Origin of the sequence: Flavobacterium rhamnosiphilum, from assembly GCF_004349195.1 — a bacterium.
Classification (GTDB): domain Bacteria; phylum Bacteroidota; class Bacteroidia; order Flavobacteriales; family Flavobacteriaceae; genus Flavobacterium; species Flavobacterium rhamnosiphilum.
In genome coordinates this window covers 115343-173013 of sequence record NZ_SMLG01000004.1, presented here as the reverse complement: position 1 = coordinate 173013, position 57671 = coordinate 115343, and the positions used below count along the sequence as shown (strand labels likewise).

Genomic DNA, 57671 nt, shown 5'->3' with positions numbered 1-57671 from the left:
GCCGGAATGTTTTTGGATATTGGTCCTGTATCTGTTTTGGTTAATAATAAAAACAAGCAAACCATTTTAAAAGACGGCAATCGTGGCAGTGCTTATAATGGTCCAATCGTACTTTTAATCAACGGAAATTCAGCATCGGCAAGTGAATTTTTTGCAGCTTCAATGCAGGATTATAACAGGGCGATCATTATTGGAAGTAAATCATTGGGAAAAGCTTCTATGCAGACCATTTTACCATTGGATGAAAATAATCAACAGGATTTTGTAAAACTAACCATTGAAAAATTCTACCGAATTACCGGTGACAGCCATCAAATAAAAGGAATTATTCCTGATATTGCGCTACCGGTTTTATTTGACAGCATAATTCCACGGGAGATCAGTTTTAAAACAGCTTTGAAATATGATGTGATTGCTACAAAAGCCAGATTTAATCCGTTTTCAAAAACCTATTTCCCCAAAATAGTCGAGTTAAGTAATTCAAGAGTGAAAACTGCCTCTCGTTTCAATGAAATTAGTTTGGCTAACGAGCAGATAAATGCACTTTACAACAATCCAAAAAAACCAACACGCTTGATTTTTAAAGATGTATTCAACGATACTCATGAAATTGATTCGCTTTGGAAAAAAGTCAAAAAGATTGTAGACAGCGAAAGTAACAGTACGATTTCGAATAATTCCTATGATTTGGAAAAATTAAAATTTGATGTTTTTCAACAGGAAATTAATCGCTATAAAATCAAAGAGGTGAAAAACAACCCCTATTTAGAAGAAGCAATTGCCATAATAAACGATTATAAGAATCTGAATAAATAACCAACCAAAAAATGAAACTAACCTTTACTTCGTTCCTGTTTTTAATTACGATTACCTTTTCTAATGCGCAAGAATTCAAAACTCCTGTTGACTATTTGAATTATATTGGCAAAGAAACCGATGCCATTTCTCGAACAACATGGAAATACACCTCGGCAGTTGCGCATAGTAAAAATGCCCGAAGAATTGATGTAACCCGTAAAACATTGGTAAAAAGTATTCAGAATGCCACTAAAAAAATAGAAGCTTTAAAGGATGGTTATAAAGGTGATGTGGAATATAAAGATCAACTGCTGGCGTATTTATCCATTTCTGAAAAACAAATTAATCAGGAATATGAAAAAATCATAAACATGCAGGAAGTGGCTGAGCAATCGTATGATTTCATGGAAGCTTTTATTTTGGCAAGAGATTTAGTCAATACTAAAATCAATGAAGAAGTGGATAAATTGAATGCCAACCAAAAAATATTTGCAACTAAATATGGTATCCAAATTGGAGAAGACAAAAGTGAACTGGGTAAAAAAATGAAAATCTCCAACGAAGTTTTTGAAAATCATACTCAATTATATCTGATTTTTTTCAAAGTAAATTTCACAGAATCACTTTTGATGAATGCCGTTGCTCAAAACAATTTAAATGCCATTCAACAAAACAGTAATGCATTAGAGCAATATTCGAACGAAGGTTTGGATAAACTAAAAACATTTAAAGCCTACAACAATGATTTAATGCTGATAAATGCCACCAAAAAAGTATTGGAATTCAGTAAAAAAGAAGCACTGGAATTTAGTCCCAAAGTAGTTGCTTTTATGATGCTCAATCAAAAATTTCAAGAGAGTAAAAAAACAATGGATAACAAATCAGCCATTTCCAGATCAAAGGAAGAAGTGGATAATTTCAATAAACTGGTAAACGAGTTGAATAAAGAAGTTGGGAATTATAATGCTATCAATAACAAATTCAATTCAGAGCGCGCCAATGCAATCAATTTTTGGAATGTAACGGGCGATGCTTTTATTTCGAAGCATGTACCAATTGATTAATAAAAATTTTTGAAAAAATAACTAATAACTGTATTTTTGCAGTTCAAAATAATAAATTAGAAATGGGAAGAGCGTTTGAGTTTAGAAAAGGAAGAAAAATGAAACGTTGGTCGGCAATGGCCAAAGCATTTACCAGAATTGGTAAAGATATTGTAATGGCTGTAAAAGAAGGCGGTCCTAATCCTGATGCCAACTCCAGATTAAGAGCCGTTATTCAGAATTCCAAGGCAGTAAATATGCCAAAAGAAAATGTAGAACGTGCGATTAAAAAAGCTACCGATAAAGACACAGCCAACTATAAAGAAGTTTTATTTGAAGGATATGCGCCTCATGGAATTGCAATTCTAGTTGAAACCGCTACTGACAATAACAATAGAACTGTTGCAAACATTCGCAGTTATTTTAACAAATGTAATGGGACTATGGGAACCCAGGGTTCTGTTGAATTTATGTTTGATCATACGTGTAATTTTAGAATTCCGGCAAACGGAATCGACCCTGAAGAATTAGAATTAGAATTAATCGATTTTGGTGCTGAAGAGGTTTTTGAAGATGAAGACGGGATTTTAATATATGCTCCTTTTGGAAGTTTTGGAACTATTCAAAAAGAATTAGAAAACAGAGGATTAGAAATTCTTTCTTCTGGATTTGAAAGAATTCCTCAAATCACTAAGAAACTTACAGAAGCTCAAGTAGCGGATGTAGAGAAATTAATTGAAAAAATCGAGGAAGATGATGACGTGATGAACGTATATCATACTATGGAAGAAGAATAGACTTCTTAGAAAAGAGAAAAGAACATAGATATTATAACCAAAAAAACTCCAGAATATCTGAAGTTTTTTTGGTTATAATATCTATGTTCTTTATTCTATAATCTATCAGTCTATTCTCTATTTAATAAATTCAATTTTTTGAGCTTCTTCTTCGTTGATGCTGTCAAAGAAACCTTGTTCGTTCATCCAGTCATCACTAAATACCTTACTCATGTAACGAGAACCGTGATCTGGAAAAATAGCAATTACATTACTGTTTTCATCAAATTCTCCCTCTTCGGCGTATTGTTTTATGGCTTGCATTACCGCTCCAGATGTATATCCTACAAATAAACCTTCTTTTCTAGTTATTTCTCTGGCAGAATGCGCGCTTTCTTCATCGGTAACTTTCATGAACTTATCAATAAGATCAAAATCAGTTGCTGATGGAATTAAGTTTTTACCTAAACCTTCAATTCTGTAAGGATAAATTTCATCGTTATCGAATTCTCTGGTCTCATGGTATTTTTTTAGTACTGAACCAAAAGCATCTACTCCAAGAATTCTAATATTAGGATTTTGTTCTTTCAAAAACTTTGCAGTTCCTGAAATTGTTCCTCCAGTTCCACTACAAGCGATAAGGTGCGTTATTTTACCGTTAGTTTGTTTCCAAATTTCCGGTCCCGTAGATTTATAATGTGCATCAATATTCAATTGGTTAAAATATTGATTGATATAAACAGAACCTTTTGTTTCTTCGTGCAAACGTTTGGCAACATTATAATACGAACGTTCATCATCAGCGGATACATGTGCAGGACAAACATAAACTTTTGCTCCCAAACTACGTAACATGTCTATTTTATCTTTAGAGGACTTAGAACTAACCGCCAGAATACAATTATATCCTTTTATGATACTTACCATCGCCAAACTAAAACCGGTATTACCAGATGTCGTCTCAATTATTGTATCACCTGGAGATAAAACCCCTCTCTTTTCGGCTTCTTCTATAATATATAATGCTATTCTGTCTTTTGAGGAATGTCCCGGATTAAAAGCTTCTACTTTTGCGTAGAAATTACCTTCTAATTCTTCGGTGACTTTATTTAGCTTAATAAGTGGAGTATTACCTATTAATTCTAAGACATTATTGTAAGCGTTTATTTCTTTTTTCATAAAAAAATAGTTAGTCGTGGGCAATTTTTAATTTAGCCACGAACGTTGCAAATTTAACAAAAAAATTCTAATTACTTTTTAATTTCTTCTAAATCTAATAAAAAACTGAATTCCTTTGCTAATTCCTTAATGGCTTCAAACCTTCCAGAAGCTCCACCGTGACCTGCGTCCATATTTGTATCTAGATATAAAACAGCATCATTTGTTTTCATAGTTCTTAATTTAGCGACCCACTTCGCTGGTTCCCAATATTGTACCTGTGAATCATGAAGACCGGTAGAAACATATATGTTAGGATAATTTTGCTTTTTTACATTATCGTAAGGGGAATAAGACAACATGTAATCGTAATATTTCTTTTTGTTTGGATTTCCCCATTCATCATATTCACCTGTAGTAAGTGGGATACTATCATCAAGCATGGTGGTCATTACATCCACAAAAGGAACTTGCGCTATAATTCCATGATATAATTCAGGTGCCATATTAACGACAACTCCCATCAATAATCCTCCGGCTGAACCACCTTCGGCATATAAATGTTCCGGTGAAGTGTATTTTTCATCAATCAGAAATTTAGAACAATCAACAAAATCAGTAAACGTATTTTTCTTTTTTAATAATTTCCCATCGTCATACCATTGTCTTCCTAAATCTTCGCCACCGCGAATATGTGCTATGGCATATATAAACCCTCTGTCTAATAACGTCAGTCTCGTAGAAGAAAAAGTAGCGTCCATGGAGTGACCATAAGACCCATAAGCATATTGAAGCAATGGATTTTTTCCGTCTTTTTTTAACTCTTTTCGGTAAATCATAGAAATTGGCACTTTGGTCCCATCTCCTGCTGTAGCCCAAACGCGTTCTTCAGTATAATTATTTTTATCGAATTTGCCTCCAAGAACCTGTTGCTCTTTTTTAATTTCCTTCTCTTTGGTCCTCATATTGAAATCAATAATAGACGATGGTGTTGCCAAAGATTGGTATCCGTAACGCAAAATTTCTGTTTCAAAATCTACATTGGTTGTCGTATATGCTGTATAGGTTTCACTTTCAAAAGGCAAATAATATTCCCCTTCTCCACTCCAAGGCATAATCCTGATTTTATTCAATCCATTAGAACGTTCTTCGACTACTAAATAGTTGGCGAAAATTTCGATATCTTCCAGCAGCACTTCTTTTCTATGCCCAATGACTTCTGTCCAATTCTCTTTTGATGTAGCTGTTTCAGGGGTTTTCATCAATTTAAAATTTTCAGCCTTGTCCGCATTGGTCATTATATAAAAACTATCCTTGTAATGATTAATGCTATATTCTACACCTCTTATTCGTTTTTGAAAAATTTCAAATTCTCCATCAGGATTGTCCGCATTTAGAATTCTATATTCTGTTGTCAGTGTGCTTCCAGATTCAATTGCCAAATATTTTCTAGACTTAGATTTAGCAATTTCAACATTATAGGTATCGTCTTTTTCGAAATAAACTAAAACATCTTCTGTAGATTTTGTACCTAATTTATGTTTAAAAATCTTATCCGATCGCAAGGTAACTTCGTCCTGACTGGAATAAAAAATGGTTTTATTATCATTTGCCCAAACCGCAGATCCAGTAACTTTTTCTATTTTATCCTCTAAAACTTCATTGGTTTCTAAACTTTTTACCTGAATGGTGTAAATTCGTCGCCCAACGATATCAAAGCTATAAACTGCCAATTTGTTATCCGGACTCACACTCAAACCTCCTAATTGAAAGTACGAATGTCCTTTGGCCATTTCATTACAATCAAACATGATCTCTTCTTTTGCCGAAAGGCTTTCCTTCTTTCGAGAATAAATAGGATAATCTTTCCCTTTTTCAAAACGAGTGATATAGTAATAGCCATTGTATAAATAAGGAACGGATTGATCATCTTCCTTAATCCTTCCTTTCATTTCCTCAAACAATTCTTTTTGAAAATCTTTGGTATGATCCGTCATTTTATGATAATACTCATTCTCTTTATTCAGGTAATCAATAACTTCAGGATTTTCTCTATCATTTAACCAGAAGTAATTATCAATTCTTGTCTCATTATGTTTTTCTAATGCTTTAGGAATTATTTTAGCTACTGGAATTGGACTATTTTTCAACATTTGTTGTGCTTTTGTATTAGTAAATGAAGTTGCAAAAATAACACAAAGAGAACTTACGATGAGTTTGTTTTTCATGAATATTTTATTGAATATAACTATGCAATATACTAATTTTGTAATTCAATTAATTTAAAAAAATTAAAACATGGATTTAATGGGAATGATGGGCAAACTTAAAGAAACCCAACAAAAGATAGAAGACACTAAAAAACGTTTAGACACCGTTCTTATAGACGAGCAAAGTACCGATGGTTTATTGAAAGTGACACTGACTGCCAATAGATCTATTAAATCAATTACTATTGACGACTCCTTATTGGAAGACAAAGAGCAATTAGAAGATTATATGATTTTGGTATTAAACAAAGCTATCGAAAAAGCTACTAAAGTAAATGAAGCTGAACTTGATGCTGTTGCAAAAATGGATATGCCAATGATTCCTGGAATGGATAATTTGTTTAAGTAGAAAGGTTAAGAGTTATGGGTTGTGAGTTAAGGGTTAAAGGTTTGAAGCATTGATTTTCGACACTTAACCCATAACTTTTTTTAACCCTTAACTTTTTTAAACCAATTTTTGCAGTGTTTCTAGAACATACGTATGCATCACTTCACGATAATCAAGATGCGTTACTATTCTCAATTTTCCATGCCCCATAGAACTGATTGAAATGTTTTTTTGTTTTAATAATTCAATTAAATTCTTTTCAATGCAATTTGGAACTAATGAAAAAATCAAAATATTAGTTTCAACCGGTTCAACTGATGCTACCCAACTTACCTTTTTTAATACTTCGGCAATTTCTTTAGCTCTTCGATGGTCTTCGGCAAGGCGTTCTATGTTATTATCCAATGCATAAATTCCGGCTGCTGCCAAATATCCTACTTGACGCATACCGCCACCTAATATTTTTCGGATTCGCAACGCTCTGTGAATAGTAGCTTTATCAGCCAATAAAACCGAACCAATTGGTGCTCCCAAACCTTTAGACAAACATACCGAAATAGTATCGAATAATTTCCCAAATGCTTTTGGATCTTGGTTTTTAGCTACCAATGCATTCCAGATTCGGGCGCCATCCATGTGAAATTTCAAATTATTGGCATCGCAAACCTGCTTTATTTTTTGTAAATCTTCCAACTCATAACAAGCACCACCGCCTTTATTGGTTGTATTTTCCACACAAACTAAACTCGTCAAAGGGCTGTGATAAAACTCAGGATCATTAATCGCTCCCGCCACTTGTTCGGCAGTTATGATTCCGCGGTTTCCGTCTAATAAACAGCAAGAAACCCCGCTGTTAAAAGAAACGCCTCCGCCTTCATAATGATAAATGTGTGCATATTTGTCTGCTATTAATTGTTCGCCTGGTTGTGTATGTAATTTTATTGCCGTTTGGTTTGCCATGGTTCCTGATGGAAAAAAAAGTCCTGCTTCCATCCCGAACATTTCGGCAACTTTAGCTTCCAATTCAATAACAGTCGGGTCTTGTTTGTAAACGTCATCTCCTACTTTGGCATTCAACATATGCACTAACATTTCGCGAGAAGGTTTGGTTATCGTATCGCTAACTAAATTTATTTCCATATTTTTTTTTATTTTCAGTACGGACAATTTGCGAATTGTCCCTTCGTAAAATTTTTCTATTTTTGTGCCACAAATTTACATAATACCGTTTGTTAATTCAAACTAGTTCAGTTAAAACTAAACTAATTGTATTACATAACGCCATTTTGTATAAATATTTGAAAATAGACTTATTTAATTAATAGAATTTATGACAACTACCGAACAAATTAAAGGTATTGTAGAGCGCCTTGGTGCGTTGAGGAGGTATCTTTGACGTTGATGCCAAACTAATTGAGATTTCAAATGAAGAAGAGAAGACTTTTGCACCCGACTTTTGGAACAATGCAAAAGATGCTGAAATCATTGTAAAAAATCTTAGAAACAAGAAAAAATGGATTGAAGATTACAATAAAGCTGTCGAAATGACGGACGAATTGCAACTCGCCTATGATTTTTATAAAGAAGGAGAACTTACTGTAGAAGAATTAGACGATCAATACAACGGAACTCAAGCTCATATTGAAGCAATAGAATTCAAAAACATGCTTTCGGACGAAGGCGATACTTTGAGCGCTGTTGTACAAATAACCGCTGGTGCAGGTGGAACCGAAAGTTGCGATTGGGCCGAAATGCTCATGCGTATGTACATGATGTGGGGCGAAAAATACGGCTATAAAATTAAAGAACTGAATTTCCAGAAAGGTGAAGCTGCAGGTATAAAAACCGTAACACTTGAATTTGAAGGTGATTATTCTTTTGGCTATTTAAAAGGCGAAAACGGCGTACATCGATTGGTCCGAATATCCCCTTTTGACAGTAATGCCAAGCGTCATACTTCGTTTGCATCCGTTTATGTGTATCCGCTTGTAGATGATAGTATCGAAATTGATATTAATCCTGCTGATATCGAGATTACAACTTCGCGATCCAGTGGTGCGGGAGGACAAAATGTAAATAAAGTAGAAACCAAAGTGCAATTGTTTCATAAACCAACCGGAATTCAAATACAATGTTCCGAAACGAGGTCGCAACAAGACAACAGACAACGTGCCATGCAAATGTTACGATCTCAATTATACGAAATTGAGTTAAAAAAGAAACAAGCACAACGCGCTGATATTGAAGCCGGGAAAATGAAAATAGAATGGGGATCACAAATACGCAATTACGTGATGCAACCTTATAAATTGGTCAAAGACGTTCGAACCGGTCATGAAACCAGTAATATTGATGGCGTTATGAATGGTGAAATTGACGAATTCCTAAAAGCCTATCTGATGATGATGGGACAACGAGAAGAGGAATAGTATTCCGTTTGCAGTGGTCAGTTTTTAGTAATCAGTGCCTATTTAAAACGTAAAATAAATAATAAAAAGCCCCCCAATCTTTCGTTTATCGAAAGGTTTGAGGGGATTTTTTGTTATCTTTTAAAATAAGTAATACCAAACACTACTATAATACAGTCCAATTTATACAATTGGATTTTTTTTTATTACTTTTGGACTATATTATAATAGTGATTATGGCACATTCAAAAAAAATGGTGATTAAGGAAACCGAAAAAGAGATTAAAAATTTACTCAAACAATCTATCTCATTTATTGGACAACGTTTGAGAGTTCTCCTGATTTTGAAGCAAAACGAAGAAACAGGAATTTCTAAACGTGACGTTGCTAAATTGGCGGGGGTTGACCCTAATAGCGTTCAGAATTGGCGTACATTATACCTCAATGCTGGAATTGATGGTTTAATGAAGCATCAAAAAACAGGTTTTAAGCCGTCGGTTTTTAATGCTATTGAACACAATAAGTTGGAAACAAAACTTAACAACCCTCAAAATGGACTTCAAGGCTATGTTGAACTTAAAGATTGGATTGAAAAAGAATCAGGGAAGACTTTCAATTACAACACGTTGCTTTATTACTGCATCAGAAATTTTAAATCAAGTGTAAAAGTAGCACGCAAAAGCCATATTAAAAAAGATGAAGATCAGGGAAACTCTTTTAAAAAGACTTCGGACGAATTTGTCAAGAAATAGCACTAAATACTGTGGGCGATTTTAGCTCCGTAAACTTATATTTTCAAGACGAACTGCGAAGCAATCACGAAAACCAAAATTTAAATATAGAATGAGTAATCACGTTTTGGTTTGTTCACTCGTAATGGAAAATCAGTTACTGCTATTAGAGTTGAACCGATTTGCATTTTCCAACAAGTTTTTAAATCAACTTGCCTTTCTGGAGCTTTTTCGCCCATAACTGGGGACCATTTTCAATTGATACTCCCACATTGCAACGCTGATAATTTTACTCAAATTACTATTTAAATTTTGGTTTTCGTGATTGCTTCGCAGTTCAAGTTTTTTTAAACGATTTCTCTAAAGAAAACCCGAAAGAACTCAAAATAATGGTATTGGATAATGGAAAATTTCATAAGGCTAAAAAACTAATCATTCCTGAAAACATTGTTTTAGTTTTCCTGCCCCCATATAGTCCAGAACTTAATCCCGCTGAAAAAATGTGGGCAAAATGCAAACGAGAATTTTCAAATAAATTTTATAATTCCTTGGAAGATGTAGAAGATTTCATCACTAATGTCGTTAAAGCTACAAGCAAAAAAGAGGTGATGAGTATCTGTGGATATAGCTATGTTTTTTCAGATAAAATTTGGACTATATAATAAATTCGTTTGGTATAAGATAAAATTGAAGTGGTGATGAGCTGTATGCATCACCAGTCTTTTGATTATCCAGTAAAAAGTAAAAATGCCTTTATGCGTTTACAAAAAATCATTACAACCATTTTTAAATACAAAAAAAATGGAAAAAGAATTGAGTTGGTATATGGATAAGATGTAAGCCCTTCTCCTCTCTCCTTATTTTGAATGTGTGAATGATGCAACTTATTCCTAAGATTGTATAACTTTTACAAGATCAAAAGGATTCATCTTTGCTTTGTGATAATTAAGTCACCATTTAAGATTAATTTATGAAGCTAAAAAAAGTATTATCAATCGCAGCTATACTATTGGTTGGATTAATGTCCAGTTGCAGTGAAAATTCAGACAATGCACTACCCTCTGAAACAGCATCAACAGTAAAAACAGCTGATTTAATCGCCAAGATTTCTTCAGCGGAAAAAACAGCAGATCTTCAGACTACAAGTGGTGGATTAACAGGGGTAAACCTTGGGATTTCGGGCGATTTTGTGATTCTGTCAAAAACAGGAATTACCGATGTCTATAAATCTGCCGTTACAGGTGATGTTGGATCAAGTCCAATTACTGGTGCAGCCGTTCTGCTAAAATGTTCAGAAGTGGTAGGGACAATATACACAGTCGATGCCGCAGGCCCACTTCCGTGTAGCGTGACTAACGCCACCAGATTAACCACGTCCGTAGGTGATATGCAAACCGCATACGCTGACGCTGCAGGACGTTTGAACCCGGATTTCTTGAATTTGGGTGCCGGAAATATTGGAGGCATGACACTTATACCAGGTCTGTATAAATGGACGAGTGGAGTTCTTATCCCAGCAGATATTACCATTTCTGGAGGTCCAGACGATATCTTTATATTCCAAGTTGCCGGAACCCTTGAAATGAGTTCCGCAGTGAGAGTTACCTTGAGCGGAGGTGCACAAGCAAAGAATATTTTCTGGGTATCAGCGGGAGCCGTTACCTTTGGAACGACCAGTCATTTTGAAGGAACTGTTTTGGGAAAAACAGGTATTAACTTGAAGACAGGCGCAACTATAAACGGAAGGTTGTTGGCCCAAACTGCGGTAACTCTTCAAATGAATACTGTTGTAATACCACAATAAATTAAAATACCAAAAGAGGCTGACCGCAGGGCTAGCCTCTTTTTCTTTCCAGCAAGTTTCCTTAAATAGTTTTTCAACAGGCAAAGACATAACACCCAAATTGGGTTCTTTTTATGTCATAAAAATAGCTTTTTACTATGTTGTATCAAATTTACAAAACCATTTTCACAATACTTTACGGTTTTTCTCATTATCAGAAAAAATGTAAATAAAAAAAAGCCCCTCAACATCCTTAAAACGAAAGGTTTGAGGGGATTTTTTTTGCCTAGTTTGCGAGATGTTGGTGGCAGTTTTTTATTTTTCATCAATAAGAAACCACTTGTTTTAAATGATGTTCCAAATGTTCAACATAATCATTAAATAAAAATTCAATTGTTAAACTATTATCTCCACCTGTATTTACTTTATAGTTCAATTTTTCTTTTGGAATTTGTTTAATTAGTTCTAGTATTTGTTTGTTATATATAGACCAAAAATCTATGATTTGAGAACTTTGCATTTGTTGATAGTAATTATTCTCGTTCCATTCAACTTGGTTATATGCTATTGTAGGAATTGTTTCAAACTGCCCTCTTACAAATCTATGATGATTGTTTGTTGCACTATCAATTAAATGTCCAAATGATTTGTTTTTTACTCCATTTTTCAGAATCAAGTTTTAATGAAAAAGAGGACTCTTCAATTTTACCCAACAATTGTGGGATCTTTTTACACAAAAATTCCAGTCGCTTTATTGATGCTTCCATTTAGTTTATTTGTTTTTATATTGTTTTTAATTCTTGAATTCAATTTTAATGGTATTATCATTTGAACTGATCTTTATTTCTCTGCCTAAAATTAATGCACGATTATCCTCTTGATGACCGGATGGAAAACCAAAATAAATGGGATAATCAAAAGAATTTGTCTCTTCTACTATTATTTCATTAGCAGTTTTACCATATTCGAGTGTTGAATCTTTTATATCAATCATTCCACCAACAAGTATCGCTTTTAGATTTGATAATTTTCCACTTCTCTTTAATGCAATTAGCATTCTGTCTAAATGATACAAATATTCATCAATGTCCTCAAAAAACAATATTTTATTGCTTGTGTCGATATCGGAGTTTGAACCAATTAAAGCATATAAAATTGATAAGTTCCCGCCAACTAAAATTCCTTCAACAACACTTTCAGTATTTTTATTGCTCTCATTTTTACCGATTTCATACGTTAGGGTTTCTCCAAACAATGCTCTTTTTAAGGATGTTTTAGATTCAGGGGTGCATTTGGAAATTCCTTGCAACATTACAGCATGAAGTGTTTCAATATTGAAATTGTGTATATGGTTGTGAAGAACTGTTATGTCACTATATCCAACTATCCATTTTGGATTCTTTTTAAAATTAGTAAAGTCCAATGCATCAATTATTTTCATCGTACCATATCCTCCTTTTGTAAAAATAATCGCTTTTATAGCATTGTCGTCCAGCATATTCTGCAAGTCTTCCGTTCTTTCTTGGTCTGTACCTGCAAAAAAATGATACTCATTAAAAGTGTGCTTGCCAATGACAGGAACTAAATTCCAACTTTTTAAAAGTTGAATTCCATCAACTATTTCTTCGGATTTCGTTCTTTTTGCCGTACTTACTATTCCGACTTTGTCTCCTGATTTTAAATATGGTGGAATAATCATTGTCTGTTATTTTCCTTTTGGTTTGATGGATTGTAGTATTTTTATCTATTGTTTCACAAAATTACCTGTTTTTTTTGAACGTTCATGCATTTTTCTATCCCATTTTCTCTATAAATTGTTCTAATTCGCCATTATCATACAAAACAGGTCCGTGGCCAAAACAAATAATTTTTGGTTTTAACGCATAAATTTTCTTGATAGAGACACTATTTTTTTCTTTGTCGGTTGTAAATAGATTTGGCGGTTGATTTAATCCAACAACAGTCGTAATTAAATTCATGTTCACAAGGGCATCTCCTACTATCAAAACTTTATCTCTTTCTCTGAAAAATGAAACATGCCCGTTAGAATGTCCTGGTGTTTCAATAACCGTGAAACTACCAACATTATCGCCTTCTTTAAGTATACGGGATACTTTATGACCTTTTCCAGCCCAAAATTGCTGTTGGAATCGAGCGATTAAATGATGCTTATTAGGATACTCGTTAATAACATGTCCAGATTCAGCGTTTTCTTTTTCAAATTCAGAGGTCCAAAGGGGAATGTTTAAATGATTGCAAATTATGCTACTACTGCCTTGATGGTCAGCGTGCGCATGAGTCAAAACGTGGGCAGTTATTTCATGGTTATGAATTGATTTTAAAATTTTTTTACTCGAATTACGAATGCCTGAATCAATAAGAATATCGTCAATAACATAACAATTAATGCTATTTCTGGGCATTAGTGGAATTTGGAAAACATTTTTAGCTATTTCTTTCATTTCTGTTAGTTTTTAAAACACAAAAATGAGGAACGAAAATTTATTCCTCTTTGATAAATGTTAAGAAATACTTTTTCTTATTCTGCTTAAGGATTCGGGTTCCATTCCTAAAAACGAGGCAATGTGTATTAAGGGTGTCCGTTGCACTATTTTGTCTGATGCAGTTTTCAAAAATTTAAGATATTTTTCCTTCGCAGGAATAGATTGAAGTTTTAAAAGTCTGTCGGATACACAAAGGAAGTTTTGTTCTGCTAAAATTCTCCCAACTTTTTCCCATTGAGAAATAAGACTATACAGCTCTTGCATATCTTTAAAACTAATAGACAACGTTTCTGTATTTTCTATGCATTGTATATTCTCAATAGATTTTCCTTGATGGATAAAACTTGAATAAGAGGAAACAAATCCATTGTCGCATGCCAAATACGTATTGGTTTCTTTACCGTTATTTAAATAAAAAACACGTACCAGACCATTCACGATGAAATGAATATCCGTTGAAATTTCCCCAGCAATCAGGACGTACTCTTTTTGCTTGTATTTGTTACTTCTGAATTTAGATCTAATTATTTCTATTTCAGCGTTTGTCAATTGGACAAAAGCAAGAATTTGTTTTATTAAATTATCATATCCCATCTGTTTCTAATCGTTTTCATTAATTCTGTTTTTGGCAGTAGCTATTTTTGTCCAAGTTAGTCGTTTAAAAATTCCATAATGTATTTATTCATTTCTGTTTTTTGCTTTTTGGTTGCATTATCAGTCATATCATTATGAATTGTATTTTTAAGTTTAATTATTTTTATCTTAAATTTTTCCTGCTTTTCTATTGCCAAACGATATTGGTGTCGTGTTTTCTACTTTCTATCAGTTAATGCTACTTTTATTCCAAGTCCAATCAATGTTAATCCACAAACTTTGTTTATATAAGTTGATGCTTTCTTGTTCGTTTTCAACTTGCCAAAAATAGCAGATGCAAAAGTTGCCAATATCAAACACCAAACCGTCCCCGTTGCAATAAAAGTTGTCCCTAGTGTAAGGAATGGTACTATTGTATTCTTTAAAGTAGGATCAATAAATTGAGGTAAAAATGCGATAAAAAACAAAGCAACTTTTGGATTTAAAATATTTGTAAAAATTCCGTCTCTGTATATTTTTAAATAGTCAACTGAACTACTTAATGCAATTCCATCGGTTTTAAGTTGAGATTTGTCTGTCAACATTTTGTACCCAATATACAATAGATATGCTGCTCCTGCATATTTGATTATATTAAAAAGTAAAATTGATTTTGCAATAATTAATGAAAGTCCAAATGCAGCCAAAAGAGTATGAACCACACTTCCCGTTCCAATGCCCAATGCAGAAATAATTCCTGCTTTTCGACCTTGTCCAATGCTTTTGGTCAAGATAAAGATTGTATCATTTCCTGGTGTTAAGTTTAATAAAATCCCTGCCAATAAAAATGTCTCAAAATGAATAATTCCTATCATATTAATTTGTCTGTTTATAAGGTTTCGTAACATTACTACCAAGGTCCCAACTTTAGTTTGCATTATCAAGTTGGAGATTTGTAAGCCTAAACTTCGGTTAATCACTGAACACAAAGTACAAAACCAACATTAAATTAAGCCTAGAACCCCAATCTCGCTAAGCCCGCTGTGTACCGTATTTTTTTATGTTTTATCAAGAAAATTATGTTTTGTTTCAACTGCTTTTGGGTTCATAATTATCGTTACTATCATTCCTGTAATGATAAGTAATAATAAAAATTGTTTCAAATCAAACTCCCTTTTTTCCAATACAATTTCTAAAAAATATATTGTAAAAGTAGCTAGAACATAAGGTAATCTTGCTCGTTCCACATTATACCATTTGTATAGTTGTATTGAAAGAATATAAATTCCAAACTGACTCAAAGCATACAAAACAAATATCCATATATCTGCTAAATCAAAATGAAGGTTCTCTCCATTTATAAATAATAATGCTAGACCAAATACTAAATTACTCAAACTAAATACATTACTTAGTACAATAATATTTTCTTTTCCAGCTGAGTTTTTCATAAAAATATAACCCAATGCTATTAAAATAATACTTGTAAATGCATAAAAATAACCCAATAAGTTTTCATTATAAAAATTACCTGAAAGAGTAATAAAACTCACTATAATGATCGTCCAAATAGATAACCAAAATTGTAAACTAGATTTTTTATTTTCGCTGTGATTAGAAAATAATGCAACCAAAACCAATAAAAAAGCAATGTCTAATCGTCCTAATAATGCAATGGTTGATGCGTTTAGAAAAGCAAATGAAGTCGTATAAAAATAAGAAGCAAAGCCACTTGAAAAAAAACGAAAAATTTGGGTTTTCTTATTTTGAGGAATAAGTCTATATCCTTTTATTTTTGATGCTATTATTCCAACAAATAAACAAAGAACTCCTCGATAAATCATATTTTCAGAAGTTGAATAACCTCTGTTTGACATTTCTTTTATTGTATAAATATAGGAGGATGTGGAAATAATTACTAAAAGAAAAATTCCCAATTTTAAGATATTTTTCTTTTTCATTGTTCTAAAAAATATTCAAAAAAACGACAATTATTGATTTCTTTTTCTGGAAATAGTTTAAATCCAACACTTTCTAAAAGCATTATTGATGAAATATTTTCCTTCCTAGAAGTTGCTACAATCGTCTTAAATGGTAGCTTTTTAATATACTTAAGCATGCCTTTTACCAATTCTTTGCCATAGCCTCTTCCCCAATAATTTTTTCCAATCGAGTAACCAATTTCACATTCATTTTCAGAAATAGGTTTTATCAAAAATGTGCCTATTATTTCATTATTTTCTTTTAGGTCAACGGCATATCTAAATTCTTCTTTAGATTCAAGTTTTTGAAAGGTTCTATTTAACATTTCAACAACTTCTTCAATTGTTTCAAAAGGCTTGCTTCCTCTGAATCGCATTGCTTCTTTGTCTGAATAAATCTCAAATAAAGATTTTTTGTCTTCCAAAGCTAAGTTTCTGATTTTAAGTCTATCAGTTTCTACTATCATTTTTCAATTTTAAGCGGTTTTCATAATATGGCACACAACTCGTTCATATACGCCACTCAGTTGCGTAAAGCACCCTTGTTTTGGGTGGATATGCGCCATAAACAGCTTTTTGTTTGTTGCTACAAACATAACCAATTTATCGTAAAATGATTACATTATTTCAGTAACAAATTTTTGTTGATATGAAGGGCAATTGAAACCGTCATGAAGAATAAATCTTCCTATTAGATAAAAAATCTAGTTCCTGACAACTTTAGGCAAATAATAACTTTTCGAGAAAAAAGAACATAGCAAAAGTCACTTCTCGTAATTGGAAAACAATCCAAAAACTAATTGATTTGGCAGAACCATACTGATTCTAAATTCTTGATTTTTGTTAATCTTATCATTGTTATATCATAAAACATTTGCAATTTCAACGTTAAATGATTTTATTTGGAAACGATAACAAAACCAAATCCAATCTAAACTTAATGAAATCCTACACCATTCAAGAAATAAATAAGATTCTAAAAGGAGTAATAGTCGGGAATACTTCCCAAAAAATTACTGCACCTGAGCAACTTGAAGCCGCTAATGAATCTGAAATTTCATTTATTGGAAATAAAAAATATGAAAAATTTTGGTCTGCATCCAAAGCTTGTGTAGCAGTCGTTAACGAAGACATATCTATAGAACCAGGAGAAGACAGGGCTTTCATAAAAGTAAAAAATGCTGATTTGGCAATGTCTCAAGTATTGGAGCTTTTTGCACCTCCAACTCCATTATTTACAATTGATATTCATCCCACAGCTGTAATTGACCCAACTGCAACTATTTGCAATGGCGCCAGAATTGGTGCAGGTTGTTATATAGGACCTAAAGTTATAATTGGAGATAACGCGACCATTTATCCAAATGTGACTATTCTTGACGAATGTACAATAGGAAAAAACACCGTGATTTGGTCAGGAACCGTCATTCGAGAGCGCTGTCATATTGGGAATGATTGTATTTTGCATCCCAATGCTACAATAGGTGCCGATGGTTTTGGTTTTCGTCCTGACCCACAAAGAGGTTTAGTCAAAATTCCTCAAATTGGGAATGTGATTATTGGCAACAGTGTTGAAATTGGTGCTAACACATGTGTTGATAGAGGAAAATTCAGCTCTACCGTTTTAGGTGATGGTTGTAAAATTGATAATTTAGTTCAAATAGGTCATAACAGTAAATTGGGAAAATTCTGTATTATGGCTGGAAACAGTGGACTGGCAGGATCCGTGACTTTAGGAAACGGCGTTATTATTGGCGGAAGCGCTTCTATAAAAGACCACACAACTATTGGCGATGGTGCCATAGTAGGTGCTGGTTCAGGTGTTACAGGAGATATTCCAGCCGGAAAAACTATGTTAGGATACCCAGCAGTAGAAGCTCGAGATGCTTTGAAACAATGGGCAATTTTGAAAAGACTTGTAAATGAGTCTAAAAAATAAATACTTACTTTTTTATTAAATTCATAAAAAAACAGAGATAAACTTCTGTTTTTTTGTTTTAATAGTAAACATATATTCGATTTTCTTCACAAACCAATTAAAATAATAAAATTTATTTAGTTGGATTTTGTATTTTAGCGCAAAATTTTTTAACACAATTTCATCATGGATTTGAACTTCAACAAAAACGAAGACCACAATAAACTTTTACTTTCAGCATTACGACAAAAATTAAGCATAGTCAAACTTGGAGGTGGTGAAAAACGCATCCAAAAATTACATGGTGAAGGCAAAATGACGGCACGCGAACGTATCGATTATTTATTGGATCCAAAAGCAAAATGTATAGAAATTGGAGCATTTGTTGGTGAAGGAATGTATGCAGAACATGGTGGCTGCCCATCCGGTGGAGTTGTAGTTAAAATAGGTTACATCAAAGGAAAACAATGTATTGTTGTTGCCAATGATGCTACCGTAAAAGCGGGTGCTTGGTTTCCTATAACCGCAAAGAAAAATCTGCGTGCACAGGAAATTGCAATGGAAAATCGTCTTCCAATTATCTATTTAGTGGATAGTGCAGGAGTTTATTTGCCATTACAAGATGAGATTTTCCCTGATAAAGAACATTTTGGTCGGATTTTTAGAAATAATGCCCAAATGAGCAGCATGGGAATCACCCAAATTGCTGCCGTAATGGGAAGTTGCGTTGCTGGTGGTGCCTATTTACCAATCATGAGCGATGAAGCCATGATTGTGGATAAAACGGGAAGTATTTTCTTAGCCGGAAGTTATTTAGTCAAAGCTGCCATTGGCGAAAGTATCGATAACGAAACATTAGGCGGAGCAACAACGCATTGTGAAATTTCGGGCGTTACAGATTACAAGGCCAAAGATGACAAAGACGCATTAGATAAAATAAAAAATATAGTTGACAAAATAGGTGATTTTGATAAAGCAGGTTACAGTCGAATTAAAGCCGAAAAACCCGCATTGGACGAAAAAGAAATCTATGGTGTTTTACCAAAAGCCAGAAATGAGCAGTACGATATGATGGAAATCATCAATCGTTTAGTTGATAATTCGGAATTTGAAGCGTATAAAGACGGTTACGGTCAAACCATTATTACCGGTTATGCCAGAATTGACGGTTGGGCAGTGGGAATTGTTGCCAACCAACGAAAAGTGGTGAAAACCAAAAATGGCGAAATGCAATTTGGAGGTGTAATCTACTCCGATAGTGCGGACAAAGCCACCCGTTTCATCGCTAATTGCAATCAAAAGAAAATTCCTTTAGTTTTTGTACAAGATGTTACCGGTTTTATGGTGGGATCCAAATCTGAACATGGCGGAATTATAAAAGACGGTGCCAAAATGGTAAATGCTGTATCCAATTCGGTTGTACCAAAATTCACGGTTATCGTAGGGAATTCATACGGTGCAGGGAATTATGCGATGTGTGGAAAAGCATATGACCCAAGATTAATTTTTGCTTGGCCAAGTGCGGAATTAGCCGTTATGGGAGGAACACAAGCAGCAAAAGTATTGGCACAAATTGAAGCTTCTTCACTTAAAGCAAAAGGAGAACTGGTAGATGAAACTAAAGAAAAAGAATTGTTTGATAAAATTAAAGCGAGATATGATGAACAAGTTTCACCTTATTATGCGGCTTCACGATTATGGACAGATGCAATCATCGATCCTTTAGACACCAGAACCTGGATTTCTATGGGTATAGAAGCGGCAAACCACTCTCCTATTGAGAAGAAATTTAACTTGGGTGTAATTCAAGTTTAACTACTCATTTACAGTTACTTAACTCTACATTTTGTATATTTATAATGCTTTCAGGAACCATATTAATGGTTCCTAAAAGGATTTATAATGCCCTAAAAAGTCTTAACCTAATTCGTTTTAATTATTTAAAATTAAAAGAAAATGAAAAAGATTTTGGTTTTACTAACAACACTATTTTTGTTAGTGGGGCAGTTTATATATGCACAAAATAAAACCGAAAATGCTATTTTGTCAATGGATAAGAAACCCTTTTATCTAGAATCAGGGATAAACTTATCACTGCCTGTACATATAGAAATGTATCGAAGTCACAGACTTGCTGTAGGCTTAAATGTAAGAGCTGGAAAAATAATTTCCAGAAAATTAGAACTCGGAATTCGATTCGATTATGATTACAGATTCATTAAAAAAAACAGTCGAATACTTACTCCCGAAAGTACATTGGAAGAAAGAGCTTTACACAGTAACTTTAGCTTGTTCAGCATTAAACCAAATGTTCAATTTAATTTAAATTCAAATTGGTATTGGGGAGCCGAAACCGGTGTAGGGTATGCACTTTCAGATGAAGACAGTAAAATTGGATTGGGTTTTGTAACTGAATATGCCAGTAACCAACAATTTGGATTATGCTCGGGTCTTTATTTTGGGAAGTCATTTATCATTAACGCTAAAAAAAACAAAGTAAACTTATCTATGGATTTGACTCAGTTTTTGGCTCATGGACATGCTGAAAACAGCCTTGGTTTAAGAATAAATTATCGATTCCTAAATTAAATAAGGCAACTTTAATTATTAAAAACACAAAATCATTTTTTAAAATTTAACTTCTTTACTTACGCTGCAATTATAAATTAAGATGGTATTATTAGTAGTTTATTCACAAACGCTAGATAACTATTCCTTTGAATACAGAAAATATTCAAAATTTAGTTTTCTTTAACAATTTTAAATTATTTAATTAAAAATCAGTAACTTAGTACTACATATTTTAAACTATAGTATTATGAACAGCGTAAAAAATTTAAACAAATGGGCGAATGCGCACACTTATTTAACCGTAGATTTGGTACGAATAGCACTTGGTGTATTTTTGTTTATGAAAGGAATCTCTTTTATAACGAACATCCAATATTTACATGATCTAATATCTCCAATTGACAGAATTGGTGGTGGGATGTTCCTCATTCATTACATTGCTCCAGCGCATATGGTAGGTGGTATAATGATTGCATTTGGTTTATTGACAAGATGGGCATTAATGGCGCAACTACCTATACTGATAGGTGCTATTATAGTAAATTTCATGGGAGAAATGCATTCCCAAAATTTACTTTTGGCATTACTGGTATTAGGAGTATGTGTGTTTTTCTTATTCTACGGAAGTGGGAAAAATTCAGCTGATTATTATTTTAAAATGCAGCAATAATTAAATAAAAAAGCTTCCTAAATTAACGGAAGCTTTTTTTAGTATTTTAAATACTGTCTAGAATTTCTTTGCGTTTTATCTTCCCGCTTTCAGTTTCACTAAATTTAGAAACATAAAATACTTCTTTAGGTTTTTCATATTTATCCAAACCATCAAAAATACTCTCGTCTAATATTTGATGTTCACCTTCTATAACAATAACTAATTTTTCTCCTAAAACAGCATCTTGCTTTCCAGTTACAAAAAATCTTGCGTTAATTTTATTTGATAGCTTATCCTCAATTTTCTCCGGAATTAATTTGATCCCACCACTGTTTATTACGTTATCCATACGTCCTAAAAAGACAAATTGATTTTCGCCTACGAGTTCCACTAAATCATTTGTGACAATGGATTCGTTTGAAATTTTTGATGCAGTAATCACCAGACAGTTTCTATCGTCTTGGGCAATTTTAATATTTGGCAAAATTGAAAAAGCCTCCTCACCTATCTTCTTGGCTGCAATATGAGTAATCGTCTCTGTCATACCATAGGTTTCATACACTTTCGTTTTCAATTTAGAAAGTCCTTTTTCAAGAGCATTACTCATTTTAGCTCCGCCAACAATCATCTTTTTTACATTCTTTAATGCCGATAAAGAGTTTTGAGCTTGTAAAGGAACCATGGCAACAAAATCATATTTAGTTTCATTTTGCAACATCGGATGAGAACTTGGTGCAACAAAATCAATATCAAGACCAAGAATAAAGCTCCTCACAAACATCATTTTTCCAGCGATATATTTAGTAGGCAAACAGTGTAATGCCTTATCTCCAGGTTTTAAATCGAAAAAATCACCCGTAGCGATTGCCGAATTGACCATAGCTTGTTTATCGATACGAATCAATTTTGGAGTTCCTGTAGTCCCGGAAGTATTCAATTCAATATACGATTTGTTATCAAACCAATCGAGTATAAAATCTCCCACTGATTTTTCGAACTCCTCTCCTTCTTTTATAAAACTGTACGCTACTCTGCATAAATCATTTCGATTCAAATGAAACCCATTTAGTTTAAAGAGGTTGTGGACATTATGGTACTTTATTGTATCGATCATGATTCCGTTTATTTTAAATTATTAAACCGTTTTAATGTTTAAATAGTTCCAGTTAATTTTTCTTTCCAATTAGTCCAGTTGTATTTTTTACTAAAGATAAATAAAAGTATTGGGTAAATAAGGACTACCGGTACTATTACATCTAATCCTGCTGAAGGATCCGAAATATCCTTAAAAATAGAATTGGTTTGAAATGCGGACCAATCTGACGTAACGAGTAAAGCACCAACTAAATTATTGGCTGCATGAAACCCTAAAGCGAGCTCCATTCCTTCATCCATCAACGTAATAATACCCAGTAAAAAACCTGTTCCTATATAATAAACTAATACGATATACCCTATTTTAGACACTTCAGGATTAAAAATATGCATTCCTCCAAAGATAACCGAAGTCATCAATAAAGGAAACCATTTATTCTTGGCAAGATTGGCAAATCCCTGCATCAAGTATCCCCTAAAAATATATTCTTCGGAACTGGTTTGAATAGGAATTAGAAGTACACTTATAACTACTAAAATTGCAAATGGAATTGGTTTAAAATTGACTACAAAATCGCTGGGATTAGAAAAATAGAATAGCAATGTGGACACAATTGTAAAAACTGACCAAATGAAAAAAGAAAATCCAACTCTTTTCCAATCTATTTTGTCTCTTGATGTTGTTATCGAAAGCATCGTTTGTCCGTGCAAATAACGTATTATTAACACAATGCCAAGCATAATAAAAACGAATGAAATCAGTATTAAAAACAAAGTCAAATTAGAGTCAAAAAACCGCATTACTGCCTCATTACTTGTTGGATATGCCTTCCCATTAAAAGATGTTTCATACAAAACCCCTAGCAAAAGTGGTACCTGCCCAACAAATGAAGCGAAAATTATAAGCAACGAACCTACGATATATTTCCAAAACTTATTTTCTGATTTTATTCCTTGTTCTATAAACATCTATTTTTCGTTTAGTTTTTATACTTAATTAGTTTAGCAAATGTTACTTTTGTTACATCATTGAAAATCCTTGATATACCAATTTACAGTAACCTAATATATTAATAAATATGATACAAATATACCATAATTCACGCTGCGGAAAATCCAGAAATTGTCTGGCATTTGTAGAAAAATCAGAAAAAGAGTTTGAAGTCATCAATTATTTGACAAACCCTCCTTCATTTGAAGAGTTGTTTGCTATCATTCAAAAACTAAATATAAAACCTATTGAATTAGTTCGCCAAAAAGAAAAAATTTGGATAGAAAATTTTAAAGACCAAGAAATGAATGATGAACAAATTATTCAAGCTATGATCTCTAATCCCATTCTAATTGAAAGACCCATTGTAATCAATGGAAATACAGCAATTATAGGCCGAGAATTAGACAAAGTAGCAACTTTTATTTTATAAAATCTCGAATTTTTTAATTAACATTTTTTTGTGATTTCTAGTGTTAAACCAAATTCTACTTTTACAATCTAAAGTTTGTAACCAAAGTTTTTTAAAATGAAAAAAATGAAATCCGTTTTAATTCTTGTTCTCTTTTTTACAACCCTGTTCAGTTTTGCTCAACAAGGTTCGAACCCAAAAATTAAAATTACCGGAAAAGTGCTTGAAAAAATAAGCAAGCAACCACTTGAATACGCGACAATCACTTTTTTAATTCCCAATAACCCAAAACCAGTTGCTGGAGGTATTACAAATCCAAAAGGAGAGTTTGATATTGAGATTAAGCCCGGTATTTACGATATAAAAATTGAATTCATCTCTTTCAAACTGAATGAAATCAAACAGAAAAACCTTAAAGTAAGTACTAATTTAGGTGTAATCAGTTTAGAAGAAGACGCCAATCAATTGAATGAGGTTGTTATTCGTTCCGAAAAAACGACCGTTGAAATCAAATTAGACAAAAAAGTATACAACGTAGGAAATGATCTTATGGTTAAGGGCGGAACTGTAAGTGATGTTTTAGATAACATTCCTTCTGTTGCGGTAGATGTTGAAGGAAATGTAAGTCTTCGTGGAAACGAAAACGTAAGAGTACTTATTGATGGAAAACCATCAAATGCCATTAATATTGCTGAAGCGTTGCGATTAATTCCTGCCGATGCGATTGACAAAGTAGAAGTTATTACCAATCCATCTGCAAGATATGATGCCGAAGGTGGTGGTGGTTTATTAAACATTATCTTGAAAAACGGAAAAAATCAAGGTTTAAACGGAACTTTTATAGCTTCAACAGGCTATCCTGAAACGTATGGTTTAAGCGGTACATTAAATTACAAATCCAAAAACTTTAATCTTTTCACTACTCAGGGATACAATGATCGTAGTAATCCCGGAAATGCATTTACAGATTCAAGATATTTAAATGCTGATAATACGACCAAAAATTATGTAAATGAAACAAGAGAGAACGAAAGAGATAATAAAGGATATAATGGAAACTTTGGAATGGAATGGTATCTAAGTGAGACTCTTTCATGGACTAATACCTTCAACTATCGAAAAAGTAATGGCGACAATGTAGATAACGTTTTCCAAAATAATTTTAAAAGAGACAATACTTTTGATTACACTCGTAATCGTATCAATTTAGAAAATAGCGACAGTGAGAATGTAGAATTTGCAACTAACTTCACTAAGAAATTTAAAAAAGACGGTCATAAATTAACCATTGACGGTTCCTTTTCTACAAACGACGATGTAAATGATGCTATAATTACCGATAGAGCTACAAATACAAATGTGGTGAAATTTGACAATACCATCAACAATCAAACTCAAAGCAGAAATTTACTTCAAATGGATTATGTATTGCCTTTTGGAAAAGGAAGCCAGTTTGAAGCAGGATATCGTGGTGATTTCTCAGAATTACTTACGGATTATCGGGTTGAAAATGACGGAGTAATCAATAAAAATTTTACAAACACATTAGAATACAAGGAAAAGGTAAATGCGATTTATACGCAATATGGTTTAAAAATCAATAAATTCTCGGCACTTTTCGGATTGCGTTTTGAGGATTCCAATATTGAAATCAATCAACTAGCAACCAATGATTTCAACACTAAAAAGTACAATAACTTTTTTCCAAGTGCTTTCTTTACTTATGAAATATCAGACAAAAGCAGCGCTTCTGTAAGCTATAGCCGAAGAATTCAAAGACCTAGAGGAAGAATGTTGAACCCGTTCAGCAACTTGTCCAGTAACATCAATATTTTTGTTGGAAATCCAGATTTAGATCCAGCATTTTCTGATGCAATTGATTTTGGTTACATTAAAAGATGGGAGAAATTAACCTTCAATACTTCCTTATACGTAAATAAAACAACAGATGTTTTTCAATTTGCAAGAAGAGAATCAGGTGATTTTATTGTCACTGTTGTCGACGGTAAAGATACGGTTGTCAATGGTGAGGTAACACAAATTAATGGTGGTGAAGATACACGTATTCCTATTATCATTAGTTCACCTATTAACTTAGCTACAGAATATAGAGTAGGATTTGAATTCACGTTAAATTATTCTCCTTTCAAATGGTGGAAATTAAACAGTAACTTCAATTTCTTCAGAAACGAAACTCAAGGAGATTTTACGTATACAGATTTTAAAAATAATGAAATTGTACAAAATTTTGATAACACAGCCACTTCATGGTCCACAAGACTAACCTCTAAAATTTCGTTACCATACAAAATTGACTGGCAAACTAATGCCTCTTATAATGGTCCACAAAATAATGCACAAGGAAGAAGTTTAGGAGTTTTTGCAGCAAACATAGCATTCAGTAAAGACGTCTTAAAAGACAAAGGAACACTTTCGTTCAACGTTAGTGATGTATTCAATTCCAGAAAAAGAATGATGGAAAGTAACCTTCCAGGAATTGTAAGTTCTTACAGTGAAATGCAATGGAGAGAAAGACAGTTTAGCCTATCGTTTACGTATCGTTTTAACAAACAGAAAAACGAAAAAGAACAACCTAAACGAAATCAAAATGAAAATGAAGGTGATTTTCAAGGATAAAAAAATAAGGACTCGTGAAAACGGGTCCTTTCTCTTTTTATACAAAAAGTAAAATATTAGATAGTAATAAGCATAAAAAAAGGACTCATTTTCATGAATCCTTTTTTTATTTAACAAACAGATTAAACTGATTGTTCTTTCTTTGCTTTTCTTTCTTTATACATTTCCCATAGAGCACCGCCAATCCAATATTGAACGAAACCTACAAGAAAAAACATTAACCAAAATCCTATAGTAAGAATGGTTAAGAAAAGTAAAAAGCCTAAGTACTGTGAAAATTCAAACATGTTTTCCGGAATTTTTGAATGTAGCCACAAATGTAAGTTTAATTCCTTTTCGCACCAATAAAAAAACATAAAAACTACCAATCAATTTTTATAAAAAAGGAATTATCCGTATTTTTGAGCTCAATTTTTAAAGTTAAAAGTTATAGGTTAAGAGTTAAACGTCTTTCGATAGCGCCTACTCTTATCACATAACCTTTAACGTATAACACATAACTTTCAAAAAAAATGAAATTCAGAATAGAAAAAGACACCATGGGTGAAGTGCAGGTTCCAGCTGATAAATATTGGGGTGCACAAACAGAACGTTCAAGAAATAACTTCAAAATAGGTCCATCGGCTTCCATGCCAAAAGAAATTATTGAAGGTTTTGCGTATCTTAAAAAAGCTGCGGCTTATGCCAATTGTGATTTAGGTGTTTTACCAGTCGAAAAACGTGACGCCATTGGTGCTGTTTGTGACGAAATTCTAGCTGGAAAATTGGATGATGAATTCCCATTGGTAATTTGGCAAACTGGTTCAGGTACGCAAAGTAACATGAACGTAAATGAAGTAGTTGCAAATCGTGCGCAAGTATTAAAAGGTTTCAACATTGGCGAAGGCGAGCAATTCATCAAAGCCAATGATGATGTAAATAAATCACAATCTTCAAATGACACCTTCCCTACCGGAATGCACATTGCGGCTTACAAAGCTGTTGTAGAAATCACGATTCCAGGTGTTGAAAAATTGAGAGATACACTTCATGCCAAAGCAGTTGAATTCAACAATGTAGTTAAAATTGGTCGTACGCATTTAATGGATGCTACGCCACTTACATTAGGACAAGAAATTTCAGGTTATGTAGCGCAATTAAACTACGGTTTGAAAGCCGTTAAAAATACTTTGGCACACTTATCAGAAGTGGCTTTAGGAGGAACAGCGGTAGGAACAGGATTGAATACTCCTGATGGATACGATGTAAAAGTTGCCGAATATATCGCTGAATTTACAGGACATCCATTCGTAACTGCCGAAAATAAATTTGAAGCTTTAGCAGCACATGATGCCATCGTAGAAACGCACGGAGCCTTAAAACAACTGGCAGTTTCATTGAATAAAATTGCCAATGATGTACGAATGTTGGCTTCAGGACCACGTTCAGGAATCGGAGAAATCCTTATTCCGGAAAATGAGCCGGGCTCTTCAATCATGCCAGGAAAAGTAAACCCAACACAATGTGAAGCATTAACGATGGTTTGCGCACAAGTTATGGGGAATGATGTTGCCATTTCTGTTGGTGGAATGCAAGGTCATTATGAATTGAATGTTTTCAAACCATTGATGGCTGCAAACTTCTTGCAATCAGCGAGATTACTTGGTGATGCTTGTATGTCATTTGACGAACATTGCGCTCAAGGTATTGCACCTAACTACAAACGAATTAAAGAATTAGTTGACAATTCATTGATGTTAGTTACCGCTTTGAACACTAAAATTGGGTATTACAAATCTGCTGAGATTGCTCAAACTGCACATAAAAACGGGACAACATTGAAAGAAGAAGCAGTACGTTTAGGATACGTGACTCCAGAAGATTTTGATGCTTGGGTAAAACCGGAAGATATGGTGGGAAGCCTTAAATAATCATACATTTTGATTTATAAAGTAAAACCTGCAATGTAACGTTGCAGGTTTTCTTGTTTTAAATTTATCTATCGATAGCAAAATTAAATAATTGAGGCATTTCTTAAATGAACTTACATTCCTTATATGTTGAAAATTTTAAACCATATAAGGAATGTAAGTTCATTTAAGTTAAAAAAATAGCACCGCAAATTCCATCCTTAATTCATAGTATCCATTACTTCCTTCATGATTCGAATGCTTTTCAATTTATCCTGATGATTAAAAATTGGACTGGTAATCATCAATTCATCAATAAGTGTATATTTAATAAATTGTTTCAATTCTGTTTCCAATTTCTTTTTACTTCCCACAAATGAACAAGAAGTCATTTGATTTACATGAAAATGTTCTTCTTCGCTCATAATACCATCGATCGAATCAACAGGCGGCTGTAACGGTTTTCTATCATTCCGAATCAAATTCAAGAACATTTGAGTCAAACTGGTCGACAACTTTTCGGCTTCTTCGTCGGTATCGGCAGCTATTGCGTTTACACATGCTATCGTTTTGGGTTGGTCTAAATATTCCGAAGGTTTAAAATTATCTCGATAAAATTGAAATGCCTGATACATTTGTTTCGGTGCAAAATGTCCCGCAAAGGCATATGGCAATCCATTGGCAGCAGCCAAAGCAGCACTATCCATACTGGAACCTAAAATCCAGATGGGAACTTTAGTCCCTTCTGCAGGAAAAGCTCTCACTTTTGCAGTAGCATTATCCTCTGAGAAAAATTCCTGAAGAGCCGCAACATTTTCAGGAAATCGCTGTGATTGCTCGAAGAAATCTTTCCGAATCGCTTGTGCAGTTAATCCATCCGTTCCCGGCGCTCTTCCTAATCCTAAATCAATCCGATTGGGATATAGTGTTTCAAGCGTACCAAATTGTTCCGCAATAATTAACGGAGCATGATTCGGTAACATGATACCACCAGAACCTACTCGGATATTCTGGGTTTGACTGGCTATATAACCAATCAAAACAACTGTGGCAGAACTCGCTACGTGCGCCATATTATGATGTTCGGCTAACCAAAATCGTTTATAACTTAAACCGTCAGCCAGTTGCGCCAGTTCTTTTGTTTTTTGCAATGTTTCGCTTGCATTGCTATCTTCGGTAATTATCGCTAATTCTAATAGGGAAATCGGAATATTTTTTTCCATTATAAATTTCAAATTTGGAACAAAATTAGGCAATTACACAAGCTCCTTAAATTCTCAGCTGTTAATTGATTTATAATATTTCAAAACCAAGCCATTTCCTAGCCTATAAATTTCCATAAAAAAACCTGCAACGTTACATTGCAGGTCTATCTATCTTTTAGTAAAGAAACAGCATTTATTTCCCGTCGACGTAATCTTGTAAATAACTAAATCTTGGAGTCAGTTTTCCTTTTTCGGTGATTTTGGCTCTTTGCAAAATCCCTTCTTTGTCTCCATTGAAAAAAGCCGGAATTACATGTTCCATAAACATTTCACCAAAACCTTCGCTGGCATCTTTTGGCAACTCACATGGCAAATTATCAACCGCCATAACTACAATTGCCGCAGGATGAAAAACATCAACTTCTTTATCTTCACTTGGTAAATACCCGTATAAAGGTTCCGCAATTGTTGATGATCTGAGCGTACATGCAATTGGACCATTAACATCACAGGAAACATCTGCAACGACTTTGATTTTGCAATCTTTGGACTGTAGCATTTCACGGGTAAGAATTACTGGAGCTTCATTGGCATGAAAATGTCCCGTAATATAAATATCCGAAACTTTAGTGAATCGTTCAAAATCAGAAATATATTCCTGTGGATTGTCATAAAAATCCGTAAAATCCAATACTTGACCGTCTTTACGTTTGTTGTATTCCAATACATCAATTTGGGTATAAACAGGTTGTGTGTAGTTCTTTGTCAAATAATTTTCAACAGAAACTTCTTTTATTTTTATGGCATCCAAAATTTCTTTTGCCCCATTACCAACTTTTCCTCTACCTGTAATCACGAATTTCAAAGGTGGCAACACCAATCGTTTTAAATGCTCAATTAAAGCCTCTTTTCCCGAAAGTGTTTCTGCTTTTGGCAATTTAAATAATTCGAATTTTATTCCAAAAGCTCTTATACTATTATAGGCACCAACAATTCCAGCATAACGTCCAAAACCAATTAACCTGCGATTATGAGAATCAACAATGGTTTCATGATCGTATAAATCAATATTTTTTTCTAAAATGGCTTGCAATAACTTTCTATTATAAGGCTGCTTTTTTATGGTATGCGAGAAAAAGAAGTACGCTTTATTAGGAATTAAATCTTCTACCGGAACTTCTTTTACCCCAAATAAAACATCACAATCACTGATATCATTGGTTACTTCAATTCCTAAGTTTTTATATTGTTCATCCGTAAAAACCCGAATATCGGAACTTTCTACTTTTATAGAAGCACCTTGATATAGCTGTTTTAATCTGGCCAATTCATTTGGTGAGAAAATAACTCTTCTGTCAGGCGGGTTTTTTCTTTCTTTTAAAATTCCGAGTTTCATATTTTTATGCTTTTGATTTGGTTTTATTATAACTTTATTTGGTTTATTTGTTACAAATATAACAATTTAAACCAAATTGAATTTATTTTTTTAATAAAATACACAAGCCAGAAACTACTAGTAGCTGATGCACAAAATAATACAAAAATGGTTCTGCCTAAGTACTGATAAAATAGTGTTAAGGTTTCGAAAAAACAATGCCTCAAAAGACATTGATTCTATATATTTGCCTTTCTAGTACCACAGAAATGAATTTTATAAAAAAAACAAATATACTACATATATTCCTCCTCTTTTTGGTTTTGAGTTCTTGCAATAAGGAGAAAAAGAAAATAGAATTAAGTGATGCCCAACTCCCTAAGAGTACATTGCCTAAGATGAAGCCGTTAAGCAAACCAGAGACAAAATTAACAGCCGAATACATTAATTCAAAAAAAGCATCCATTGACGCTTTTTACAAAAAAAACTGGCCCAATAATAGTGCAAACGGAAGTTTTCTGGTTGCTAAAAATGGTCAAATTATTTATGAAAAATACGAAGGCTACTCTAATTTCAGAGATAAAACATTAATAACTAAATCTACTCCTCTACATATTGCCTCTGTGAGTAAAGTGATTACGGCAACCGCTATTTTAAAATTAATAAATGCGAAAAGAATTGACTTGGATCAAAAGGTGAATACCATCCTAAAAGAGTTTCCTTATCCGGACGTTACGATAAAAACATTACTGAACCACAGAAGCGGCATGCGTAATTATGCTTATTTTACGGATCGCGACAAAACGATTTGGGATAGGCATAACATACTTACCAATCAAGATATCCTGACTATCATGGCAACAAAGGATATTGGTTTAGAATTTAAAACCGACACCCGTTTTAGTTATTGCAATACTAATTATGCCATGTTGGCATTAATAATTGAAAAAATCACAAAACTCCCTTACAAAGATGCCATGAAACAAATCATTTTTGAACCATTAGGCATGAAAAATACCTATGTTTTTGATTATGAAAGAGATAAAGACACCGCTGTAACTTCCTATAAAGGAAATAAAGTTGAAATTGGAAAAGATTACTTAGATGCGGTTTACGGAGACAAAAATATCTATTCCACACCACGTGATTTATTAAAATTTGACAGAGCCAGAAATAGTTCCACTTTCCTAACACCAAAGTTGCTAAGTCTAGTATATAAAGGATATAGTAATGAGCGCAAAGGCACTAAAAACTATGGTCTTGGCATCAGAATGGTCAATTGGGAGACAGGGCAAAATTTTTATTTTCACAACGGTTGGTGGCATGGCAACACATCGGCTTATATTACTTTGAGAAAAGAAAGCGTTACCATTATTGCATTATCCAATAAATTTACCCGAAAAACATATGACGTTAGGAAATTAGCCGTTTTATTTGGGGACTATCCATTCAAATTAAAAGACGAATAAAAAAAGGAATGATTTTTGAAATAGAGTTGGTAGTTTAGCACTACTAATTCAAGTTTAAAAGTGTACATTTGCAAACTCAAAATTCAAGTTTGGATTTTGAAATAAAAAAGGGGGTCGACTGGTTTTGACAGCAAGTCGAATTGAGAAGTAAGCACGTCGAGAACTGGGACAATTCTCGTTAATAAAAGGTTTCAAAACACATACACGGCGAAGGAAACTACGCTCTTGCTGCATAATCTGAATCATAGTAAGATTAGCCTCGTTCCTATCAGATAGGAAAGCAGGATTTACCTCGAAAGCTTTGGTTTATAGCGGTCGATAAAGGTGAATCGTAAATTTAAACCTAGATTTTCATAAGCTTCGGGTGGATTTCGAAATTAAGAAGATAAGTATTGTGTGGCTGTTTCTGGCCTAGCACACTATCGAAAACCCAATCAGGAAATAAACGCGTAGAAAGCTTTTTAGTTGCTTGTTTGGACCCGGGTTCGATTCCCGGCGACTCCACAAATTCATTTTCAATTGAAGCCAAAAGCCTGTAAATCTTAGGATTTACAGGCTTTTTCATTTTTACTAATTTCAAAAATCATCATTAAATCATAATCGTAAGGATGCAAATTCGGTTACCCAATAAAAAATAATTTTTAGGTCCCCGAATTTCAAACGTGACCTTGTCTAACAAATAATTTAAATAATGAACATCTTGACAACAGAAAATTTAGAATTAAGCGGTTCTCGATACTTTTTCTGTTCCGTTTTACTCCACAAAAAAACACTACCATTGACGTTTTTTACTATGCTGGGCTTCAACTGCGCTCAGCCTGACAGTTTGAATAATTAAACCCAACGGGGTAATTCTACCACTATCTTCATATCATCCAATTTAAATTAAGCAAATTATTTATGCTTATAGTGTTATTAAATTTTTGAAGAACTAGTTTTTTAATTTGTTGCTAAATATACTATTCTGCGGTGGTTAAACACATTAATAACCGCATTATTTGCGGACAATAATTTTAAATGCGGAGAATAATTCGTATATTTACCGCAAAAATGCGGAGAATAATGAAATATATCTATCAAAATAAAAATTGGCCAAGCTTCACTTGGGATACAAACGCTTTGCAATCATTACTTGGAGAAGTAAGAAACAAGCAAGGCAAACTCATGGGAAAAATGGAAGCTATGGGATTTGCGTTGCAGGAACAAGCTTTGTTAGACACCTTAACAGTTGATGTTTTAAAATCCTCTGAAATAGAAGGTGAAATACTGAATACGGATCAAGTACGTTCTTCCATTGCTAGACATTTGGGAATGTATATCGCAGGATCAGTTCCTTCTGATAGAAATGTTGACGGAGTAGTAGAAATGATGCTTGATGCTACACAAAATTTTAATTCCATTTTATCAAAAGATAGATTATTTGGATGGCACAACTGTTTATTCCCAACAGGAAGAAGCGGAATGTATAAAATAAATATTGGCCAATGGAGAACTGATGATAATGGTCCTATGCAAGTAGTTTCTGGTGGATTTGGAAGAGAGAAAGTACATTTCCAAGCTCCAGATGCGATTTTTTTAGAGACAGAAATGAATCAATTTTTAGATTGGTTTTCTAATGAAAAGACTTTAGATCCCGTATTGAAAGCAGGGATTGCCCATTTATGGTTCATCACCCTACATCCTTTTGATGATGGGAATGGTCGTATTGCAAGAGCTATTACTGATATGCAATTGTGTAAAGCCGATAGAAGTTCGAAACGTTTTTACAGTATGTCAGCACAAATTCTTTTGCAACGTAACGAGTACTATACTATTCTGGAACAAACTCAAAAAGGGAATTTAGACATTACAAAGTGGTTACATTGGTTTTTTGAAAACCTATTAGCAGCCTTGAATGTAACAAATAGTACCTTAGAACAAGTACTATCAAAAGCTGGTTTTTGGGAAAAACAAAACAACGTTACATTGAACGAAAGACAAAAATTACTTCTTAATAAGATGCTAGATAGCTTTGAAGGGAAACTGACCACAACAAAATGGGCAAAGATTACAAAATGTTCTCCTGATACAGCTTTAAGAGATATTCAAGATCTAATTTCAAAAGGAATCTTAATTAAAGATGATAAAGGAGGAAGAAGTACTTCTTACACTATTATCATGTAAAAAAACTTGAATCCGATAAATGGTAATATCCTTTTATTTTTTGTTTTATTTAATTAATACTATTTGTACTCCAGCTGTACTAAAAAAGTATGAATACCCGTATTATCCTGGTATAAAATCCTCGACAAAAAAAGACTAAAAATCAAATACAAAGAGCATTATAAACAACTATTTTTCAATTAACAAATCGTTTACTTTTTATACTATTCAGCTCATTTTTTACCCTAAAGCTTCTTTATTTACTCCTAAACGATACCAATACTCTTAATGCTTTGCGTGCTATCAATCATATATTACATCCTGATTCAACCAAAAATAATTACATTAAAAAAGACGCCTCCTTTTTTATATCAAGTTAAATTAAGATATTCGTAGTAAATACAAAAAAGCAATGAATGACTACTTAATAGGCATAGGAAAGAGAATTAAGGATATTCGAAAAACAAATAAAAAGACAATTAGTAATGTCGCTAGTACAGCTGAGGTGAGTAGTGGCCTTATTTCCAGAATTGAAAACGGAAGAACTATCCCTTCATTACCCGTTTTACTCAATATCATCAATGCACTGGAAATTAAAGTCTCCGATTTCTTTGAGGGCATGCCTAAACCTTCCGAACTTAGTTATATTGTTTCTCGATCTGAAGAAAACGCTACTATTGAAAAGGAAGATGATGCAAAAGGCTTTACTTATAAATATATTTTTGGCAAACAACTCTCCTCTATCGGATTTGAAGCTGTTTTACTTGAAGTGCAACCAAACTCTCAAAGAGACAAAGTAGAAACGGATGCCTATGAATTCAAATACATGATTTCTGGCGAATGTTTTTATACCATTGGAGAGGAAGAAGTTCTTCTAAAAGAAGGAGATTCTATTTTTTTTGACGGTAGAATACCCCATGTTCCAGCCAATAAGGGAAAAATCTCTGCTAAAATGCTGGTGCTTTACTTTTTTTTAAACACCCAAAAGGAATGATTTTATAAAATAAAAACTCCCCTTTTTAGTATATCAAAAAGAGGAGTTTAACAAAATAACTAAACAAAAAATCAGCAGAGAATCGCTCTTAATTCATTTAAACTTTCTATGATGTAAGTCGGATTTGCTTCTTGAATTTGAGCTCTGTTTTGAGCTCCGGTTAATACCCCAACTGTGATGCCACAATTAGCATTTTTACCTTCTTCAATATCAATAGCGGAATCGCCAACTTTCATTACTTTTTCAGGGTTGATTACACCTGTATTTTTCATTGCCAAAAGAATCATATCCCCTTCAGGCCTTCCATTTTCTACATCATCTGCCGTTATTAATCCATCAATAGTTTCACCTACAATCCATCCCAATTTTTCTAATAACAAATGGGCAGTTTTGCAGTCATAACCCGTATTTAAAACTACTTTAATATGACCGTTCTTTAGATCATTAAAAAGTTGTTCTGTGCCTGCAAAAGTTTTAATTTCTAATGTATTATAGGCATTTTTCAAGGCCACTTTAAATTTTGAGAATGCTTTATCAGCTACTGGACTAACATTAATTAATGGTGTGCACTCTTTTAAAACATCTGTTATCGCCTGATGTTTTTCTTTTCCTGCCCCATACTTTAGAACCTCCTCTAAACTAACATTAAACCCTTCGTCATTAATCACTTTCTGTACTGTTTTGTAAACGACATTTCCCTCGTCTACTGTTGTTCCGGCCATGTCAAAGACCACCAATTCTATTCTTTGTTTCATTCTTATGTATTAAAAATTTTATTTATATTTTCTTTTGAAAATCCGGCACTACCTGTCATTCCCTTACCGCCTATTCCTGTTATGATATGAATATTACCGCCTATTGTATGCTCAAAAATGTCTTTGGTTTTGCATTGCGAATACATGCCATACCATCTGTTTTGAATCTCATAATTGGGTAAATCAATGATTTTTTTGGCTTCTTGTATCATGAAATTATCAATATCCATGTCTAAGTCAAAACCCAAATCATCTATATTTTTAGCATCAGCATAATGATGGGAATCGCCCAAAATGACAGAACCATCGGCCGCCTGTTTAAACAAGATATGCACGCCCCATTTTTTCTCTAAAGCATCCGGATTTTCTTTTGCTTTAATAGATTTAAAGGAAGGACATTCATAAAACGCCTCGTATCTTCTGATAGACAAACCGGTAAGTATGGAACCATCAAGTGTATAATTTTGCTGTGGTTTGGTTTGCATCATTTGCAACTTAGAAACTTCTAAATCACTTTCGTTAAAGAGTGTTGGAAACAAATTTTTAAACTCATTCCCATTACAAATAATCACTTTACTGGCTGAGAATTCCTCATTTGCAGCACTTGAAAGAGTGACTCCGTTTGGCGTAGATTCACAATTAACAATACTTGTATTGGTGATTAGTTTTAGCCCCATTTTATAAATCATAAACTCTTGTAACCTGTAAATCATCGTTCGGGGTTCCACAGTAACTTCTTCTGGGAAAAACAATCCTGCTTTTACATAATCGGAACGCAAACCCGGGTATTTATCCAGACATTCTTGTTTAGTCAATAAATGGGATTGATAATTATTCGATTGGTTAATTTGAAATAGCTCTTCTATTAGCTGTATTTCTTCCTCATTCGAAGCTAAATAAACGGATCCGTTTTGACGGATTGAGATATCAAATTGGCTTTGAATTTCTTTATAAATCGCCAAACTTTCTCTTCCATATGCTTGCCATTTTGAGTCCATTCCAGAGGGAACTACTTGACCAAAATTTTGAATTGTTGCTCCTTTTGGCATTTTATCTTTCTCTATAATAGCTACCCTAAGTCCTTTTTTCAAGGCATGATAGGCGTGAAAAGTACCTAAAACTCCGCTACCAACAACTATAAGATCATACATTGGTTTCATCTAATACTAATTTAAAATTTACATTATGATTTTTATGTTTTTTATATTTTCCTTTTAAATAAAGAGTTGAACTGATGGTGACAAGGGCTCCGATTCCTGCAACCGAATACGCGCTGTACATAAAAAAATCAATCCAAGACAAACCGGATTGTCCAAAATTCTTATACAACAAAACAACAACACTTCCTAAATAACCAAAGGTATCCGCAAGGTAAATCAAGAAACCGGCATTCCCTTTGATCCGGAAAGCTCCTATAAAACGATCAAAAAACAGACAGTTAAAAGGGACGTAACAAATATATAATCCAAAGCCCGAAACAACCATCCAAGTGAATGGGTTTAAATTTCCGGAGTGAAATAAATAGGTTGAAAATCCTAACGAAATGGATCCTACCAAAAGCAAAAATTGGTAAAAGAATAAAGCTTTCCTATTGTCCCTAAAATAAAACGCAAAACCTAACACTAATAGTACAATGAAAGCAATCAATGTTTCAGAACTGGAATACACCGATACATCGCCTTTATAGCCAATAGTATCCCATAATTCACGGGAAAAATTGTCCCTGAAATCTCTAAAAGCGGTCAGGAATGTATAAAACAAAACCCATATGGTTATTGGAAATAAAAACTTCAACACCAAATTTTTCCTATCTTTTCCAGTCATTGGAATACGTTCGGAGCGCAGTTCAATATCTTCCTGACTTGGTTTTGGAATTTTTTCCAATAACCAGGTAAAAAATAGTAAGGGCAAGACAAATAATGCTCCTGTAACGGCAGGCATCCAAAACTCCGAAAAGCCCCAAGAAGTCATCACGAAAAGCCCAACTGATTTCACTACACCACTTGAAACTATAAAGCTGGTACTTAGGGCTACCCCTAATATTTCGGTAAATTTTCGGCCTTCGAGGTACGAAAAAACAATTCCCCAAATCATTCCTAAAGGAACCCCATTCAGCAACATAAAAACTACATTAAACGGTTGAGGCACCAAAGCAAATAAAACCAAAGCCAGTTCGGCAATGAGAATTAATCCCACCAAATAATACGCTCGTTGGCTTGCTTTTAATTCGGAAACCACTTTAATTCCAATAAATTTAGAAAGTGCATAACCCAATACTTGTGCGATGATTAAAATAATTTTGTAATCAATATGAAAAACTTCCATCCCTTCAAATGTGGCTACACTAAAGGGTTTCCTGAAGGCATACATGCAAAAATAAGCCCCGAACGAAGCCAGTGAAGCATTCAACACAAAAGGAATACTCGATTTTTTTGCTAACTTTTGCATTAGTTATTGAATACTTTTATCGGGTTGCCTTTCATTTCAGCATCTTTTAGTTTGCTGTCTAAAACCTGTAAAACGGTTGGTGCGATTTGAGTGCTAAACAACTGTTCTGTTGTTTTAACTTCACCTAATGCCTCAACATTATTTCCAAAAACTATAAACCAAACCTGATCTGCACCTACTATTTTAGCCCCATGATGCTTCCAAGTGTCTAATGGTTGTGTCCCTCTACCGTGATCTGTAGAAAGAATAAAAACCGTATTGTCTTTATAAAAAGGATCGCTTTGTGTGAAATCCCACAATTGTTGTATCAAAGCATCTGTATTATTTGCCGCTGTTAAATACGCATTATAATTGCCTTCATGTGCAAAATCATCTGTCTCTCCATAGGAAATGTACACCAATTCAGGATGCTCTTTTTTCATGTATTCCAATGCGTAATGTGAGGTAAAAGCATCTAATCTAACGCTACCGAACGGAGACGGAATTTGTGTTTGCAATTCATTCAGGAAAATTTCATTTGGACTAAGAGTATTCCCTGTTGCGGATTCAAAACCTGCATTTACAGGAATTCCGGAACGTTCTTCGTTTATGATATAAGGAAACACATCCCAACTCCCAAAAGCGGCAACTTTCCCTTTGTAAGGCGCCATATTATTTATTTTTTCTAAAACTGTCGTATTCGGATTATTGAATTTATCGTTACTCGCAATTCTTTTATCGTCAGAAGAACCGGTTAAAATTTCGTTATATCCCGGATAGGAAAACCACATGGAATTCGTAAGATTCACTTTGTTTCCTTCGTTTCTGTTTCCGTGCAATTGCCCCATTTGAGTGACTTTATTCCATAAAAAAGGCATCAAAACTGCTCTCCTTTCGGTTGCTGTGTTTCTCCAAAATTTAGTTTTTAGTTCCCCTGCATCATGCACAAAGTCTTTATTTTCGATAAGATTAGCATCGGCGCCAGTAAAAAGTTCTTGCCAACGTAAACCATCTAAAGTGATTAGAACAATTTTTGTTTTTGGGGTTTCTTTTTTATGTTGTGCTTGAGCTCCTAAAAAGAATACAGTAAATAGGCTTGTCAGTAAAATTGATTTTTTCATTTTATTTTATTTTTTGATGTAGTAGTACAAGACCATAGGGAAAATATCCCTATAGCCATGATAAAATATTTTGTAGAATTCATTGTGGATTATTTTAACAACCACATTTTGGCATTGATATCATCTGATCCTCCATATTGACTTGTCAATGCAGTATTAACATTGGTTTTATTGGTTTCAAATTCAGCTTGTGGGTATTTCCAACGCATCGGTATTTTTCCTCCATTGTTATTAGCTGGTCCAACATTAAATGCAGGAATACCGGTTCTTCTGTAATTGAAATACGATTCTCTTTCTGAATTTTGGAAAAAAGCAACATACTTTTGACTAAGAATTTGCTCTAAACCTGCCGTGTTATTTCCTTTGTATACCATGTTTAAACTGGCCAAAAAGGTAGCAACATCAGCATTTGAAACAGAGTAGAATTGCATAGAAGCTGTGATTCCCTGATTGTAGTATGCGGCTGCATCGCCAGTTACCCAACCTCTATTAATAGCCTCAGCAATAACAAACTGTTGCTCAGCATATCCAATTAAAATATAATCTTCTCCTTTGTAAGTGCTATAATATCTTTTCTCACTAGGATAAGATAGTTTTCCTTCATCCGAAGCTACTTGCATAGCACCTTGATCATCCCCTGTGTTCGCCGCGATATAAGCGTTTAAGTTTAATGGATCAGCTGCATTGTAATAAAATTTCGCAGGGTCGGCAACAATATAAATTCTAGGGTCATTATTTAGTTTTAAGATATCCAAATAAGTGCCTCCCATAATATTTCTGTTTCTATTGAAACCATAATTACTGGGGTTTAGTTCGTAATTATTTCCATTTTCATCTGAAAAATTACAAGCCAAATTATCATCCATTCCCACCATTAATGGATACTTCGATGGATTAGACACCACTTGATTGAATTGACTGACAACATCTAATTCAGTAGTTTTTTTACTCAAACCAATTAAAACTCTTAAACGAAAGGCGTTGATGGTTTTTTGCCATTTGCTTAAATCACCTTCATGTAAAAAATCGCCTTCTACATTTCCTGTTCCAACTTCGGTCTGCGCCAATGTGATTTGGGTATTTGCCGCTTCAAGAAGGGATAATATTTCAACATATACAGCTTTTTGACTATCGTATTTGGGCTGTGTAATTTTTTCAGCAGTATTCGCTTTTAAAGCTTCGGACATTGGGATATCCCCAACTCTTTTAGACATATAATCTAAAAAGTACGCTTTAAAAAACTTAGCCAAGGCACCATACTTGTTTTTGGTATCTAAATTAGCAGCTTCTTTTTCCATTGCTTCAACATTAGACAAAGTGGTGTAACGGAAAGGAGCAGATCCCCAGTTATAATCTTGATCTCCATAATAATCAAAAGAAATTGCCCAAAATTGATTATCTCTTTGAGCTTCTGACCATGGCCCTTCTTCACCTACATTATTCATCACCCGCAACACCTCAGATAATAACATCGATGGAGGAACACTGGTAGCTCGGTTGGGATCATCAGTTATTTCATCAAAATTGGTACATGAACTAACCAAGAAAATCAGTGCAAGAATCAGTATGCTTTTATATATATTTAATGTTTTCATTTTTGTTCTTTTTAGAATTTAAAGTTTAAGTTAAGACCATAACTTTTTACTGTAGGCGTTTGTAAAGGAGAAGAACCTTCATTAAGAAACTGATCTAAATCAATGTTTTTGTTTTTAGAAAAATACAATAAATCCCTTCCTATCAATGAAATAGAAGCGTCATTGATGAATGATTTTTTCAGAAATGATTTAGGAAAATTATAGGTAATACTCACTTCTCTAAGTTTAAAAAAGGTTTTATCTATAATATTGGCAGCAACATTTCCGTGATAGGCTTTAGCGTAATCCTGATAATACATTTTGGTTGTATTGGGTGCAAAAGTTCTTGAATCTGACAATACATTTCCTTGACCGTCTGTTACTAATTCTCCTCCGGTTATCACAACTCCATCCGTTACATACGATTTAACACCTTGTACATCATTCGCTCTTTCTGGCGTATCGCTCCATTCATGTCTACCACTTTGCCACATTTTACGGTTTACATAATTCTCTATTTTTCCACCATATCTTCCGTCAAAAGTGAAGTTCAAGGCAAGGTTTTTATAGCTGACATTATTCGTAACACCCAATGCCCAATCAGGCGCTTTATACCCTACTTTAGTCTGGTATGAATTTACTAAAGGCTTACCATTACTGCCTACAATTAGAGTTCCGTCATTAGTTCTCATAAAATCATTGATATAGAATCCATCAACACGTTCACCAATTTTAATTCTTCCATTATTTTCTATACCTGCATAAACTTCTTGCAGATACTCTTTATAAGTTGACCAGTTTAGATTGAAGTTCCAATTAAAATTTTCGCTTTTTACTGGTTTAACAAATAAAGAAACCTCTACACCTTTTGTTTTAGTTGTAATTCCATTTTCTTTACTTCCAAGATATCCGGATGTTTCAGAATATCTTAAGTCAAAGATTTGTGGTCCGTTTGTATTTTCATAATACGTTACATCAAATCCTAATCTGTTTTTAAGCATTCTGGTTTCTAAACCAAATTCTATAGAAGAGTTAAAAGCAGGTTCTAAATTACTATTGGATAAAACCTCTCCAACATACGCCGCACTATAAGTTGATCCATTAATTGTAAAAGGATCTCTTAATCTATACGTATCTTGATTACCGTAAATATCTAATGAACCACCTACCTTTGCATAAGAACTTCTCACTTTCAAGAAATCTACTAAAGGAATGTCAATCACCTCACTTAATACCGCACTCACACCTACAGAAGGATAAAAGAACGTATTGTTTTGTTCCGGTAATCTGGAATCAGTATCAAACCTTCCTGTCGCTCCTAAAAAAAGGAATGATTTATACGATAAATCTAACGAACCATACCAGCTGTAGGTTTCAAAATGGCTTTTATAATTAGTAGGTTGCACCGGAGTTTGACTGTTACTCAAGGTATACAATCCAGGTATGATTAAATAGTTGGTAGTCGCATATGAATTTCTGTATTTCTCCGTATTAATGTTTGCTCCCAACGTAGCCTTAACACCAAAATCATGAATCGTTTTAGTATAATTCAACATTAAATCCGAATAGTTTTTGAACTTATAATCGTATTGCTCCTTATAATCCCCTTGGGCTTTTTCTCTTCCATAAGTAGTCATGGAATACGGGAATTTTTCATCTCTAAACAAGTTACTCAACGCCATATTAGTTCTTAATATCACATCAAAGTCATTATTAAACTTATGATTCAAACTAACTTGTCCTGAATAATCATTTTTATAATATCCTCTAAGCCATTCGTAAGCCATAAAATAAGGATTATTGTAGCGTTGGTATTCAAAGTTTATTTGTTGTAAACCTTCTTTTCCTTCTTGCCAGTAATTTCTCAAATCTCTAACATCATAATCGGCTCCACCCCAAATCAGCATGTTGTATAAATAACTGTTAGGACCGTATTCAACATTTGGATTATTAGGTGAGGTTTGAAAATTAAAATTAGAACTGGCATCCACCCATGTTTTATCGCTTAGGTTATATCTTCCGCTTAAATTGTAGTTGTAAATATTTAATTTAGTATTCGGATTAATCCCTTTTTGATGTGTATTTGATATGGAGAATCTAATATTTCCCTTTTCAAATGTGGAGGCCAAGGCTATGTTATTTGTAACTAACAAACCATTTTCCATGAAGTTTTCAAAGTTATTTTTCCCTCTTGCCAGCCATGGTGTCGCAACTCTGTTTCCTTGTGAATCTAATGGACTATCATATTGAGTAATTAATTGTCCGTCAAATCTTGGTCCCCATTGATCATAATCCGCATCATTTATTCCCCCGCCTTTACCATCTACAAAAGCATAATTACCATACGACCCAGGTCCATACGAATTTTGTGTTCTAGGAATTGCATTGTATCCTCCTTGAAATATAGAATTATTATTATATTCTACTACAAAACCTTTCTTGTTTTTAGTTCCTCTTTTGGTCGTTATTTGCACAGCGCCGTTACCACCCACAGAACCGTATAATGCAGCAGCATTTGCTCCTTTTAATACATTAATACTTTCTATATCATCTGGACTGATATTATAGGTGTCTGTCCCTAACGGAACACCATCCACAACCACAAGTGGGCTCTTACCGCGTAAATATAATTTTGGACTACTAAAAAATTCTGATGATGCCGCTACAATTAAACCGGATACTTTACCCGAAAGCGAGTTCATAACATTAGCATCTCTGCCTTTTGCTAAATCTCCTTCAACTTCTTGAACAGAATAACTCAATTTCTTTTTTTCCTTTTTAATCCCTAAAGCAGTTACAACTACTTCATTTAAATTTTGAGAATCTGCCATCAGAACGATTACTGCCCTTTGCTTATTTGCAGCATTAAAATCTACAGTCAAATAACCCAGATAAGAAACCGTAAGAATTTCATTTCCTTTTGGCAATTCAATTTCAAAGTTACCATTCATATCAGTTCCTACACCAGTGGCTTTTCCTTTAATAAGGATGGTTGCTCCTGGCAGTGATACGTTTTGTTCATCAACCACTTTACCTTTAAATGTGGTTGTTTGTGCAAAAATTAGAGATGTAGTAAACATCAATAATAAATTCATTACAGTTTTCAAATTTTTCATCAGATAATTAAATAGTTACTATTAGTAAATTTTACGAGGCAAATTTGATAAAATATTTACTATTAGTTAACTTTTTAATTTTAAGAAATCTTTAACAAGAGTTTATTGTTTCATTAATTGAATGTAAACTGATGAAGAAAAAGAGGCTTAATAAAGTTGATAAACAAGTTGGTATATCTCGAAAAATAAAACAACTTTGAAATCAGAACTGATAATTTTAGAAGTGCAGCCTGATTTATATAAGGATATGATAATTGATTTTTTTATAACAAAACACACAAGACCCCTACATTATTCTTATGAAGAATAATGTAGCGGGTCTTGCAGTTAGGAAGAAATAATCATTAAATAAATATTATTGCTTTTTCTCCCTATTTTGTAAACGATAAGCATCTTGTTCTTTACTATCGCGAAACATATCCTCCACATTATCAATTTTTGGTGCATCTTTAAGTGCTTTCCAATTGAATTTTTCATCAAAAGGATCTAATGCTTTTTGAGGATCAAAAACTTTAGGATTAACTTCTAAAGCATTGTATGGTTTGTAATTTGGTATAGTTGTAAAAAGATCACTTAAATCTGTCGCTCCAGCATCATACTGATTCAAATAGGGCATGCTGAGAATATTCCAAAACGATTTAAACAAGCTACCAAAACTATAATGTTGATGCCCTACATAATCTTTTTTTATCCAAGGAGAAATAACCATCAGTATACTACGATGTGCATCAACATGGTCGACTCCGTTTTGTGCATCATCTTCAGTAATCACAATTAACATGTTCTTCCAATAGGGTGTATGAGATAGATATTCTACAATTCTACCAACTGCCAAATCATTATCAGCCATGTAACTTTCTCTAAAAGGATATCCAGCTTCAGGGCGATCATCTGCTCCATGGTCATTTGGAATAATAACTGTTGAAAATGAAGGCATGATTCCTTTTCCATTCATCCATTTCGCATTAAATTCTTTTATAAATTGGTCAATTCTGAATTGATCTGGTATGGCAGTATTATAAGTGGGATACATTTTAGAAGTCCTTTCAAATAAGGGTTGTGGCATTGGAAAATTGACAAATTGCTGTATACCCGTGTATTTAAATTCTGCTTTATATAATGCTGGCTCAAACATAATGCTAAAACCAAAATTATAGAAGTCAACATTATGGCGTGCCAAATGATCCCACATAGAACCTGCTTCATTATAATCTTCCGGATAAATGGCTCCTGCCGCTCCATTCATACCAAAAAATCCAGGTGCTTTTGAGTTTTCTTTAAAGTCTCGGTTACCACCATAACTGGCTGCTGTAGCAGTTTCACACCATTCATTGGGGTATGTATTTACCAACCAACGGTGACCATCTGCAGAAACATCTGCATCTACATAAAAATTATCTGAAATGCTGAATTGTCTGGCTAAAGCCAAATGGTTAGGCATAACAGTAGTATTAGCAATGGAATCGGTTTTTTTTCGGTTTGAAAATGAAGCGTTTTCACCATAACGTGCTAAAGTGGAATCTCCGTTACCTTTCTTTAGTTGTCCAAAAACTTCATCATAGGTTCTATTCTCTTTTGATATAAATACAATATGCTTTATCGGACTTTCTTGCGCTCCAGGATATAATGGGATAGGATTATTAGCTCTGTTTTTAAAAACAGAATCTGTTACATTCGTGAATTGAAAGTTATTGGAAATAACTTGTTTGGTCATCTCCTTCAATTGTTCGTCTTTGGGAATAGCAACGATTTGGACCGTCCCTTTCATCAAAGATCCGATGTAACTTCCATCAGAGCCCAATTTAAAAGCTGCTCCGCCATTAGGACCACTTCCAAATCCTTTGGCATTGGCAATAATCAGTTTTTCACCATCCTTGCTGACTTCAATTTTTGAGGGAAACCAAGCCGTTGGAATATGTCCTAAAACTTTTTGATCCGCTACATTGATAACACCCACAGCATTTATACCTGATTCAGCCACATACAAGCGTTTTTGATCGGGGCTTAAAGCCAAACCAAAAGGAATTACACCACGAAATTGCTTCACTCTGCTATCTGGTTTCAGTGCAATGGTATTCACCACAGCATCCTTGGCAATAGAAATAACCGAAATATTATCATTCGTTCCATTACTAACAAAAACATAATCATCAGTCGCTACAATTGAGTTGGGACTGGAACCTCCTACTGCTGGAATACCCTCTATTAATGCACCTACCAAATGTCCGGTTTTAATTTTGGCTGTAACTTTTGGCTGTAAAGTATCTTCAAGATTGATGGCAAAAATCGAAAAAGCATCAATCGCATTAAGTTCTCCTAAACCTTTAATGGCTATAGTATCGTTCTGGATGCCCGTTTGCATTTCTTTGGAACCATACGCAAAAGCCGGAAAACCAACTGGTTTTATCTTAGCGTCTTTTTCGTTACTTTCTTTAATATAAGAATATTCAAACATGCCCACATTAGCAACATACGCCTTTTTTTCGTCTGGCGACAGACAAATTCCAAACGGATAGCGTCCTACAGGAACAGAATGTGACAGCTTTTTAGTCTCGGTATTCAGAATCACCATTCTGAAACCTATTTGATCGACAGCATACAAAGTTTTACCGTCTTTCGACAACTTCATATCTCCAATATAACCATGACGATAATCAATCCCTTCAGCACTAAAGGAGCAATCTATAGAGTCTTTTTTTACACCGGATTGGGCATCAAATAAATATACTTTATTCTCTTGTCCGCCAGCAACATATATCGTTTTATTATCAGGTGCAATTGCTAAACCCATAAATACCGAAGCCAATACCCCTTTATCGGTAGCCGGCCCCGGAGGAACTTGTTGTACTTCGGGATGATCGGATAAAATATCCCGAATAATGGTAATCGATAGAGGATTAGTTCCTGAATTAGCAGTAACTGCAATTTTACCATTTGGACTTAAGGTTAATCCATATGGATGAGGTGCAGTACTAATATTTTTTCCGGCAGGAGTAATAAATCGACCGTTGGGAATTACCGTTTTTCCGGTTTTATCAATTTTCGTTATCTGATCACCACTAGGTGAGGATATCACCCACAAAGGCTTATTTGCTGTGCCGTTTTTAACGCCACAAGCAGCAAAAAGGATGATTAGCATTAAGCAACTGATTATTTTCATGAATTTCATATAATGATGTGTTTGTGTTTTAGTACTAAATACAAAAACAATTGCCTTCTATATTTTGTTAAAAATAAAAATAAATGAATTGTAGTGCAACTCTTTTATTAATCCAAATTAATTAAACTATATAAAGCTATCTATTTTATATTTCGATAGGATCAAAAGTATCTGATGCAAATATTGTCCTGATACTTCAAACATCAACCTAGTATTATCATATCGTTTTCTGGAAATTTATATATAGTAAAGATCCGTTTAAATTATAAAGTAAATTCCGCTGGTCTTTCTAAATTTCAAATAAAAATACAGCATAAATAAATCTTTTAAAATAATATCAATAGATTAAAAAAATTATTTTACAGTAGTATCTTTATAGGTATCAAATAAAAACTGCAGAGTTTCCGGTATATTATTAGCCTGTATTGTTGGAATTTGAGTATCCGAATTCAACCAGTTTTCAATGATTAATTCAAATTTTTTTCCTACTTCATAAATAACTGGCACTCCTAATTTTTTTAAGGCAGCTGCATTACATTCCTGTTCATAATGATTTAATATGGGAATACTAAGTACTTTTTTTCTTAGGTATAATGCTTCGGCAGGCGTTTCAAATCCACCTCCAGTAATAATACCATGACAAGTGATCAAGCTCTCATTAAAATAATTTTGATTTACAGGATAGTAAGTTACATTTCCCACTCTGTGCTTGAACTTTACATCGTTCAAAAACCAATGAAACTCCTGTTCAGCAAGCGTATTAAAAGCTTTTTCTAAACAATCTTTATCAAAAGAAGGAAGATAAACCGTTATGTGTTTTAAATCTTTTGGGACTGCTTGTACAATTTCATTTTTAATTATTGGAGGAAGAATAAAAGAATCATACCGCTCAAAATGCAACCCAATATATTTTGGAGACGGTGCATAATGCTTAAAAATTGTCTCTCCCAAAAGACTTTTCTTCTCAGGTCTTGGTGTTAATTCTGAAACAAAACTGGCTTGATGTCCAAACTGAACCGAATCGACTTTTTGTAATTTACATGCTAGAGAAGTTATAGAATCAAAATCATTAATGACCACATCATATTCCTTTAGAGGTAAAGACTTTGCGTCTTTAAAAATTTGAAGTAGTTTTATATTTTTGACTATTTCCCAATAATCTAAACCTCCACAATTACTGTAATGTAAGCTGCATCCCTGACTTTTATATTTTATAGGTAAATCAACGGGTAAACTTGCATTATTTCCGCTCATAAAAAAGTCAACAACACCAAATTTTTGTAAATAAGGATACAATTGAATTGCTCTGCTAATGTGGCCATTACCAGTGGCCTGAATGGCATAAAATATTTTCATGTTAGCAATATTGATTGGTATCAGATCGATTTCGTTTTCAAAAAAACGATTTATAAGAGATTTTTTAATACTTGTAGCAGGACATAAAATTAATCCGCCAAAATTTTAGTTACAATATCATTACTTACATCCTCATATTTATTCTCTTGACCAACATATTCTGCTTTATTGTAGTGATAAATACTCCATTTCTTTTTTTTGTATTCTAAAGCTGTGAGGTTTTCAATCCAATCACCGCTATTCAAATAAATAACTTTTCCGTGTTCATTTTCAATTTCCTTCATCTGTGGTTTATGAATGTGTCCGCAAACTACATAACTGTACTTTTTTTGGATAGCAATCTCTGCAGCTGTAGTTTCAAAATTAGACACGAATGAAACTGCTTTCTTAACACTGTCTTTAATCATTTTGGAGTAACTCCTTTTTTCTTTTCCAAAAATTACTAAAAACCAATTAACAAAACTGTTTATCAAAATCAATAAGTCATATCCTTTCCCGCCAAGTTTGGCAATAATTTTAGCATATCCTTTTGTAGAAGAATCAAATACATCACCATGAAAAATCCAAGTCCTTTTTCCATCCAATTCTAGAATTAATTTATCGACCAATTCAAAATTACCTATAATTACATCTGAATATTTACGTAACACTTCATCATGATTTCCTGTGATATAAATTACCCGGGTTCCTTGATTTGACATTTTTAAAATTTGTCGCAAAACATTCATGTGGGAGGATGGAAAATAGCTTTTACTAAAACTCCAAATATCAATGATATCACCATTCAATACAAGTGTTTTAGGATGAATGGATTTTAAATAGTGTAATAATTCTTTGGCGTGGCAGCCATAAGTTCCTAAATGTATATCACTTAAAACTACCAAAGGGATTTCCCGCTTCTTTTTCATAATTAGTTTTTACGAAACTAATCTCCCTACATTAATAGAATGTTTCCTTTGTATTACCATTTCAATCAAATTGATTTTAATGAAAAAACAGTCAAATTAACCAGCAGTTTCCAGTAAAAATTGACTAGCCAATTTAAATTGGAAACTGTTGGTTAATATCACCGGAATTTGCAGTCTCCCACCCAATTTCCCCAAATCATCTATAAAATGGTTCGAAAATTCTCCTGACATAGTCACATTACAGGGTAATTTGATTATATGATTTTCTTGTTTTTAAATTTATCTATCCTTAAAGTGTTCGACTGTGAAAAAGAGTTCAACAGTCGAACTCTAACGTCACCTTTATCTACACCTTTTTACCTTTAAAAAACTTAGAATTATTAAAAAACATTAAAAGTACTTAGTTAAACTTTTTAACCTTAAAAAATTATCATCAAAAAACAATTATCTAAAATATTAAAAACCAACACGTTACATCATAATTTTAAGCTATCAAAAAAAGTTAAGATCGGTATAAGGTGTTCGATTGTAGTCCCATCCACTCCACAAAAAGGGAATAGTCGAACACTATTCCCTTTTGCTATTAAAACATCTGACAATAAGTAATTTAGAAAAATAATACAGCTGGAATTTTACCTCATTTCATACTGAAAAAGACCCAATTTCATTAAATAACTTGGAAAATTCACGGGAATCGAACTCTATAAGTTACTGCAAAAAACAAATTGTTACGCATTAAATCTATTGAGTTTTTTTTCATAAAGCCATTTAAGTGTTAGATTAACAATAATCTGAACCATTAACTCAATCAGAGCTTTCTCCTTTTCAGTCTCAGTTTTGGGCTTCTTTTCATTTTTTCTTGTGAAATTATGAGCTTTTGATTTCATGATAATACTAATTTCATCTTACTGAAGATATATCTACACAAATTTAAAAGCAAATTTAAATTCGACGTTAAAGAGATGTAATCTTATTATTATTTTAAATTATTTCACCCTTACTTTTAAACTATCTGTCTGTGTTTTAAGAATTAATGTGAAGCATGATTATTCATAATGAGACACTTAGTGATTAAGACCAGTCTTGATTAATTACTTTGAATTTATCAGTATATCTAGATAAAAAGAACACTTAAATAATTTATTTTAATAAAAAAATACGATTTAATTTTTATTACCAGAAAAAGAAAGTATATTTGGTTTTCCAAATTGGTAAACCAATTTAAAAAACCAAATAATATTCAAATTTTATAAATCAATTTTTTTCGCATCTAATTATGAAGATTTAAGTGAGCGTACAATTAAAAAAAATTCGCTTTAATTTTTTTTATATTTTTAACAAACCAATCTGGTTAACCAAGTTTTTGAATTTAAAAATAGAATAGATGAAATTAGAAGTACTTACTAAGAAAGATAATAAAGAGGTATTAAATGGGATAATCTCAAAAATCAGAGATTATATAAACTTCAAAAATTTAGAACCAGAGGATAAACTTCCATCGGAACGCATGTTGTCTGAAAAATTTGAAGTAAGTAGAAGCAGTGTTCGTGAAGCTATTCAAAAACTAGAATTTTACGGAATATTAAAATCAATTCCACAAAGTGGAACCTTTGTTGCTAATATTGGAGTAATTGCAATGAATGGAATAATTGATGGTATTTTAGAACTAAAGGATTCTGATTTTAAATCACTCGTTGAAACTAGAATTTTATTAGAACTTAAAACAGTTCGGTTAGCTGCAGTACGAAGAACTGAAGAAGATTTGAAACGAATCAAATCGGCATTAGACGCCTACACACAAAAAGCAATAAATGGTGTAGATGCAGTACAGGAAGATTTGCTCTTTCATTTAGCTATAGCTAAAGCAAGTGGAAACAGTACGATCAATAATTTGATGTTAATCATCACTCCGGAGATCATTACCAATTTTGAAAAATACCATGTTTGCGATGAAAATGAAGCTTTTATTGGCGTGCAAGAACATGTTGCAATTTATGAGGCAATCATAGCTCAAAACCCACAATTAGCTAAACAAAAAATGAAAGAACATTTTAAGGCATTATATCAATATTGTTACAATATAAAATAACTAAAACGTATAGATAAAGTGCACATTTATCTTTAAAATAAAAGAATATAGAAATAAAAAGAGAAAAGAAAGTATCCATTAATAAGATCATTTTGAGTCTTACTTCTTTTTAGATTATTTCTTAATAATTAGCAATTTAGATTTTTAGAATTCAATTTCACCCAGTTGAAAAACAGCGGTGCAGGCAATTTTTTGTGCATTGTTAAAATAAATAACACAAAAAAACAATAAAAAAAATGAAAGTAAAAGGATTAAGATGGTGGATTATTGCATTGATATGCCTGGCAACTGTTATCAACTATATTGATAGAACTGCTTTTGGTATTATGTGGCCAGAAATGGGTAAGGACTTAGGGATGGATGAGTCCGATTATGCAGTTATGCTAAATATTTTTATGGTAACCTATGCAGCTGGTAAATTTTTATCAGGAAAATTATATGATATTATAGGAACTCGTTTGGGGTTTGTTGTATCAATTGCTGTTTGGTCCATCGCTTCCGTATTCCATGCTTTTGCTAAAGGTTTATTTTCATTAACACTCTTTAGAGGGCTTCTAGGTTTGGGGGAAGCGGGCAATTGGCCCGGTGCCGTTAAAAGTAATGGCGAATGGTTTCCTGTCAAACAAAGAGCAATAGCACAAGGAATATTTAATGCTGGCGCATCATTAGGAAGTGTAATTGCTCCCGTTTTAATAGGCTTTTTGTATGGCCATTTTGGTTGGAGATCTACCTATATTATAATTGGAGCGGTGGGCATACTTTGGATAATTCCTTGGTTATTTATTAATAAATCTAATCCAGAAAAGCATCCTTGGATTACAGAAGAAGAATTAAATCTAATTGTTTCAAGTAGTAAAACGGGTAATAGTGAAGTTTCTAATGATAAAGGTTTGAGTGTTTTAAATATATTAAAACATAAAGAATCATGGGGAGTACTAACAGCAAGTTTTTTCATTGAGCCTATATGGTGGTTGTTTGTGGGATGGATGCCGCTTTATTTGCATTCAAAATTTGGCTTTAGTATTGTGGAAATTGGATCAACAATTTGGATTTCTTATTTAGGAGGAATGGCAGGAAGTATTTTAGGAGGTTGGTATTGCGGAAAATTAATTGAAACAAAATCGGTAGACATAGCACGAAAAATAACTATTTCTATTGGTTGCACATTAATTTTTATAGGATTATTAGGGATTATATTTTTAGTTGATAAAGATAATCCGATGACTTTTATATATATAGTAGGACTTGTGCTTTTTGGTTTCCAATTCTCCATTGGTAACATACAAACTATTTCAAGTGATTTGTTTAAAGGTCCTTCAGTGGGAACTCTTGCCGGACTGGCAGGAACTATAGGTGCAGTTTCAGTAATCATAATGAACTGGCTAATCCCTAAAATAACAACAATTTCATATACACCTGCATTTATCATTATTGCAATATTAGCTCCGTTATCAATGTTGTCCGTATTTGTATTAATAAAGAAAATAGAACCAGTAGATCATTAAATTAAATATAAAATAGAATAAAAATGAGTAAGTTAAAAGGAAAAGTAGCCGTTGTAACAGGAGGAGCTCGCGATATTGGACGTGCAATATCAATAAAATTAGCATCAGAAGGAGCTAAAATAGTAGTCAATTATTTTGATAACGAAGACGATGCTAAAGAAACAATTCAATTAATTGAGCAAGCGGGTGGTCAAGCAATAGCAGTTTATGCCGATGTAACGAAACAAGCTGATATTGATACTATGGTAGCTAAAACAGTTGAGGCATTTGGCGAGAAAGTAGATGTTTTGGTAAACGTTGCCGGAGGGCTTTTTGCTCGTAAAACTATTGAAGAAATGGATGAGTCATTCTACGAGCTTTTGATGAATGTAAATTTCAAGTCTGTTTTCTTAGTGACTAAAGCATTCAAACCATTATTAGTATCAGGCTCTTCAATTGTAAATTTTGCTTCACAAGCTGCGAGAGATGGTGGCGGACCTGGAGCTGCAATGTATTCAGCCTCAAAAGGAGCTGTGTTGACCTATACGCGTTCATTAGCTAAGGAATTTGGACCCCAAGGTATCAGAGTAAACGCAATATGTCCGGGTATGATTGCTACTAAATTCCACGATGATTTTACCAAAGATCAGGTGCGTGTTAATGTAGCAGCAGGAACTCCATTACGCAGAGAAGGGAATGCTTCAGAAGTTGCTGACCTGGTAGCTTACCTTGCTTCGGATGAAGCTTCATTCTTAAGTGGAAATAATGTTGATATTAACGGTGGTTTAGCATTTAGTTAGATAAACAAACCCATTTGGATTTAAATAAAATGAAAAAAGTAGTCACTTTTGGTGAAATTTTGCTCCGTCTTTCGACTGAAAGACATTTGAGGTTTTCTCAAGCCGAGTCTTATAAAGCAACTTATGGAGGAGGCGAATTTAATGTGGCCGTTTCCTTGGCGAATTATGGTTTATCAGCTGAGTTTATAACCAGACTACCCAACAACGAGTTAGGCACTTGCGCACTTAAGGAAATGCGTAAACTAAATGTTGGATGTCAAAATGTGGTATTCGGAGGGGATCGACTTGGAATCTATTTTTTAGAAACAGGAGCTAGCACTCGTGCCAGTAACGTGATTTACGATAGAGCCAATAGTTCAATGGGTACGATAAATAAAGGCACTATAAATTGGAAGGAAATATTAAAAGAGGCTACTTGGTTTCATTGGAGTGGTATAACTCCTGCCCTTTCTGAAAGTGCTGGAGCAGCCTGTTTTGAAGCTATAAAGGCAGCACATGAATTAGGGATTACGATTTCTACTGATTTAAATTACAGATCAAAGCTTTGGCAGTATGGAAAACAACCTAAGGAAGTTATGCCTGAAATGCTCCAGTATAGTAACCTAATTTTAGGGGATATTGATACCGCTTATTTTATGTTAGGGGTAGACAAAGTAAATCCAGATTATCAAAATGAGGCTTCTCTGCCTGTTTTGTATGACAAACTATTTGACCTTTGTCCGGCTCTAAAAACAGCTGTAACCACTTTACGATATTCCGTTAGTGCATCACATCAACGTATAGGTGGCGTTTTATATGATGGGAAAACAATTTTCAATGCGGATGTCAAAGAAGTAACCCCAGTGGTAGATCGTGTAGGAAGTGGAGATGCTTTTATGGGAGGGTTAATATACGGATTGTGTGAAGAACCGTTAAACAAACAACGAGCACTAAACTTTGCTGTTGCTGCGTGCTGTTTAAAACATACAATAGCCGGTGATTATAATTTGATCACAATTGAAGAAATAGAAAAATTACTTGACGGAGATTTTTCAGGAAAAGTATCCAGATAAAAACATAAAAAATGGCTCAATTTACACGAATAGAAGTGGCGTCAAAAATGAAAGAAACCGGATTAGTTCCGTTGTTTTATCATAACGATATTGAAGTAAGCAAAAAAGTGTTGAAAGCTTGTTATGATGGGGGCGCTCGATTATTAGAATTTACCAGCAGAGGTGATTTTGCTCATGAAATTTTCGCTGAATTAAACAAATATGCCATTGCAGAATTACCAGAAATGATCCTTGGCGTAGGATCAATTACTGATGCTGCAGCTGCTTCCTTGTATATGCAACTCGGAGCTAATTTTATAGTCACTCCTGTTTTTCGTGAGGATATAGCAATCGTTTGCAACAGGCGTAAAGTATTATGGTCACCTGGCTGTGGGACACTCACTGAGATTGCAAAAGCAGAAGAATTAGGATGCGAAATTGTAAAGCTTTTTCCGGGAGATATTTATGGCCCAGAATTTATTAAAGCCATAAAAGGGCCACAACCTTGGACATCAATTATGCCGACGGGTGGCGTTTTACCTACACAAGAAAATTTGAAAAGCTGGTTTGATGCAGGAGTTAGCTGTGTTGGAATTGGTTCTAAATTGATACAAATGGATGCGCAGGGGAACTTTAATTTTATACAAATTGAAGCTTTAACCAAAGAGTGCATCGACATTATTAAAAGTTTAAAAAAATAATTTGTTAGGTTAAGGTTAGATTAGTAGGAAATATGGCTTTTTCATTGGGATAGTTTTGAAATTCCAGACTGTTATTTTTTAGTTTTAGTAACAGGCACTATTTTTTATGGTTTAAAAAATAGTTCGTTACTCCCAGAAAAAGCCATTATTTATAAGACTGAATTTTATCCACCTAATTTTTAGGTCTTCATTGCTATAAATTAATGATTATCAGCTACTGGAACAATATTTTTCCGTTAGAAAAAAAACAAACGGAATGAAAGTAATAGCCTCTGATAACACAACAATTCAAAGTTTCTCTAAAATAATTGGAACTAGATTTACAATATATACAAAACCTACAAAGCTAAAAAAACCTTGCAGGACATTGGGTATTAAAAAGTAAAATAAATTTATACTGTGATTTTATATTTCTATAAAAGAATCCAAACTCTTAATGAATTTAATAATAGCTACATTTATTTCCTTGTTTTTTTCCTTTTCAAACTTGCCATGAAGTCCGCCTTGTACAGTCATAAATTCTGATTTAACCCCAACTTCCTGGAACTTTTTATACAAATCAACAGACTGCTGGTAGGGAACTGTAGGATCTGCATCACCATGTACAATAAAAGTGGGAGGACTGTTTTTATTTACATAAAAAATAGGAGATACAGACTTCACAAATGCTTCGTCTTTTGCTTTATCACCCAACCATAGAAGAGGTGATTTACTTTTATGTTGTGGACCATATGCCCAATCCCAAACATCCGTGATACCATATTTATCAATAATAGCGGCAACCTTTACATTTTCAATACCAGAACAATTGACATCAAAACGATGGTCATTCCCCAGAAGACCTCCCATTAAAGCTAAATGTCCACCAGCACTTCCTCCCATTATCACAATCTTATTTACATCTATGTTTAGTTCTTTGGCATTTTTAATTAAATAAATCAGTAAACAACGGGTATCTTCTATAGCCGCAGGTGCTGTGGCTTGGCCAGTAAGTCGATATTCCATATTGGCAACGGCAAAACCTTCTTTAAAATATGTATTAAAACCTCCTTGGGTTTCCTTTACACCAGATTTCCATCCCCCGCCATGAATATTAATAATTACCGGAGTTCGTTCTTTTGAATTAGGAGCAAGATAAAGATCCACTCTCCCCTCCCAGTCTCCAACTTGGGTATAAACTACGTCCAACTTGGCACTATAATTAGCTGGAAATACAACCGCTTTTTGCACTATTTCAATATTTTCTTGTGCCTGCATAGACAAACTTAACAGGAATACGAAAAAAGATATACTATTTACTTTCATTTTTTTTTTAATGTTAAGGGTTAATTGATGGTATATTAAAAAATTGATTTAACTATCTATTGTAATTTTGATCTCTTCGCAATCTGAATAATCCCTTGAAGCAAGAAAACCTGCAGGGATTTTGTGCATTTGCTTCGAAT

General features: G+C 33.5%; 47 protein-coding genes, 1 other RNA gene and 1 pseudogene (1 of these 49 cut by a window edge). 24 read left to right on the top strand and 25 right to left on the bottom strand.

The window, feature by feature from the left end:
- The 3 genes from E0I26_RS07265 to E0I26_RS07255 all read left to right on the top strand — a co-directional run.
- Positions 1-816 carry the 3' portion of a S41 family peptidase gene (locus E0I26_RS07265; protein WP_131915825.1) on the top strand. The gene continues 1227 nt to the left of window position 1, outside the view, so only the last 816 of its 2043 coding nucleotides appear in the window; its start codon lies off the left edge, out of view; it ends in the stop codon at positions 814-816.
- A gap of 11 nt (positions 817-827) precedes the next feature.
- Complete coding sequence (locus tag E0I26_RS07260) at positions 828-1862, top strand: LIC11966 family surface protein (protein ID WP_131915824.1); 1035 nt, start codon at positions 828-830, stop codon at positions 1860-1862.
- 62 nt (positions 1863-1924) lie between these two features.
- The gene (locus E0I26_RS07255) at positions 1925-2638 is read left to right on the top strand and encodes a YebC/PmpR family DNA-binding transcriptional regulator (RefSeq protein WP_131915823.1); all 714 of its coding nucleotides are present in this window, start codon (positions 1925-1927) and stop codon (positions 2636-2638) included.
- A gap of 117 nt (positions 2639-2755) precedes the next feature.
- On the opposite strand, the gene E0I26_RS07250 is transcribed toward E0I26_RS07255, so the two are convergent.
- Both E0I26_RS07250 and E0I26_RS07245 read right to left on the bottom strand, forming a co-directional pair.
- Entirely contained in the window at positions 2756-3796 is a 1041-nt protein-coding gene (locus E0I26_RS07250) for a PLP-dependent cysteine synthase family protein (protein WP_131915822.1), read from the bottom strand.
- Positions 3797-3867: 71 nt separating this feature from the next.
- Positions 3868-6003, bottom strand: a complete 2136-nt coding sequence (locus E0I26_RS07245; RefSeq protein ID WP_131915821.1) for a S9 family peptidase — start codon at positions 6001-6003, stop codon at positions 3868-3870.
- A gap of 70 nt (positions 6004-6073) precedes the next feature.
- Here E0I26_RS07245 and E0I26_RS07240 point away from each other — a divergent pair, with 70 nt between their 5' ends.
- A complete protein-coding gene (locus E0I26_RS07240) occupies positions 6074-6394 on the top strand; it encodes a YbaB/EbfC family nucleoid-associated protein (RefSeq protein ID WP_099715715.1) in 321 nt (106 codons plus the stop codon).
- 96 nt (positions 6395-6490) lie between these two features.
- On the opposite strand, the gene E0I26_RS07235 is transcribed toward E0I26_RS07240, so the two are convergent.
- On the bottom strand, positions 6491-7513 hold the full coding sequence (locus E0I26_RS07235) for a threonine aldolase family protein (protein WP_131915820.1): 1023 nt from the start codon (positions 7511-7513) through the stop codon (positions 6491-6493).
- Between the two features lie 190 nt (positions 7514-7703).
- Between E0I26_RS07235 and prfB the strand changes: the two genes are divergently transcribed.
- From prfB to E0I26_RS07210, 4 genes and pseudogenes are all read left to right on the top strand, one after another.
- Positions 7704-8802, top strand: a protein-coding gene (gene prfB, locus E0I26_RS07230; protein ID WP_131915819.1) for a peptide chain release factor 2 whose coding sequence is annotated in 2 segments (ribosomal slippage) — positions 7704-7766 and positions 7768-8802 — 1098 coding nt in all. Because the reading frame shifts where the segments join, the coding sequence is not laid out codon by codon here.
- A gap of 215 nt (positions 8803-9017) precedes the next feature.
- The gene (locus tag E0I26_RS07225; protein WP_131915818.1) at positions 9018-9533 is read left to right on the top strand and encodes a helix-turn-helix domain-containing protein; all 516 of its coding nucleotides are present in this window, start codon (positions 9018-9020) and stop codon (positions 9531-9533) included.
- A 326-nt stretch (positions 9534-9859) separates the two neighbouring features.
- Positions 9860-10174 (top strand): annotated as a pseudogene (locus E0I26_RS07220) (transposase); the annotation flags it as partial.
- Between the two features lie 308 nt (positions 10175-10482).
- The gene (locus E0I26_RS07210; RefSeq protein ID WP_131915816.1) at positions 10483-11316 is read left to right on the top strand and encodes an ice-binding protein; all 834 of its coding nucleotides are present in this window, start codon (positions 10483-10485) and stop codon (positions 11314-11316) included.
- A gap of 304 nt (positions 11317-11620) precedes the next feature.
- On the opposite strand, the gene E0I26_RS07205 is transcribed toward E0I26_RS07210, so the two are convergent.
- The 7 genes from E0I26_RS07205 to E0I26_RS07175 form a co-directional block, all read right to left on the bottom strand.
- Positions 11621-11971, bottom strand: coding sequence for a DinB family protein (locus E0I26_RS07205; RefSeq protein WP_131915815.1), 351 nt, complete (start codon positions 11969-11971; stop codon positions 11621-11623).
- 117 nt (positions 11972-12088) lie between these two features.
- Entirely contained in the window at positions 12089-12994 is a 906-nt protein-coding gene (locus E0I26_RS07200) for a S66 peptidase family protein (RefSeq protein ID WP_131915814.1), read from the bottom strand.
- Between the two features lie 94 nt (positions 12995-13088).
- Positions 13089-13757 (bottom strand): MBL fold metallo-hydrolase, encoded by a 669-nt coding sequence (locus E0I26_RS07195; protein WP_131915813.1) that lies wholly within the window; start codon positions 13755-13757, stop codon positions 13089-13091.
- 60 nt (positions 13758-13817) lie between these two features.
- Positions 13818-14393 carry a Crp/Fnr family transcriptional regulator gene (locus tag E0I26_RS07190; RefSeq protein ID WP_131915812.1) on the bottom strand — a complete coding sequence of 192 codons (576 nt, stop codon included), beginning with the start codon at positions 14391-14393 and terminating at the stop codon, positions 13818-13820.
- 218 nt (positions 14394-14611) lie between these two features.
- Positions 14612-15310, bottom strand: coding sequence for a LysE family translocator (locus tag E0I26_RS07185; protein WP_235831732.1), 699 nt, complete (start codon positions 15308-15310; stop codon positions 14612-14614).
- 120 nt (positions 15311-15430) lie between these two features.
- Positions 15431-16333 carry a DMT family transporter gene (locus E0I26_RS07180; protein WP_131915810.1) on the bottom strand — a complete coding sequence of 301 codons (903 nt, stop codon included), beginning with the start codon at positions 16331-16333 and terminating at the stop codon, positions 15431-15433.
- Complete coding sequence (locus tag E0I26_RS07175) at positions 16330-16821, bottom strand: GNAT family N-acetyltransferase (protein ID WP_131915809.1); 492 nt, start codon at positions 16819-16821, stop codon at positions 16330-16332. The genes E0I26_RS07180 and E0I26_RS07175 overlap by 4 nt, the downstream gene beginning before the upstream one ends.
- Positions 16822-17294: 473 nt before the next feature.
- On the opposite strand from E0I26_RS07175, the gene lpxD reads away from it, so the two are divergent.
- From lpxD to E0I26_RS07155, 4 genes are all read left to right on the top strand, one after another.
- A complete protein-coding gene (gene lpxD / locus E0I26_RS07170) occupies positions 17295-18293 on the top strand; it encodes a UDP-3-O-(3-hydroxymyristoyl)glucosamine N-acyltransferase (protein WP_131915808.1) in 999 nt (332 codons plus the stop codon).
- Positions 18294-18458: 165 nt separating this feature from the next.
- Positions 18459-20087 carry an acyl-CoA carboxylase subunit beta gene (locus E0I26_RS07165; RefSeq protein WP_131915807.1) on the top strand — a complete coding sequence of 543 codons (1629 nt, stop codon included), beginning with the start codon at positions 18459-18461 and terminating at the stop codon, positions 20085-20087.
- A 141-nt stretch (positions 20088-20228) separates the two neighbouring features.
- Positions 20229-20861 (top strand): hypothetical protein, encoded by a 633-nt coding sequence (locus tag E0I26_RS07160; protein ID WP_131915806.1) that lies wholly within the window; start codon positions 20229-20231, stop codon positions 20859-20861.
- Positions 20862-21090: 229 nt separating this feature from the next.
- Positions 21091-21513: a DoxX family protein gene (locus tag E0I26_RS07155; protein ID WP_131915805.1), complete on the top strand. Its 423-nt coding sequence runs from the start codon at positions 21091-21093 to the stop codon at positions 21511-21513.
- Between the two features lie 46 nt (positions 21514-21559).
- On the opposite strand, the gene E0I26_RS07150 is transcribed toward E0I26_RS07155, so the two are convergent.
- Both E0I26_RS07150 and E0I26_RS07145 read right to left on the bottom strand, forming a co-directional pair.
- Entirely contained in the window at positions 21560-22609 is a 1050-nt protein-coding gene (locus E0I26_RS07150; protein WP_394346099.1) for an AMP-binding protein, read from the bottom strand.
- Between the two features lie 38 nt (positions 22610-22647).
- On the bottom strand, positions 22648-23559 hold the full coding sequence (locus tag E0I26_RS07145; protein ID WP_131915804.1) for a CPBP family intramembrane glutamic endopeptidase: 912 nt from the start codon (positions 23557-23559) through the stop codon (positions 22648-22650).
- A gap of 110 nt (positions 23560-23669) precedes the next feature.
- Here E0I26_RS07145 and E0I26_RS07140 point away from each other — a divergent pair, with 110 nt between their 5' ends.
- From E0I26_RS07140 to fumC, 3 genes are all read left to right on the top strand, one after another.
- The gene (locus E0I26_RS07140; protein ID WP_131915803.1) at positions 23670-24014 is read left to right on the top strand and encodes an arsenate reductase family protein; all 345 of its coding nucleotides are present in this window, start codon (positions 23670-23672) and stop codon (positions 24012-24014) included.
- A 105-nt stretch (positions 24015-24119) separates the two neighbouring features.
- Complete coding sequence (locus E0I26_RS07135) at positions 24120-26630, top strand: TonB-dependent receptor domain-containing protein (RefSeq protein ID WP_317126114.1); 2511 nt, start codon at positions 24120-24122, stop codon at positions 26628-26630.
- A 512-nt stretch (positions 26631-27142) separates the two neighbouring features.
- The gene (fumC, locus tag E0I26_RS07125; protein ID WP_131915801.1) at positions 27143-28540 is read left to right on the top strand and encodes a class II fumarate hydratase; all 1398 of its coding nucleotides are present in this window, start codon (positions 27143-27145) and stop codon (positions 28538-28540) included.
- Between the two features lie 200 nt (positions 28541-28740).
- Here fumC and E0I26_RS07120 read toward each other — a convergent pair whose 3' ends face one another.
- Positions 28741-29742 (bottom strand): LLM class flavin-dependent oxidoreductase, encoded by a 1002-nt coding sequence (locus E0I26_RS07120; RefSeq protein WP_131915800.1) that lies wholly within the window; start codon positions 29740-29742, stop codon positions 28741-28743.
- A gap of 175 nt (positions 29743-29917) precedes the next feature.
- Positions 29918-31120 carry an NAD(P)-dependent oxidoreductase gene (locus tag E0I26_RS07115; protein WP_131915799.1) on the bottom strand — a complete coding sequence of 401 codons (1203 nt, stop codon included), beginning with the start codon at positions 31118-31120 and terminating at the stop codon, positions 29918-29920.
- A 248-nt stretch (positions 31121-31368) separates the two neighbouring features.
- On the opposite strand from E0I26_RS07115, the gene E0I26_RS07110 reads away from it, so the two are divergent.
- From E0I26_RS07110 to E0I26_RS07095, 4 genes are all read left to right on the top strand, one after another.
- Positions 31369-32568 (top strand): serine hydrolase domain-containing protein, encoded by a 1200-nt coding sequence (locus E0I26_RS07110; protein ID WP_131915798.1) that lies wholly within the window; start codon positions 31369-31371, stop codon positions 32566-32568.
- Between the two features lie 110 nt (positions 32569-32678).
- Positions 32679-33075, top strand: a transfer-messenger RNA (tmRNA) gene (ssrA, locus tag E0I26_RS07105).
- 555 nt (positions 33076-33630) lie between these two features.
- A complete protein-coding gene (locus E0I26_RS07100) occupies positions 33631-34731 on the top strand; it encodes a Fic family protein (RefSeq protein ID WP_131915797.1) in 1101 nt (366 codons plus the stop codon).
- A gap of 391 nt (positions 34732-35122) precedes the next feature.
- Positions 35123-35704, top strand: a complete 582-nt coding sequence (locus E0I26_RS07095) for a helix-turn-helix domain-containing protein (RefSeq protein ID WP_131915796.1) — start codon at positions 35123-35125, stop codon at positions 35702-35704.
- Positions 35705-35775: 71 nt separating this feature from the next.
- Here the strand turns inward: E0I26_RS07095 and E0I26_RS07090 are convergent, their stop codons facing one another.
- The 10 genes from E0I26_RS07090 to E0I26_RS16475 form a co-directional block, all read right to left on the bottom strand.
- On the bottom strand, positions 35776-36459 hold the full coding sequence (locus tag E0I26_RS07090; protein ID WP_131915795.1) for a phosphonatase-like hydrolase: 684 nt from the start codon (positions 36457-36459) through the stop codon (positions 35776-35778).
- Between the two features lie 2 nt (positions 36460-36461).
- Positions 36462-37619: a TIGR03364 family FAD-dependent oxidoreductase gene (locus E0I26_RS07085; protein WP_131915794.1), complete on the bottom strand. Its 1158-nt coding sequence runs from the start codon at positions 37617-37619 to the stop codon at positions 36462-36464.
- On the bottom strand, positions 37603-38907 hold the full coding sequence (locus E0I26_RS07080) for a DUF5690 family protein (RefSeq protein WP_131915793.1): 1305 nt from the start codon (positions 38905-38907) through the stop codon (positions 37603-37605). The genes E0I26_RS07085 and E0I26_RS07080 overlap by 17 nt, the downstream gene beginning before the upstream one ends.
- Positions 38907-40007: an alkaline phosphatase family protein gene (locus E0I26_RS07075; protein WP_131915792.1), complete on the bottom strand. Its 1101-nt coding sequence runs from the start codon at positions 40005-40007 to the stop codon at positions 38907-38909. The genes E0I26_RS07080 and E0I26_RS07075 overlap by 1 nt, the downstream gene beginning before the upstream one ends.
- Before the next feature lie 89 nt (positions 40008-40096).
- Positions 40097-41602, bottom strand: a complete 1506-nt coding sequence (locus E0I26_RS07070) for a SusD/RagB family nutrient-binding outer membrane lipoprotein (RefSeq protein ID WP_131915791.1) — start codon at positions 41600-41602, stop codon at positions 40097-40099.
- A gap of 11 nt (positions 41603-41613) precedes the next feature.
- Positions 41614-44697, bottom strand: a complete 3084-nt coding sequence (locus tag E0I26_RS07065) for a SusC/RagA family TonB-linked outer membrane protein (protein ID WP_131915790.1) — start codon at positions 44695-44697, stop codon at positions 41614-41616.
- Between the two features lie 355 nt (positions 44698-45052).
- Complete coding sequence (locus tag E0I26_RS07060; RefSeq protein WP_205728780.1) at positions 45053-47866, bottom strand: bifunctional YncE family protein/alkaline phosphatase family protein; 2814 nt, start codon at positions 47864-47866, stop codon at positions 45053-45055.
- A 345-nt stretch (positions 47867-48211) separates the two neighbouring features.
- Complete coding sequence (locus E0I26_RS07055) at positions 48212-49213, bottom strand: glycosyltransferase family protein (protein WP_131915789.1); 1002 nt, start codon at positions 49211-49213, stop codon at positions 48212-48214.
- Between the two features lie 89 nt (positions 49214-49302).
- Entirely contained in the window at positions 49303-50121 is an 819-nt protein-coding gene (locus E0I26_RS07050) for a UDP-2,3-diacylglucosamine diphosphatase (RefSeq protein ID WP_131915788.1), read from the bottom strand.
- Between the two features lie 728 nt (positions 50122-50849).
- Complete coding sequence (locus E0I26_RS16475; RefSeq protein ID WP_165929417.1) at positions 50850-51008, bottom strand: hypothetical protein; 159 nt, start codon at positions 51006-51008, stop codon at positions 50850-50852.
- 497 nt (positions 51009-51505) lie between these two features.
- Here E0I26_RS16475 and E0I26_RS07045 point away from each other — a divergent pair, with 497 nt between their 5' ends.
- The 5 genes from E0I26_RS07045 to E0I26_RS07025 all read left to right on the top strand — a co-directional run bounded on the left by E0I26_RS07045 (position 51506) and on the right by E0I26_RS07025 (position 56226).
- Positions 51506-52210, top strand: a complete 705-nt coding sequence (locus E0I26_RS07045) for a FadR/GntR family transcriptional regulator (RefSeq protein ID WP_131915787.1) — start codon at positions 51506-51508, stop codon at positions 52208-52210.
- Positions 52211-52446: 236 nt separating this feature from the next.
- Positions 52447-53715 carry an MFS transporter gene (locus tag E0I26_RS07040; protein WP_131915786.1) on the top strand — a complete coding sequence of 423 codons (1269 nt, stop codon included), beginning with the start codon at positions 52447-52449 and terminating at the stop codon, positions 53713-53715.
- A 23-nt stretch (positions 53716-53738) separates the two neighbouring features.
- Positions 53739-54494 carry an SDR family NAD(P)-dependent oxidoreductase gene (locus E0I26_RS07035; RefSeq protein WP_131915785.1) on the top strand — a complete coding sequence of 252 codons (756 nt, stop codon included), beginning with the start codon at positions 53739-53741 and terminating at the stop codon, positions 54492-54494.
- A gap of 29 nt (positions 54495-54523) precedes the next feature.
- The gene (locus E0I26_RS07030) at positions 54524-55546 is read left to right on the top strand and encodes a sugar kinase (protein WP_131915784.1); all 1023 of its coding nucleotides are present in this window, start codon (positions 54524-54526) and stop codon (positions 55544-55546) included.
- Positions 55547-55557: 11 nt separating this feature from the next.
- Positions 55558-56226 (top strand): bifunctional 4-hydroxy-2-oxoglutarate aldolase/2-dehydro-3-deoxy-phosphogluconate aldolase, encoded by a 669-nt coding sequence (locus E0I26_RS07025; RefSeq protein WP_131915783.1) that lies wholly within the window; start codon positions 55558-55560, stop codon positions 56224-56226.
- Between the two features lie 405 nt (positions 56227-56631).
- Here the strand turns inward: E0I26_RS07025 and E0I26_RS07020 are convergent, their stop codons facing one another.
- Positions 56632-57483 carry an alpha/beta hydrolase gene (locus tag E0I26_RS07020; protein WP_205728779.1) on the bottom strand — a complete coding sequence of 284 codons (852 nt, stop codon included), beginning with the start codon at positions 57481-57483 and terminating at the stop codon, positions 56632-56634.
- Positions 57484-57671: the final 188 nt, after the last annotated feature.

Bases quoted from the DNA above. Each gene is read 5' to 3' on its own strand.
- E0I26_RS07185 (WP_235831732.1), bottom strand. From the start codon at position 15,310: ATGCAAACTAAAGTTGGGACCTTGGTAGTAATGTTACGAAACCTTATA.
- E0I26_RS07260 (WP_131915824.1), top strand. From the start codon at position 828: ATGAAACTAACCTTTACTTCGTTCCTGTTTTTAATTACGATTACCTTT.
- E0I26_RS07055 (WP_131915789.1), bottom strand. From the start codon at position 49,213: ATGAAAATATTTTATGCCATTCAGGCCACTGGTAATGGCCACATTAGC.
- E0I26_RS07195 (WP_131915813.1), bottom strand. From the start codon at position 13,757: ATGAAAGAAATAGCTAAAAATGTTTTCCAAATTCCACTAATGCCCAGA.
- E0I26_RS07080 (WP_131915793.1), bottom strand. From the start codon at position 38,907: ATGCAAAAGTTAGCAAAAAAATCGAGTATTCCTTTTGTGTTGAATGCT.
- E0I26_RS07085 (WP_131915794.1), bottom strand. From the start codon at position 37,619: ATGAAACCAATGTATGATCTTATAGTTGTTGGTAGCGGAGTTTTAGGT.
- fumC (WP_131915801.1), top strand. From the start codon at position 27,143: ATGAAATTCAGAATAGAAAAAGACACCATGGGTGAAGTGCAGGTTCCA.
- E0I26_RS07255 (WP_131915823.1), top strand. From the start codon at position 1,925: ATGGGAAGAGCGTTTGAGTTTAGAAAAGGAAGAAAAATGAAACGTTGG.
- E0I26_RS07045 (WP_131915787.1), top strand. From the start codon at position 51,506: ATGAAATTAGAAGTACTTACTAAGAAAGATAATAAAGAGGTATTAAAT.
- E0I26_RS07020 (WP_205728779.1), bottom strand. From the start codon at position 57,483: ATGCAGGCACAAGAAAATATTGAAATAGTGCAAAAAGCGGTTGTATTT.
- E0I26_RS07200 (WP_131915814.1), bottom strand. From the start codon at position 12,994: ATGATTATTCCACCATATTTAAAATCAGGAGACAAAGTCGGAATAGTA.
- E0I26_RS07210 (WP_131915816.1), top strand. From the start codon at position 10,483: ATGAAGCTAAAAAAAGTATTATCAATCGCAGCTATACTATTGGTTGGA.
- E0I26_RS07060 (WP_205728780.1), bottom strand. From the start codon at position 47,866: ATGAAATTCATGAAAATAATCAGTTGCTTAATGCTAATCATCCTTTTT.
- E0I26_RS07025 (WP_131915783.1), top strand. From the start codon at position 55,558: ATGGCTCAATTTACACGAATAGAAGTGGCGTCAAAAATGAAAGAAACC.
- E0I26_RS07075 (WP_131915792.1), bottom strand. From the start codon at position 40,007: ATGAAAAAATCAATTTTACTGACAAGCCTATTTACTGTATTCTTTTTA.
- E0I26_RS07070 (WP_131915791.1), bottom strand. From the start codon at position 41,602: ATGAAAACATTAAATATATATAAAAGCATACTGATTCTTGCACTGATT.
- E0I26_RS07190 (WP_131915812.1), bottom strand. From the start codon at position 14,393: ATGGGATATGATAATTTAATAAAACAAATTCTTGCTTTTGTCCAATTG.
- E0I26_RS07035 (WP_131915785.1), top strand. From the start codon at position 53,739: ATGAGTAAGTTAAAAGGAAAAGTAGCCGTTGTAACAGGAGGAGCTCGC.
- E0I26_RS07250 (WP_131915822.1), bottom strand. From the start codon at position 3,796: ATGAAAAAAGAAATAAACGCTTACAATAATGTCTTAGAATTAATAGGT.
- E0I26_RS07030 (WP_131915784.1), top strand. From the start codon at position 54,524: ATGAAAAAAGTAGTCACTTTTGGTGAAATTTTGCTCCGTCTTTCGACT.
- E0I26_RS07115 (WP_131915799.1), bottom strand. From the start codon at position 31,120: ATGAAACTCGGAATTTTAAAAGAAAGAAAAAACCCGCCTGACAGAAGA.
- E0I26_RS07245 (WP_131915821.1), bottom strand. From the start codon at position 6,003: ATGAAAAACAAACTCATCGTAAGTTCTCTTTGTGTTATTTTTGCAACT.
- lpxD (WP_131915808.1), top strand. From the start codon at position 17,295: ATGAAATCCTACACCATTCAAGAAATAAATAAGATTCTAAAAGGAGTA.
- E0I26_RS07180 (WP_131915810.1), bottom strand. From the start codon at position 16,333: ATGAAAAAGAAAAATATCTTAAAATTGGGAATTTTTCTTTTAGTAATT.
- E0I26_RS07225 (WP_131915818.1), top strand. From the start codon at position 9,018: ATGGCACATTCAAAAAAAATGGTGATTAAGGAAACCGAAAAAGAGATT.
- E0I26_RS07235 (WP_131915820.1), bottom strand. From the start codon at position 7,513: ATGGAAATAAATTTAGTTAGCGATACGATAACCAAACCTTCTCGCGAA.
- E0I26_RS07120 (WP_131915800.1), bottom strand. From the start codon at position 29,742: ATGGAAAAAAATATTCCGATTTCCCTATTAGAATTAGCGATAATTACC.
- E0I26_RS07090 (WP_131915795.1), bottom strand. From the start codon at position 36,459: ATGAAACAAAGAATAGAATTGGTGGTCTTTGACATGGCCGGAACAACA.
- E0I26_RS07240 (WP_099715715.1), top strand. From the start codon at position 6,074: ATGGATTTAATGGGAATGATGGGCAAACTTAAAGAAACCCAACAAAAG.
- E0I26_RS07050 (WP_131915788.1), bottom strand. From the start codon at position 50,121: ATGAAAAAGAAGCGGGAAATCCCTTTGGTAGTTTTAAGTGATATACAT.
- E0I26_RS07155 (WP_131915805.1), top strand. From the start codon at position 21,091: ATGAACAGCGTAAAAAATTTAAACAAATGGGCGAATGCGCACACTTAT.
- E0I26_RS07065 (WP_131915790.1), bottom strand. From the start codon at position 44,697: ATGAAAAATTTGAAAACTGTAATGAATTTATTATTGATGTTTACTACA.
- E0I26_RS07100 (WP_131915797.1), top strand. From the start codon at position 33,631: ATGAAATATATCTATCAAAATAAAAATTGGCCAAGCTTCACTTGGGAT.
- E0I26_RS16475 (WP_165929417.1), bottom strand. From the start codon at position 51,008: ATGAAATCAAAAGCTCATAATTTCACAAGAAAAAATGAAAAGAAGCCC.
- E0I26_RS07175 (WP_131915809.1), bottom strand. From the start codon at position 16,821: ATGATAGTAGAAACTGATAGACTTAAAATCAGAAACTTAGCTTTGGAA.
- E0I26_RS07160 (WP_131915806.1), top strand. From the start codon at position 20,229: ATGAAAAAGATTTTGGTTTTACTAACAACACTATTTTTGTTAGTGGGG.
- E0I26_RS07140 (WP_131915803.1), top strand. From the start codon at position 23,670: ATGATACAAATATACCATAATTCACGCTGCGGAAAATCCAGAAATTGT.
- E0I26_RS07165 (WP_131915807.1), top strand. From the start codon at position 18,459: ATGGATTTGAACTTCAACAAAAACGAAGACCACAATAAACTTTTACTT.
- E0I26_RS07145 (WP_131915804.1), bottom strand. From the start codon at position 23,559: ATGTTTATAGAACAAGGAATAAAATCAGAAAATAAGTTTTGGAAATAT.
- E0I26_RS07110 (WP_131915798.1), top strand. From the start codon at position 31,369: ATGAATTTTATAAAAAAAACAAATATACTACATATATTCCTCCTCTTT.
- E0I26_RS07040 (WP_131915786.1), top strand. From the start codon at position 52,447: ATGAAAGTAAAAGGATTAAGATGGTGGATTATTGCATTGATATGCCTG.
- E0I26_RS07135 (WP_317126114.1), top strand. From the start codon at position 24,120: ATGAAATCCGTTTTAATTCTTGTTCTCTTTTTTACAACCCTGTTCAGT.
- E0I26_RS07150 (WP_394346099.1), bottom strand. From the start codon at position 22,609: ATGATCGATACAATAAAGTACCATAATGTCCACAACCTCTTTAAACTA.
- E0I26_RS07095 (WP_131915796.1), top strand. From the start codon at position 35,123: ATGAATGACTACTTAATAGGCATAGGAAAGAGAATTAAGGATATTCGA.